We start from the raw sequence: 57,671 nt of genomic DNA, 5'->3' as shown, positions 1-57,671 counted from the left end.
AGGAGATGAAGTTTTCTGCCAGAACTCCGAAGGGTCAGAGCGCATTTCATCTGCAATGGTCGATATTTCAGCTAAGGATTTGGTTGGGTAAATAGCTGCAATTTTTGCTTTCGCATCTGCGCTTAAATACTGCTCCGCAATATTCGCGGTGACGCGATGACCCGTTTGCCCCCACGCAAAGGCTTGGCTGTTCTGAAATAAACAGATTCCAAGCAGCGCCCATTTTGAATGTTTACGAAAAAAAGCGGTATATGACATAAATATCTATCTCTTTTTATTATTTTTGGTAGCCCCAACGAGGCATCAATTGTTGGTCAATATCTAAGTGGTCGAGGATCCGTGCGACCACAAAGTCGACCAAATCTTCAATCCGTTTAGGTTGGTGATAAAACCCTGGCGCCGCAGGCATTATGGTCACGCCCATCTGCGACAATTTGAGCATATGTTCAAGGTGAATGGTGGATAGTGGCATTTCCCGAGGAACGACAATTAATTGTCCTCTTTCTTTTATCACAACATCTGCTGCGCGTTCGATTAGGTTGTCACTTTTACCGGTGGAAATAGCGCTCAGTGAGCCAGTTGAACAAGGGCACACGACCATTTGTTTAGGGGCGGCAGAGCCGGAGGCTACTGGAGAAAACCACTCGTCTTTTCCAAACACGGTTATTTGTTCCGGTTTAGCATCAAAACGGTTAGTAAAAAACTCACTACAGGTTTTCGGATTGGCGGGTACTTTCAAGTCTTCTTCGGTCGCTAAAACGACTCTAGCGGCAGAAGATATGAGTAAATAAACTTGATAGTTAGCTGCAACTAAGGTTTCCAGCAACCTTAAACCATAAGGTGCGCCAGATGCCCCGGTGAATGCTAATGTAATTCGTTTTTCAAATTTCATGTTGGGCCAACTGTTCCAGTAAACGTGAATGAATGCCGCCAAAGCCACCGTTACTCATTATTAGAATATGATCGCCTGGTGCCACTTCGTGTATTAGTGTTTCGATAATGTCGTCAACACTAGCATAAACTCGGCTCGGCACAGCTGATTCTGCGGTAAGTTGCTGTAAAGACCAGTCTAAATTGTCTGGTTGAAACAGTAGTACTTGATCTGCATTTTTCCACGAATTAGCAAGCGTGCTGTGATGAACCCCCATTTTCATGGTGGCTGAACGAGGCTCTAATACGGCAAAAATACGTGCCTCTTTGACTTTGTTTCTTAAGCCATCGATCGTGGTTGCAATCGCAGTGGGATGGTGGGCGAAATCATCATAAACGGTAATGTCATTTACCACACCACGGGTCTCCATGCGTCTTTTCGCATTAACAAATTGTGCCAAAGCTTCAATCGCCAATTCAGGCTTTACGCCAGCATGACGGGCCGCTGCAATGGCCATAATCCCGTTGTGAATATTGTGTTGCCCTATCAATGACCAGTTTACCCGGCCAATAGTTTTGTTCTGCAATAACACATCAAACTCACTGCCATCAGCGGTTTGATTTGCAACTTGCCAATCCGTGCCTAAATATTGAACGGGTGTCCAACAGCCTTGTTCTAAAACCTGTTTTATATTTTCATCATTCGCCGGTGCTAATGCCAAACCATTACCGGGCAATATTCGGATCAAATGATGAAACTGTTTTTGTATCGCCGCCAAATTTTCAAAAATATCAGCGTGGTCGAACTCTAAATTGTTTAACACCAAGGTACGAGGATGGTAGTGCACAAACTTAGAACGTTTATCAAAAAACGCACTGTCGTACTCATCTGCTTCAATAACAAAAAATGGTGATTCACCTAAACGAGCTGAAATTCCAAAATTTTCTGGAACCCCGCCGATTAGAAAGCCAGGTTGCAATCCTGCATACTCGAGTACCCACGCTATCATGCTGGCGGTCGACGTTTTGCCATGGGTGCCTGATGCAGCTATTACCCATCTTTGTTTTAATACGTTTTCAGATAACCACTGTGGCCCACTGATATAATTTAAATTGCGATTTAACACCGCTTCCACACATGGATTTCCCCGCGACATTGCATTACCAATAATCACCACATCGGGCTCAGGGTTGAGCTGGGCTGGATCAAACCCTTGGGTCAGTGGAATGCCTAAAGATTCTAGCTGAGTGCTCATTGGCGGATAAACATTGGCATCGGAACCACTTACGTGATGTCCCATTGATTTGGCAATGGCGGCAATTCCACCCATAAAGGTGCCGCAAATCCCTAAAATATGAATATGCATAACTTTGGTTTTTTGAAAAAAAATTTTCGTAAGGTTAACAGAGATTCGAATGCCAACAAATGGATATTAATTTTAACTTGTTGTTTTTTGTGCTGAGTTTTGTGTTTAATAAAGGTACACTTTATCAATGTGTTCTATGATTAGTAACAATTACTGTCTAAACCATGTCCCTTATACAATCTAAAAATAGGCTTTCACAAGAATGAAACGACTCAATTCACAATTGCAAGAAGACGGCGCTCCAATGGAGCTAATATTGTTGATCCGCACATTATTAGCAGGTTGCAAGGAAATTTCTTTTAGGGTTAGTCAGGGCGCACTAGCGGGAGTGTTGGGCTCTTTGTTAAGTGAAAACGTTCAAGGCGAAACGCAAAAGAAACTGGACGTTATTTCTAACCAAATCTTAAAAGATATCTTAAAAGAGTCGGGTTATGTAAAAGCAATTTCTTCCGAGGAAGAAGATGACGTTGTAGGGTGCCACCCTGAAGGTAAGTATTTGGTCAGTTTTGATCCTCTTGATGGTTCATCAAATACAGATATCAATAGTTTGATAGGTACAATTTTCTCAATTACCCATGCACCACAATGGATGGACCCAGATGATCCTTCTGCTTTCTTGCAACCTGGAACACAGATTGTGGCTGCTGGATATGTGCTTTACGGCCCGTCTACCATGTTGGCAATGAGCACTGGTCGCGGTACTCACATTTATACTCTGGATAAAACCCACGGAGGCTTCCTATTAACAGAAGCTAACGTAGAGGTACCTGAGCAAACTAAAGAGTTTTCCATTAATAGTTCTAACCAGCGTCACTGGGAAGAACCTATGCAAAATTATATTAACGACTTGATTGCTGGTGATGAAGGCCCTAGAGGTAAAAACTTCAATATGCGTTGGGTTGGCGCAATGGTTGGTGATATTCACCGTATCCTTTCTCGTGGTGGCCTTTTTGCTTATCCATTTGATAAACGTAATCCAAAAATACCGGGAAAATTGCGTTTATTATATGAAGCAAATCCCATGTCATTTCTAATTGAACAGGCCGGTGGTGCTGCCACAACAGGTGACAGACGAATCTTGGAAGTTATGCCAGAAGAAATTCACCAACGTGTTCCAGTTATTATGGGCTCTAAAGAAGAAGTGGAAACTTGTATTACCTATTACTCAAAATAATCTAAGTAATAGATTTGTTTCTATAGGCAATTCCAAATCAGGGCGTAGGATAAAAACTTATGCCCTTTTTTATGGGCGATATTAGCTGAATCCGGTCTGCTTTATTTTTAATCTTAAAGTGAACTAGGCTCTGGTGATTTGCAGGTAAGTTGTCGTTTGGCGATGAAATCGCTATTGAAGACACAAAAGTACACACTTTTGCTAAATAATTGCGCATAATACTTTAAAACAACCTTAATAAGACCAAGGTAGCGATTTCATCTTGCACTGGAAGTCTTTATAATTGCCAATATTCACGTTAAATCAACTTATAGGTATGAATCAATGAGCTTAAATGCTGTTCCAGCAGGTAAAAACTTGCCAGATGAAGTAAATGTCATCATCGAAATCCCAGCCCACGCTGACCCAGTAAAATATGAAGTAGATAAAGACACTGGCGCCATCTTTGTTGACCGCTTCATGGCAACTTGTATGCATTATCCAACTAACTATGGTTACGTGCCACAGACGCTTTCTCTTGATGGCGACCCTGTTGACGTTTTGGTGATGACACCGTTTCCTTTATTGGCTGGCTCAGTCATCAAGTGTAGACCTGTAGGTGTTTTGAAGATGACTGATGAGTCAGGTGAAGATGCTAAAGTATTGGCTGTGCCAATTGATAAGCTTTCTACCATCTATCGTGAAGTAAAAGAAATCGATCAGGTGCCTGAATTGACTAAGCAACAAATTGAGCATTTCTTTGCCCATTATAAAGATTTAGAACCTAACAAATGGGTGAAAATCGAAGGATGGGGAAATTGTGAAGATGCTAAAGCTGAAATCGTTGATAGCGTAAAACGCTACCAAACTGAAGAAAAAGCTTAGTACCAAGCAAATTTAGAAAAGGGTTAACTTTAGGTTAGCCCTTTTTTTTGCTTGTTTCTGAGCAAAGCATTTTTCTGCAAACTGCTGTAAACTTACCATTCTTTATTATTCCCGTAAATGGCTAAAGCACAACATCATGAAGCTCAATTCGATTCGAAATAATCCTCAATTACTATTGTTGGCGATGGCGTTTGTTATGCCTTTAGTATTTTCGGTGTGGAATGCTCTTCTGAATAATTTTGTGGTGGAAAAAGCCCAGTTTACAGGTGCCGAAATTGGCATGCTACAAAGCTTGCGAGAAGTACCGGGGTTTCTGGCCTTTACCGCCGTGTTTTTATTGTTAGTAATTAAAGAACAAACTTTGGCAATGCTTTCACTCGCAGCTATGTGTGTCGGTGTCGCAATGACAGGCTTTTTTCCCTTTGAGATAGGTTTATATTGCACCACGGTGATCATGTCAGTTGGCTTCCATTATTTTGAAACCATGAACCAATCGCTGACGTTGCAGTGGCTTGGAAAAGAAAAAACTGCGCATTTTATGGGGCAACAATTAGCTGTTAAAAGCTTCGCATCATTGTTTGCTTACGGCAGTATTTGGTTGTTAATGGATTACGTGGGTATAAGCTATCAAACCATGTACATGCTAGCTGGTGGATTAGGTTTAGTCATTGTTCTGTTTCTATGGGCTTTCTTCGCACAGTTTAAGCAACCTTCTATACAACACAAACATATGTTTCTGCGCAAACGCTACTGGTTATATTATTGTTTAACCTTCTTTAGCGGTGCTCGTCGACAAATATTCATGGTTTTTGCGTCATTTATGATGGTCGAAAAATTTGGATACAGCGTGGGTGAAATTAGCCTGCTATTTATTATAAATTACGTATTTAACCTGTTGTTTGCCAGTAAAATTGGTCGATGGATTGCGAAAGTAGGGGAGCGCAAGGCTTTAACCGTGGAGTACATTGGCTTAATTGTGATTTTTGTGAGTTACGCCTTAGTGACAAGTTCACAATGGGCCGCTGCTTTGTATGTTATTGATCACCTGTTTTTTGCCATGGCGATAGCCATGAAAACTTATTTTCAAAAGATTGCTGATCCACGGGACATTGCATCCACAGCAGGGGTGAGTTTTACGATTAATCACATTGCGGCTGTGGTTATACCCGCTTTATTAGGTATTGTTTGGCTTACTTCGCCTACTTTAGTATTCTTTATTGGTGCAAGTTTTGCTGTGTGTTCATTGCTGTTGGCATTGAATATTCCAGATGCACCTGATGCAGGAAACGAAGTAAGAAAGAACCCTTTTTGTTGGGCAAATCATCCTCATCAAGCGCCAGACATTTCTGCTGCATCTGCGATATCTGAAGAATCAGCCAACATTAAGCCCACTGTCTAAGGACTAACTAAATTTATGCGAGCTCTATTACTTACTCTGTTTTTTATAACAACCTCTGCTTATAGCGAACCCACAGAAGTGTTTTGGGAAGATTTAGTGCCTGCCAATTATGTCGCACCGCCTGTAGACATTGATCACGCTTTGACTACCGGTCAGCAAAATCTATCTGCGCCTGTGGTGACCAAATTCAACAATATGGAAGTGAAAATACCCGGATTTGTCGTTCCTCTTGAAGGTGATCAAGACAATATTACTGAGTTTTTATTGGTTCCTTTTTTTGGTGCTTGTATCCATGTACCGCCGCCACCACCTAATCAAATTGTTTACGTGAAAATTCCAGAGGGCGTGCCAGCGATGGCATTAACTGATGTGGTTTGGGTAGTTGGCACCTTAACAACAGAAGGTTGGAGTGGCGAGATCGCAACAGTAGGTTATACCTTGAAGGGACAATCGGTATTACCTTACGACGGTTAAATTAAATAAGCGTTTGAACTTTTAAGCCGTGTAGATGCGCTCTGCCGGATTAAATAACACCCAAGAGGTAAGAATGTATTTATCGTTGGAAACAGGCACTGAGCCTCTATGGGTATGGGTAAAATAAGCAGGAGCAATCACCATTCTACCGGCTTTGGGTTGCACGGATTTATTTTGATAATAAAAATCCGTGGTGCCGCCTTCATCCACATCATTTAGATAAAACATAAACAATAAGATACGATGCAGGGCGTCATTATTACCAGCTTGTGGATAAACTTCTGAGTGCCAGTATGGATATCCACCTTTATTCATTTGGTATTTTTGTGCGTTGATGTCACCAATTCGAAATAGGTATTGCACCAAGTTTTGTAAGTTCGGTTTACCCACTGTTTCGAAATTTTCTTGGGTTAACTTTACTGGTTGGCCGCTGCTGGGATCTTGCACCGTTAAGCCAATTGGGCCGATCAGTGCAAAAAAATGTTTTTCAAAGTAATTCATTAATTGCTGAGATAATAATGGCAGCATCGCTTGATATTCAGGCTGAAATTCAGGGTGTTGTACTATCGATACATCTTTACTGAGCTTTTTATCAGTATCAACACCGCCGCCAGTGCGACCTGGCTGAATATTTTTGCTGTTTTCGAAACGCTGGATGAATCCGCGGCACAACTTCTGCGGCAATACATCATCAATTACTTCAATAAAATCTGTCACTTTTAAGCTTCCTGCTGGGGATACAAATGTTCTTCAAGTTGGGATTTGATTGCGCCGTCAATTGGTACCGATTTATTGCTTTCAAAATCGAACCGCACTAAGGTTGTAGTACCTGAGGCGACTTTCTGATCTTGTTGCCAAATTTCCTGATAAGTATCGAATGAACTATTGCCCACTCGGCTTACGTAAGTGCGCACTTCTACTGATTTGCCGTAATATATCTGCAAATGAAAGTCGATTTTGTAACTGGCTAAAATCAATGGCCAATTCTGCAAATCTAGATCTGGCGTAAACATTTTGAAGATCGGCTCTCTGCCGCATTCAAACCAGCCAGCAACAACAGTGTTACTGACGTGAGCCAAACCATCTGTTTCATAAAACCTGACTTTAAAGTGTTCGCTAAACATACTCTAATCCGTGTCTAATTATGCCTGTCTGGCATTGTCTAAAATTGGCTTAAGGAAATGCGCAGTGTGCGAACCTTTTACCTTACTCACATCTTCTGGTGTACCTTGAGCGATAATATTGCCCCCGCCTGAACCACCTTCAGGACCAAGATCGATAATCCAATCTGCGGTTTTTATTACATCCAGATTATGCTCAATAACCACAACTGTATTACCGTGGTCACGGAGTCTATGTAATACTTCCAACAGTTGTTTTATATCGTGGAAATGCAGACCGGTAGTTGGTTCATCTAAAATATACAGAGTTTGACCGGTATCACGCTTAGATAACTCTTTGGCTAGTTTCACCCGCTGTGCTTCACCACCGGAGAGGGTTGTCGCCGATTGACCTAAGCGAATATAAGACAAGCCTACATCCATTAGCGTTTGTAGTTTGCGCGAAATCGCCGGGATGGCATCGAAGAATTCTCGGGCTTCTTCCACGGTCATGTTTAACACTTGATTGATGTCTTTACCTTTGTAGGTAATTTCCAGTGTTTCACGGTTGTAACGTTTACTTTTACACACATCGCATGGCACATACACATCTGGTAAGAAGTGCATTTCCACTTTAATCAGACCATCTCCCTGACACGCCTCGCAGCGTCCACCTTTGACGTTGAAACTGAATCGACCGGGTTTGTAACCGCGAGAGCGAGCTTCTTGGGTTGCCGCAAACATTTCACGAATTGGCGTGAAAATACCCGCGTAAGTGGCCGGATTTGAGCGTGGTGTGCGACCGATAGGACTCTGGTCGATATCAACCACTTTGTCTAACTGCTCAAGACCGGTGATATCTTTGTAGGGAGCGGCTTCTCCGGTGGTTGCGCCGTTTAACGCGTGATGGGCTAACTTGTAGAATGTATCATTCACTAGGGTCGATTTACCCGAGCCTGACACACCAGTAACACAGGTCATTAGTCCCACAGGAACGTGTAAATCTACCTGTTGTAGGTTATTACCGGATGCCCCCGTCAGTTTCACCCATTTGTCATCTTTGACTTTATTACGTTCTTTGGGTATTTCTATACGTTCTCTACCAGATAGGTACTTCCCAGTAAGTGAGTCTTCACTTTCTAGGATGTCTTTAAGACTACCTTCAGCAACGATTTGACCGCCATGGACACCGGCTCCTGGGCCTATATCGACGATATAGTCGGCTTCTTTTATGGCATCTTCATCATGCTCTACGACGATAACCGTGTTGCCCAAATCTCGTAAGTGACGCAGGGTTTTTAATAATCGCTCGTTGTCTCGTTGATGCAATCCAATAGATGGTTCATCTAAAACGTACATAACGCCAACTAAGCCTGCACCTATTTGGCTGGCTAAGCGGATCCGCTGTGCTTCACCACCTGATAAGGTATCGGCGCTTCTTGACATGGAAAGGTAATTCAAGCCCACATTGACTAGAAAACTTAACCGGTCGTTGATTTCTTTTAAAATCTTTTCCGCAATCTGCGCGCGCTGTCCTGTTAAGTCTAATTCAGCAAAAAAGGAGAGTGCATCAGATATCGACATTTCAGTGATTGTTGGCAGGGCAGTTTGACCAATAAAGACGTTTCTGGCTTCCAAACGTAAACGTGCACCACCACAACTATTACAATGTTGTTGGCTGAGATATTTGGACAGTTCTTCTCGCACCGCGTTAGACTCTGTCTCTTTGTAGCGGCGATCCATATTGGGAATAATGCCCTCAAATGGATGTTTGCGCTCCATAATATCGCCACGATCATTAATGTATTTGAATTTTATTGCGGTACCTTTGCTGCCGAATAAAATCACTTCTTTGTGTTTCTCTTCAAGCTCTTCAAATGGAACCGTCAAACTAAAACCATAGTGATCAGCGACGGCTTGTAGCATTTGAAAGTAGTAGTAACTGCGTTTGTCCCAACCGCGTATTGCGCCGCCAGACAAACTCAATTCTTCATTGCTGACAATTTTTCCCGGATCAAAAAACTGCTTGTTACCTAACCCATCACAGGTTGGACATGCGCCAGCTGGATTGTTAAACGAAAACAATCTAGGCTCGAGTTCGGCCATGCTGTAACCACAATGAGGACAGGCAAAATTGGCTGAAAACACCAATTCGTCTTTTGCTGGGTCGTCCATAAACGCGACTTTGGCCGCGCCTGCAGATAACTGCAATGCTGTTTCAAATGACTCTGACAATCGCAATGCCAAATCTTCACGCACTTTAAAACGGTCGACAACCACTTCTATCGTGTGCTTTTTATGCAGGTCAAGTTCAGGTGGATCGGACAAATCGCAGACTTCACCGTCGATACGTGCACGTATGTAACCTTGCGCCGCTAAGCCTTCAAGGGTTTTAATGTGTTCGCCTTTACGCTCCTGCACCACAGGTGCAAGCAACATTAACTTTGTGCCTTCTTCCATCTCTAGTACACGATCAACCATTTGACTGACAGTTTGCGCCGCTAAAGGAACGTGGTGAGTTGGGCAGCGCGGTTCACCCACTCTGGCGTACAACAGTCTTAAGTAATCATATATCTCGGTAATTGTTCCTACCGTAGAACGTGGGTTGTGAGACGTGGACTTTTGTTCGATGGAAATAGCAGGTGATAAACCTTCAATGTGATCCACATCAGGTTTTTCCATCATTGACAAAAATTGTCTGGCATAGGCGGAAAGGGATTCTACATAACGCCGTTGTCCTTCTGCATACAAAGTATCGAAGGCTAATGAAGATTTCCCCGAACCCGACAAGCCAGTAATCACAATTAGTTTGTCACGAGGAAGCGTTATATTAATATTTTTCAGATTGTGGGTGCGTGCACCCCTAACTTCAATTTTATCCATGGATCCAGAATGTTGCCTGACCAAAAGATCAGTATTACATAATTGCAATTCATGCTCTATTAGGAACTGACTAATTAGCTAAAAAAAGCCAAAATATTTTATTTAAAACGACTTTTCAACGATCTATCGCGTATTTTAATGCTGTGATAAACTTCGCGGCCAATTAGTATTAACTTCTTTATCAAAATAATGGTCAATCACCTTTGTGATTCACGAACTTGATATTAGACGACTTCAATTAGCTCTATATAAACCAAAGTGATTTGTTTTGAACGCAACTGAATTACGCGCAGCCTTGTCTCTTGCCTTTATCTATGTCCTAAGAATGTTAGGGCTATTTATGGTTATGCCAGTATTAGCTATCTTAGCCAAAGAGTACCCTGATTATTCGGTGCTTATGGTGGGTATCGCCATTGGTGGTTACGGACTAACTCAGGCGTTGCTACAAATTCCAATGGGGATGTTGTCAGACAAATTTGGCCGAAAACCTGTCATAGTCGTTGGACTGCTGATGTTTTGTTTAGGCAGCCTAATCGCTGGTTTTGCAGACAATATGTGGATGCTGGTGTTGGGCCGTATACTGCAAGGAACAGGCGCAATCGCTGGTGCGATAATGGCGTTAGCCGCGGATGTAAGCCGTGAAAATCAACGACCTAAAGTGATGGCAATTATTGGTATCGCTATTGGCTTTTCATTCTATCTAGCGTTAATGATTGGCCCGATGATTTCCAATGTTTGGGGGCTGTCGGGGATATTCTTTGTCACTGCATTGTTAGCATTTTTGTGTGTTTTTATCGTTGGATTTGTGGTTCCATCACAACAAAACTCAGCGCCATCTGGCGATACGCTGCCTACGTGGAAAGACTTGGGTAACTTGTTTGGCGATAAACAAATTCAAAAATTGAACATTAGCGTATGTCTGTTGCATATGATGATTACGCTGTTTTTCATGCAATTACCGGTCATGCTGCAACAAATGGGGTTATTGATCGACTCTCAATGGCAACTTTATTTACCTGTATTGTTAATCTCGATTTTAGGTTTAACGATTTTGATGGGCTTAAATAGAAAAGTCTCGCAGAAAGTGCTGATGTTAGTGTCGATATTTTTACTCATCATTGCCTGTGCTGGTTTATCTTGGTCATCAACCTTGTTCTCGTTAGCCGGCTTTGCAGTAATATTTTTCACTGGTTTTAATTACTTAGAAGCAAATTTACCTGCATGGGTATCGAGCATTGCCCCAGCGGGTAAAAAAGGCTCCGCAATGGGAATGTATGCTAGCTTCCAGTTTTTTGGTGCTTTTTTAGGAGGGATGTTAGCCGGATTCCTCAACCAATATTTCTCCCCGTCACAAGTTTTAATGTTCGCAATCGCCATTTTATTTATATGGACAGGCATCATTTATAACCTTAAAAGCGTAAATAAATACCGACGATATACATTAAGCGGTATTAATCATTCTGCGGATCTAGATTTGTTGAAACAACAGTTGCTGGCGATGCCTGGCGTTGTTGATCTTGCTTTGGTGACTGAGGAAGACAGCGTATACGTGAAAGCAACCGCAGAATTTGATCTTCGACAAGCGCAGCAACTGGTGCTTCACACTGCACCGCAGTTGTAATTCAAGCCGGTTATATCAACTTCAATGTTGGCCCAAATTTGCGCTAAACTGAAATAACGATTTTCACGAGAATACTGATGACCGAATTAATCCCCTGGCGTTCGTTATTGTTTTTACCTGCCAATAATCAAAAGTTTATTGATAAAGCGCATACCCGCGCAGCCGATGGTTATATCCTTGATTTAGAAGACAGTATTCCAATTGATCACAAAACCAAAACTCGCGCTAATATTCTTGCTGCTGCCCAAGTTGTGTCTAAAAATGGGGCTGATACCTTAGTCAGAATAAACGCAGGATTGCGTCTAGCAATAAGAGACTTAGAAGCAGTAGTCGACCCGCAAATATGTGCGATAGTTATCCCTAAAGTCAGCAGCGCTGCCCATATTCAACTAATCGCTGAGACAATCGACGAGTTAGAACATGAAAAGCAAATGCCCATAGGTTATACACGACTTATTGCGCAAATTGAGCATGTTAATGCGATGCCTAAATTAGATGAAATTGCCGCTAGTTCATCACGTTTAATTGCTATGACAATGGGCACTGAAGATTTATCCTTATCGATTGGCATGGAACCGGTTACAGAAGCTCTTATCGGTCCTTGCCAGCAGTTAATTATGGCTTGTCGGCGCGCGAATATTGCGCCTATGGGATTTCCTGCCTCCATTGCCGATTTCAGTGATCCTGCTAAGTTTCAAACCGCCGCTGAGTTGGCAAATAAAATTGGGTTTGCGGGTGCGCCTTGCGTGCATCCTTTGCAAGTGAGTATATTGAATCAGGTCTTTATGCCTACTGAACTGCAAGTCAAACAAGCGAAAGAGTTAATTCAATCGTTTCAACAGCAATACAAGCAGGGCACTGGGGCCACTAACTATGGGAATAAAATGATTGATTTACCCGTGGTGCAACGGGCTGAAAATCTATTAAAAAGAGTGAATAAGCAAAACTAGACTAGCTCATTAAGCAAATTCATTTATATTAATGTTAAGGGATTTAAACTGAATTTAGTTCCGATTTTATTGAGATAAAACTGTTTAATCGGGTTACAATACCGCGGATAATATCGAATCATTGATGCCAAGTTTTTTAACTAAATTGGCAGCGAACATACCTTTTCAATAAAGATATTTGGGTAAGTTTCTGAATTTAATAACCAATTTAGAAATATCAGCTTGGATGCTAAATAAGTCTGACCTGAGATATACGAAGATGGTAAAGACAACTCATTTAGCGACGAATAATAGGAGTACACATGGCAACTAAAGGTGTCAACAAAGTCATTTTAGTGGGCAATATTGGACAAGATCCAGAAGTAAGATATATGCCTAACGGCAATGCAGTAGCGAACTTAAGCTTGGCTACCAGTGAAAGCTGGAAAGATCAGAGCGGTCAGATGCAGGAACGTACAGAGTGGCACAGACTGACTATGTACCGTCGCCTGGCAGAAATCGCTGGTGAATACCTGCGCAAGGGCTCACAAGTCTATGTTGAAGGCAAATTGCAGACACGTAAATGGCAAGATCAAAGTGGTCAAGACAAATACACCACTGAAATTATCGTTGACCAAATGCAAATGCTCGGTGGCCGTGGCGGTCAGTCTGACAATCAGCAAGGTGGCTATGCTAACCAAGGTGGCGGTCAATATAACCAATCGCCGCAAAAGCCAGCGCAAGCACCACAGCAGAATTACACTAAACCACCACAACAAGGCGGTGGTCAGCAATACGGTAATGCGCCGCAACAAAATCCAGGCCAAAACCCAGGCCAAAACCCAGCGCAAAAACCTCCTATGGCTGAGCCTGATTTTGACTTTGATGATGATATTCCGTTTTAACTGGAATTTGATCAAAGTGTAAATATTGAAAACATCTTCGAAAGCCGCAAATAGCGGCTTTTTTTATGGCAAGTTTTGTATTTTAATTAGCAATTCAATTTACCCTGAAGGGAGTTTTCATCAAGGGAAACGTAACAATCCAGTGGTCTGCTTTTATACTTCAGTGATTCTGTTATTGTACTGTCCCTAAGTTGTCATCTATATGTTAATGTTACGAGTTTCTAATTAATCGTGAATGTTTGCCAAACGGCTCTTGTTTAAAAGGAACCCAAGTTTAATGAACCTAAAAAAGTTCTCTATTACTTTGCTATCCATAGGGATTAGTATTTCGTCTTTCACCGTTAGTGCAAAGGAACACCCCAATCTTATTCTGACCGAGCCTGGTGTGGAGAGAATTAGAGCAAATTTAGGCCAGGTTCCTTTATTTGACAAATCTCTAGCAACAATCAAGCAACAAGTTGATGTTGAAATTGCATTGGGCATTGATACACCCATTCCTAAGGATTTTTCTGGCGGTTATACCCACCAACGTCACAAACTTAATTTCTTTACCGCGCAAAAAGCTGGTGTGCTATATCAGGTTCTAGAAGACGAGAAGTACGCTAAGTATATTCGTGACATGTTGTTTCAGTATGAAGCAATGTATAAAGATTTACCGCTTCACCCACAAGAGCGTTCCTACGCCCGAGGAAAGCTATTTTGGCAGTGTCTAAACGACAGTAACTGGTTGGTTTATATGAGCCAAGCCTATGATGCGATTTACGATTATTTGAGCGAGAGTGAGCGTAACAAATTAGAAACTAACTTATTTCGTCCTTTTGCTGACTTTTTATCATTAGAAAATCCGCAGTTTTTCAATCGAGTACACAATCACAGTACCTGGGGGGTCACCGCGGTAGGTATGATTGGTTTGGTAATGGATGACGAAGAACTCATTCAGCGTGCACTTTATGGCATTGAAGATGACGGCTTAGAAGTGGGTGGTAAAGACAACGACGGCGGAACAATCAAAGTTGAAGGGCAACGCAAAGGCTTCTTTGCCAACTTAGAAGAACCTTTCTCACCTGATGGTTATTATACTGAAGGTCCTTACTACCAACGTTATGCCATGTACCCATTCTTGATACTGGCACTGGCTATGGAAAATAACCGTCCAGAACTTAAGGTGCTACAACATAAAGATAACGTATTATTCAAAGGGGTTAACGCATTACTTAACTTATCTGATGCCGATGGTGAATTTTTCCCTATTAACGACGGCCAAAAAGGCATGTCATATTACACCAGTTCTTTAGTGTCTGCGGTGAACTTGGCGTATTTTTATGGAGATAAAAACCCTGAGCTACTCAGTATCGTTGAAAAACAAGGGCAGGTACTTATTGATGAGTCTGGCTTAGCGGCGGCGATAGGTGTACGCGACGGCGAAGCTAAACCATTCACCAAAAAATCAATTAATCTAAGTGATGGTATTGATGGTAAACAAGGGGGAATCGGCATATTGCGTTATGGCAATGAAGATCTCACTGTAGTCTTTAAATATGCGGCTCAGGGCCTGAGCCATGGTCACTACGATAAGCTTTCTTATTCTTTGTATGAAAAAGGTGATGAAGTTTTACAGGATTACGGATTAGCCCGCTTTGTTAATATTGAACAAAAAGGCGGCGGTAACTATCTTAAAGAGAACACGACTTGGGCAAAAACAACCATTGCTCACAATACCTTATCTGTAAATGAGAAAAAGCACTTTAATGGTAGCTATGATATTGCCAGTCAACATCATTCTGAGTTGTTTACCTTTGATGCTGAAAAAGACAATGTTCAGGTGGTGAGTGCCACAGAAAGTAATGCTTACCCTGGCACATCTATGCATCGCACTATGGCAATGATTAAAGATGAAAGCTTCGAGAAAGCCTTTTTACTCGATATCATGCGTGTTAAATCAGATAGCAAAAATCAATATGATCTTCCGTATTACTTTATGGGACAGGTTTTGGATATGAACTTTGCTTATGACTCTCCTAAAGTCCTGCGTCCGTTAGGTGAAGATAATGGTTATCAACATCTTTTTGTTGAAGGTAAAGGCAATGGAGTGAACGGAAATTCAAAATTCTCATGGTTAGGTAATGGCAAGTATTACACCTTAACGGCCGTGACGGATAACGATGATGAGTTGCTTTTCACCCGCATTGGCGCTAATGATCCTGAATTTAACTTGCGCCGTGATGCCTCTTTGTTATTGCGCAGAAATGCCCAAGATACCCTGTTTGTTTCGGTCATCGAACCCCATGGTTCATACGGGCCTGTGACAGAGTTATCACAAAATTCAAAAAGTAGTATCGCTGACCTGAAAGTGGTTGTTGATAACGACGACTATACAGGCGTAACTATTACTGACTTGAAGGGCAATGAGCAGTTATTCATTATCTCCAACGATAATGCTTCTAAAACTGCCAAGCATAGCGTGAAAGTCAATGGCAAAAAATATAAATGGACGGGGCCTTATTTCTACCAATAAAAAATAAGCATCAACCATATTAAACACCAGCCGTAGGATTCTCTGTTGCAATCCAGTGATATTGCAAAATATGCACAGAGATGAATACGGCTTTTTTAATTGAAATCGCCTTCTCCTCGTCTCTACCTCTATCAATACTCCTCTACTGTAAATCTACCGTGTTTTTTAGGCGCTTTTTTGGTATTTGTTTAAAAAATGACTTATCTTTGGTTCAGTGAAGTATCCATTTAATCGCAAAACATCCCAAGGAAGGCACTATGAACTTTATTTTACCTTTAACTATTGTCGTTTCCCTGTGCTTTTCTAGCTCATCTGTTGCTAACGAGTTTAATGATGCCATTGATTCCATTATGCAGGGGGCGATCGAAGATGGTGCGCCAGGGTGTAATCTGGGAGTTATCCACAAAGGAAGCTTTATCCATAAGAAAGGTTATGGATTGAGTAATCTTGAACTCGACACGCCCTTAGACGGGACACAAGTGCATCGAATGGCTTCTGTTTCTAAACAATTTACTGCCTTGGCTGTGCTACTACTTGCTGAAGAAGGCAAGATAGCCTTAGACGACGATATTCGTAAACATCTTCCATCTTTGCCCGATTACGGACACACAATAACCATTAACGGAATGCTTGGACACGTTTCTGGGATGGGAGACTATGATCTTATCAGCTCTTTTGACCAAGAAGAAAAAAATCCAAAGTCCATAGAATTGAAGTCTGCTGCTGGTGGCTTGTTTCGTCTTGGGAACGAGGATTATCTGACTATTGCGGAATTCTTCGAGGTTGTCAGCATTGTGCCCCTTGCTTTAGAGCCAGAAACTGAATTTAGTTATAGCAACCTGGCTTATTTTTTACTGTCGATGTTAGTGGAAAACGTTTCTGGACAGTCCCTTCGAGATTATTCCCATGAGCATATCTTTAAGCCCCTAGGTATGAAAAACACCTTCTTTAGTGATGACCCTGTAGAGATAGTGAAAAACCGTGCCTATGGTTACAAACAACGTGAAGATGGCACCTATGTAACCGATATGACAAACTTATTCTGGGTAGGCGACGGCGGTTTACACACCAATTTAGATGATTTGTTGATATGGGATAGTTACTTTTATTCCCCGAAACTGGGTAAAGATCCCAAGCAATTGCTCGCGGATATGAACACTCCCAATAGCAAGTTTGAGGCCCGTGAGGGTATTTTGTATGCGAACGGGCAATTTGTTAGTGAAGAAAATGATCAGCTCGTATTCTTCCACTCTGGCGGTTGGCTGGGCACTTATACCTTTTTTAGCCGAATTCCAGACAAAGACCTTGCCATTGCTTGGATGTGCAATGATATTTCTAATCAAGAGTTGGCTGCTAGTCTGAAAAAAGTGTTGAAACTAGCGAAAAAGGCGTTTTAGTAAATTAAGCTTGGAAAAGATGCCAACCGGCATCTTTCCAGTTTACTCTCTATCGACGTCTACGAGGTTCATGCATTGGGTGACCATAGTTTGAAATGCTAAACAGCAATCTAGTCTGCGCGCTTTAGTGTCGAACTATGATTTTTCCTCAAGTTAATCGTTGATTACAAATCAACGATTCCGCCATGGTCGAGTTCTTTATTACGCCAAATATTCTGGTAATGAGTGTCCTTAAACACCGCGCCTCCTTGCACAGTATAGTCAATCCATATATTTGGACAGTCAATCGGGCACATCCCCTTCACAATATCGGCAAAGGAGTTTGGTCGACAAGGCAAGTTAAACCCAGTAATCGCTCCGGAATTGAGAAATCCCCCCTTCTGCCTATGCATCTTGCCATATCTATTTGTTGGAGAATATTTAGTCTTGATAACCCCATGGCGCGGGCGGCGTATCAATTTCTTGAGTTAAATCGAAATCCACCCTGAACTCTCTTCCCTCGCGGATCAAACGGTAAGTAAATACCTCAGGGTAGATATACATTTGCCAGATATTGGTGCTCGACTGGGGATTGCCCGCTTTTGCGAACAATTCTTTAGAATACTGATCAACAGGGAAGGATTGAGCCTGTGGCCAGCCGGCATCTTGAGTATGGCCGCCGTACATGGTTGATTCTGAATAAGAGCCATCAGCATGGCGATGGTCATGTTTCAAAGAGAGACCTGAGCCGGTTTTAGTGATTATCCAAGTGCGTGACGCATCATCGCCTACGTGAAAGGGGATTTGCAATTGTTGTTCAGTACAGCGCCTTACGTGCATGATTAATGGCTGCTCAGACATATTGCTTGGGCCTTGATTATCGATAGTGACTTTACCAGCAAACGCCTTTCCACATAAAGCTTTCAGACTAGCGAAAAAAGTATCTTGAGTTGGAATAGATACCAAAGGTGCTGGTTTAATAATTTGTTGTGCATTGGCCATGAATGAACTGGCAAGTATAAGGCTGGCTATTGTTAGAGGTTGTAATATTCGCATTATTGTTTTGTTTCCTTCATTTAACGTCCGTTTACTTTGTCTTTAAAGCTACCACAATACTCTCTTTGTACACACTGTCTGAGCAAGATTAGTCTAATTTATTCAACCTGTTGTGTTTAGTTTGCAATACAAAATTATTCGCTACTAAACATGGGTGTCTTGTTTAGGGTTAACTAAACATAGGTGTCTTGTTTAGGGTTAACTAAACATGGGTGTCTTGTTTAGGGTTAACTAAACATGGGTGTCTTGTTTAGGGTTTAACTAAACATGGGTGTCTTGTTTAGGGTTAACTAAACATGGGTGTCTTGTTTAGGGTTAACTAAACATGGGTGTCTTGTTTAGGGTTAACTAAACATGGGTGTCTTGTTTAAGGTTTAACTAAACATGGGTGTCCTGTTTAGGGGAGAATAAACATGGGTGTCTCGTTTATGATGAAAAAAATCAGGTTAATCTCGGCTCATTTCAATTAGACGACTATAGGTACGGCGGAATTCAAATGTGAGGGCCCCCTCTAAATAGAGTTCGTTAAGTGGTACTTCCGTACTTAAGTATAATCGGACTCCTTGGTCATAAAGTTCGTCTATCAGGCTGATAAAACGTCGCGCCATGTCGTCATTTACCGCGTAAGATACAACCCGTTCACCAGTAGTGGTCGCCTGGTTCTCACCTACACCATCTTCTGTGCCTCGTGCTTTAATCCAGCCTCTAACTTTGCCACCTAGTTGAGGCACGCCGCTTAGCATCAGGGTGTTATAGCTCGATGCTATCTCAATGTAATCGAGTTGAGAGCGCGGGCCTTCGCACAATGCGGCAAAATCGAACCAAACCACTGAGTTTTGAATATGCCTTTGGGTAGCCTGAATAACAGGGATCTGACGATGACAAATATCGATACTGGAATGGTTTATTTGTGTTAACGGAATTGCCTGCGTTAACTCCGAAAAAATAGTCGGCAAATCTATGCTTGAGCCAACTCCAATGTAATTTGAAAGGAACTGGTCAACTGTGCTGTTAATTTCCACATTTTGTGCATGTAACCGATGATCTTGCTTACCGGCAAGATGCAAGGTTTGGGTATGTTGTTGCAATAAAGCAATGCAAGGCAGAAATTTGTGACGGGCTAGGCCGTTTTCGTATAAACGCTCGGTGGGGATATTTGAGGTTGCCACTAGCACAACGCCTTGTTCAAACAAACAGGTGAATAAACCAGCCAAGATCATGGCATCGCCAATGTCAGATACAAAAAACTCATCAAAACATAAGATACGATTATGTTTTGCCAGATCTTTGGCAATCTGCACAAGCGGATCTTGTTGGCCTGCATGTTCTTTAAGGGCTTGATGGATACGTGCCATAAAACGATGAAAATGCAGTCTTAATTTGCCCTTAGCCGGAAGGCAATCATAAAACAAATCCATCAAAAATGTTTTACCGCGGCCCACATCACCCCACAAGTAGAGTCCTTTTTGAATGTCGCTAGTCGCTTTACGTGGATTGGTGAGTTCTAAGAATAGCGCATTCAATGCCGTTATTGCTTGTAACTGCGATGGGTCGTCCACAAGTTTACTGCCAATTTGCGAACGATAAACAGCAAGGGGAGTGTGCAGAGTTGAAGTCTGACTGACGCCATCAGGCATTTTTAACTATTCCTATTTTGCACTGAGAAAACCAACCAACTTTAACTATTTTTTAGCCGTTTAGGCAAATGAATTTCGACCAACACACAGAACGATGGGAGAGATCTTATCACTGGGTAAAAGTTACACACTTTGAAAATGTTTCACTTGGTTTACTTATTTTAACTATCCAAATAGCGGTTAGTGAGTATTTACTGTTAAATTTGCTGTCCGCATAGTTGAAAAACTCCCAGCGCTTAATTTATATTTCAAGATGATTGTAAGTTTAAATAAAATATATTTAATACAATCGCTTAGAGTATTCCTGTTGTTGTTTCTTAATAATCTGACGTGTCTCTTTTGCCGTCAAAAAATGGAATTATTTGAATAGAGTCGGAATCTCATTTCTCACTTCACTATGATTACTTGTAACTGGCATTCACCTTGCTCATACATTGCTAAGTGAATAAATAAATCTGAGTTTTATTAAATCGAAGATTAATCAAACCTGGATTAAAAGTAGTTGGAGAATGATATGAACCTTAAAATGAATGAAGAACATCACCCGGGAAAAGTAGTAGGGGTGTTTGAAGATGAATCTACAGCCAAGAAAACAGCTGAAATCTTAATCACTAAAGGTGGCGTATCCAGCGACGAAGTAGCAGTGGTTTCACCGAAAGATAAACAGTTTGCTAAAAAAATCGAACCTGAAACTAAACAAATTGGTCGCACATTGTTGGCGTCGCATATTATGTTGGGATTAATCGGCTTAGTTATCGGCTTATTAGTGGCCTCTTCTTTGATTATTTCCGGTATTCAATTTGCCGTTTCTAGTCCGATAATGTTGATGATAGCAACAGGTACTTTAGGCACTTTTATGGGGCTGCTAGTAGCAGGAGCCGCTTCTTTAAGACCAGATCATGATTCAGTGGTCAATGAAGTGAGGCAAGGAAGAAAGAACAATCAATGGTCGGTCGTTGTGCAGACCAAAGATAAAAAAGATATTCAGCGAGCCAAACAATTAATGAAAGGTTCGGCAGTAAAACTAGCGGAAACTTTTTAATCATTGTTAATTTAACCGCATCTGTAAAAAGCCTATTTCTTTGCGCTTTTTGAGACAAATTCTTGTTGGTTAAATAGTGCTAGGGGCAATTTCCCAGTAGCAGCAGTAGTAATAGCAGTCAGTCAACGGCCAAGAAGAATTTATCGACCTATTTAAGCCGTGATGGTGTGTGGATAAAACTACGCTGTAACAATGGTGATGAATACGCAATAAGAGATTGCGAAAATGGCTACTTCGAAGCGAGTAGTATGGGATTAGGCGCTTGCCACTATAACTCTCAGCTTAAAGCTGCTCAGCAGGTTTGTTCGTCCAGTGGTGTTTTTTAAGACTATTTATCTTTTTTACATTCAGTATAGCTAAATGGAAGGCGCACTTAGTTGCGCTTTTCCTTTATCTACTATGAAGACTTTTGCGATTCGTTGTAGAAAGTGGCTTAAAACTTTGCAGGAATTGGCTTAAAATTGCCAGCCAATAAAGCGGCTCACTTTACTACCTTGATGCATTTCAATGGTTTTAACCTCTTTGACCTGGACTTGCTTTAATTGCCGGTAGATCGCATTTAGATGCTCTTTTTTGGAAACTAAACAGGTAAACCATTGCACTTGTTTGGCAAATTGCTGACTTTCAATAATCATCTTACTGATAAACGCTGGTTCGCCGCCTTTACACCATAATTCGTTGTGCTGTCCGGCAAAGTTAAGATGGGTTTTGTTCGCTTCGCAATAGCGTTGCTCCCTGCCTTGTCTTTTTTGTTTATGTCTAGCGAGGTTACGGTTCTTACGCTGGTTTCCAGCTAATGCGTCTTTTGCATTGGCGTGAAAAGGGGGATTACACATAGTAAAGGTAAATTTATCGTCTGGCTGAATTAATCCTTTAAATATATGCTGGCTATTCTGTTGTTTGCGAATAGTGATCTGCTTTTTTAGATTGTCGTTGTTGGCGACAATATGTCTTGCTGATTGCAGTGAGGCGTCGCTGATATCACTGCCAACAAAGTGCCAGCCATAGGTTTGGCTACCAATTATGGGATAAATAACATTAGCCCCCACGCCAATATCTAGTCCTAAAACGTCATTTTGCTTGTTTGTGGTTGCAGTGATTAAGTCAGCAATATGATGAATGTAATCCGCTCTTCCTGGGACAGGAGGGCACAAGAAACCCTCAGGAATATCCCAGTAGCTTAACTTGTAATATTGTTTTAACAGCGCTTGATTGAGGGTTTTTACTGCGCTGGGTTCGGCGAAATTGATGGTCGCTCGTCTCCCTTCTTTTTTTATAATAAAGTTTGTGAGCTGTGGAGCGAATTTAACTAGCTGAGCAAAATCATAGCCGTTTTTATGGAGGTTTCTTGTGTGCATTGTATTTAGTTAACTCATTACTTAAGTGGCAACTAGCTATTGTCAGCTTTGAAACTTATTTTATCATGATATCCCTTATTACACTTTGATTGTTGTTTTCGTGGATGAAATCAGCGTCGGTAAAATACAGCTAAATTAACCCAGCACAACCAGGCCATGTTGATGAAACAGAGCCGAGTACTATGGCTGTGATGGGACTTGGCCTTTTGAGGGTCGTTTCTTTACGTTGTCCCATGACTAAATAGTTTGCACAATATCCAGTCACTAGCCTCGCTGAAGCGAGACTTTTTTATAGGTGTTGAATTTACTCATAATCTGCTGGATACATTATGTTCCGTAAATTTCTATAAACCTATTATCTCAAATGCTTATAGGAATGACCTTACCGATAGCACCTGACACTTGATCAACAATGCCATTGCCCAAGGCTTTCCATTTAGCCTCACGATTGGCCAATTCAGTTTTCACTTTTTCAACACTTTGTTGGGTCAGTTCTATGGCTTTGTTGATTTCAGCCCCATCCCCCAGAGTGATATCTTGTTGAAGCTTGGTTATTTGTCCTAATATGGCCTCCATGCTTTTGCGGCTTTCGGCCAGCTCACTTTCTATCTCGGAAACTTGTGCTTGCAGCAGGGCTACACCTTTACTCAACTCAGTAGTCATGTCGTCGGCTAAGGCCTCGACTTTTTCATCGATCCAATCATCCATTTCTTGTCTGGCATTATCCGCTATTTTTTTCGCCTCTGGCGGAAGAGCGTCGAAACTAGGTACTAATCTTCTGGTTCTCATTATTCTTCTCCTTGCGACTTAGCAGGCATAGGTGATGCAGCGTGTTGATTGATTAAGTTATTTACATGATTTGGAATTTCGTCTATTAAATCACTGAACTTATTATTAATACTTTTAGTTAAATTCGTTTCTAGGTTATTTAACGTGCCCGTTAGGTTACCTAAACTCTGAAATGCGTTATTCGACAGCTTCCCTAAAAACTGGTCAAAGGTAGAGCTTAATGGCGTCAATAGACCACTAAGCTTACTGCTTATGGCTGTTAATTTGGTTTTGAGGTTATCGCTAGCACCTTCCAAAATTAGTTCGTAAATTGGAGACCTATCAACATTATTTTTTAAAGTTAACAAGGTTTGTAACTGTTGATCGTTTAGTGTATCCAGTTGACCATAGTGAGCAGCTAAACTTGCTTGCAGGCTTAACAGTTGCTTGGCAATGTCTTGAGCCTGATTATTGAAGCTCTTACAATCTGTCCCCGCTGGTGGGTTGATCATTGTGTATTGGGCATCAATATTATCGAACAGAGTCGTTTTATATTTTAATATCTTCTCAAAATAGGTCTCTCGTAAATCCAAATCATCCCTAGAGTGGCGACCTGAAACGGCTAATATTTGGGTCTTTTTAACTATTATTTTTCGACTAACATCCACATCAAGTGGCGTTATGGTTTGTGCATTTTCAAGCTCTTTTAATTGAGCTTCATAAACCTTAAAGGAAGCCTCTAAAGGAGCATATGCAGTATTGAACTGTTGTGGGTATGTTTTATTTTGAAACTCAATTACTTGTTCATAAAAGCGTTGCTTAATTTTAAGTTTGGAATTACTAATTAAAGCTTGAGCGTATGTGTGAGTTCTCTGGTTTATAGCGTCACACTGCTTGCTCAGTTCAGACCCGACTAATTTAACCATCTCCACTTCAGTCGATAGTTGCTGGTTAAAAGCATTGGCAATATTGGCATGTTGTTGAGCTAAGATTTTTTGATTTTCAACGGATCTGTCGGTGAGATTTAACACCGCCTGAGTTGCACAGCCGCTCACTGAGATTACTAGGCTGATTATAATAATAAAATTCACTGGTATTTTCATTTGGAAGTATCCTTCTTCGCAAGTTCAGATTCTACTAACCCGTGGGCAAGCTCTTTAGCTTGACGTTTAATTTCGTCGATAGATTTGGGTTCAGCTGCACTTTTTAAGGCTCTAAGTAATTTCGTTCGTTCCTCATAAATTTTTTGTGGTCCTTCATTTATACTACTTGTTGCTGCTCCTAGTACTTTTTCAATTAATTTGTCGAATAACGAAGCTGTGCGTCTGGAAGCGTAACCAAAAATGAATCCTATTAATGGAAGTGTCCAAACTCGGGCTTCATACGGACCAATGTCAAACCAACCAAACATAATTGCCATCACCATGACTAAGGCTAGAATAGGTCCATAAATAAGTTTGGTATAAGCGACCCAACGCTCTAACGGATTAAAGTTCTGTTTGCGAAGATATTCCGCGGAGTTCACCAATAAGTTAGTTATTACTCCAAAGACTGCCCAAAAGAGAACCTCCAACATAGATAAATTGGGAGATGTCCACATGAAAAGTTTGCTAGGAGGGGATAGGGTATGTAGGTCAATCATTTGTTGACGTTTCAACCTAGATAAAGCAAACAAATTTTGTTTAATGGTGTTGGGTAATAAGTTACTAGCAGCTAGTTTAGTACCAATGTTAGCTACTAGAATGTACGCCTCATCATAAGCTCCCTGATTGACTAGCGTCTCAACAGGAACGATTTGTTGGTGATCATTAAGGTGTGATTTTAATTGAAAAATTTGCGCTTTGGTCTTGGTGAATAGTTCATAAATTGTAGTAGAACGGTCTCTAATTTTGCCTATGGTATGCGTACTTTCCTGGGCGTCAATGTACCAGTCTAAGTCACTTAGGTTTTTGAAATCGACCTCGCCGATTTTAGAAATTTGCGCAAAATACTGCCAAGATATTGCACTATTTAGATTAGACTTAGTGTGCATCAATGTAATGTGAGATGCTAAGTACACTATAATTATAAAGATCAGCAATCCGATTAATTTAAGTATAAAGGATTGCCCGATTGTTCGTGGGGTACGGTTATCCATCCTCATGTATCTCCCAAGTTTTACTGGTAGCAATAGCCAGTAAATCAATGTTAGTTGTCAATTCCTTTGAAACTACATGACAATGTTTAGAAGCTCTTTCTGCTGCTTATTGAACTTGCATCTTTTGGTTATAGACCAAAAAACGCAATGTCGCTAATTTCACACACTCATTAACCAATATTCTTTAATCACTGTTCTTTTTTTTGGGGGGGGGAAGAATATAAAGTGTTGCTTTGAGTAAGCCTACTGAATCGTAAATAGCGTACCTTTGAGTATTAACCTATAAACCAGTATGCTTTATATCTGATTCTATAATGTTGGTGTCAAATGCGCTGGATTGTATTTCTTCTGTTATCGGTTATCACTCTGTACTCGATTTTAGGTCGTGCCTATGGGGTTAATCTCGACCGTTTTGCGTTAGTAATTGGCAATCAAAATTACCAAGTAGCGCCTTTAAAAAATACCCTCAATGATGCGGAAGCTATTTCTGACGCTTTTTTCGAACTCGGTTTTCGAGTGACCACCTTAACTGACGCAAATTCGTTGACTCTACGCCAAGGGATTAATGGGTTCTACGAAGAAGTCGCTAAGGCTGCTGGCAGTCAAAAGCTAGCCGTTGTTTATTATGCGGGGCATGCAATACAAATTAATCATGCCAATTACCTCATCCCTCTTAATATCCAGTTTGAAAGTGAACAGGAATTTGTTGATCAGTTGTATAATCTCTCCCATCTATTTGAACTGATGAAAAGTACTAATGAGTTACAAAACATTGTGATTTTAGATGCTTGTCGTAATAATCCTTTTGAAGGCAGTGGCAACGTTTTAGTGTCTCAAGGTCTAGCTCCGGTGAAAGCTCCGTCGGCTACACTGATTGCCTTTGCCACTGAGCCTGGAGGGATAGCGTTAGACGGCAGGAGCGACAATGGTGTTTATACTAAACATCTACTTAAATACATTTCCGAAAGCATCTCGATTGAAGAAGTATTTAAAAAAGTCCGCTCGGCAGTGGCAAAGGAAACTCGCAATAGGCAAATTCCATGGGAACATTCATCGTTACTTGGAGAGGTCTATTTCAGCCCTCCCAAAAACAAGGAAGTCCCCAATATAGTGGTATTTTGAATGGCTTAAAAAACGTAAGCTAGGCCAACGTGCAAGGAAGTAAAAGATTCATCGATGCCGTTAAATTGAGCGCCGTTATAATCGATATCTTGCTGATAGTCATTTATCTTAAAACGTGTTTGAAACAGTAAGTTGCTGGAAACTGGCATTGTCCAACTTAAGCTATAACTAAATCCTTTGGTGTCACCAGAAACATTTCCTGTTAGATCGTCAAATTCTATTGCCTCTTCTTCCTCTTCTTCATCTGTATTTTCAGAAAAAACGTTGTTTGCCCTTAGGTCTGCGAAAGCGACAGACAGACTAAGACTGCCAGCTTTCTCAAATTGCCAATGATAACTTATCCCAACAAATGGTCCTTTTTGTCGATAACGTTCATCGGTAATGTTAAGTTGATCTTCTTCGTCGATGTCCCGTGGAGTAAATTGAATTTTGGTGTTGCCATATTTGTAACCACCAAATAGCGTCCAATTTTTTGATAGTCGATAGCCTAATGTGATGTCTAGATCATCACGAGATGCTTTACCCGTATCTTCTTCTTCGGATATATCAGCATCCTTCAAGGTGGTCTGTAAGTTGGCTGACAATTGCCAGTTTTCAAGAGTCACGGCGACAGGAATATTGACGCTAGGAAAGCTGATGTCGTGATCGAGTTTTTCGGAAAAGGAAAAGGTGCTATATCCTAGCGATGCGCCAGCTACAAATCGAATGTCTTTAAGTGAAGAGTTTGCAAACGCCGCAGGCGAGGCTATTAGCACTAGTAGCAATCCTGCTAAACAGCGATTGTTCATTATATGCTCTCTTATTGTTATTTTTTTGTGCAATTAGCTAAGACTAATAGTATTGTTAGTAGATAGCAAAAAATAGAGAACATAAATGAATTCAAACAAACCCTTAGTTTCCTTGATATCGATTCTGTTTTCCATCTTGTGTTTATGTTTTATTGGCGGCTGTAAGACTACCGATGATAGCTCAGAAGAAGTCGAGTGTCGCAACGAGCAGCAAGAAAGTTGTGATACAGATGACGAAACGGGAAGAGGCTATGATCCCTGTTTAGTGAATGAAAGTTTACCGGTCTGCAAGCCTTAATGGATCCACAAGAACTAAGACTGCAAATTGCGGAAGTCGCAGGAACATGGATTGCTGCTCTAGCTGTGGTTATCGGCGGTATCTTTGGTGTCTTTCAATACTTAGAACATAAAGATGCAGTGCGTGTTGACCGAAGTATGGCGTTTGTAGAGCGTTATCATAGTGATGGCTTATTGATGCAAGCACGGTTAAAAATTACCGACTCAATGACATCCCATGTTGATAACATCAATCAATTATTAACAGATTCAACCATCAAACCAGAGAATGTTGCCAGCCAATATAACGATTTTATAAATAAACAGGTTGAAGCAGATGCATTAGCGGGTTCATTGGACCAAATTTTCACTTTTTATGAGCAGATAATACTGTGTAGAGAATTAGACTTGTGTGACGATGCCGCTGCAGAACAGTTCTTTGATACAGATGGTCGGGCATTTGTCCGCACTTTTTACCCGTACATATGTAACATTCGGGAAAAATGGAATAATCCAGAAAAATATAATCGGCTTTTGAATTTCTATGCGGGTAATGGCAACAGTATCTGTGAATCTTGAACTAATCCCTAAAAATCACGATTTTTATGCTTTTCTACAACTCTCAATAATCCTATGTCGTTGAGTTAACAGTGGTACCTATGGGCTAGACGTTTGTGTTCGAAATAAACGCAAAGGATATTAAAACAGCTAAATGGATGAAAATCATACAGCTACAAAGTTGTTGGGGGTGTAATATTACCCAAAAGTTGAATTTAAAAAAGCGTATTATATGTAGCGCTTTTGGTTAAAGTTTGCTGTAATAGATTGATAACAAATAAAATATAAAAACGTGAACTATGCATGCAGGTTGGCGAGAATATCTAAAGCAGCGCTTAAAAACACCATCGAAGTTCTATTCAATAGGGCTTGAATTTGGCGACGATTCTATTCAAGTTTCTGTATTGAATGATGATAAGCAAAATATCACTTGGGTAAAACAGCACCTATTGCCTGCCCACGATTGGCAAAAACACCTTCAAAATTATGTTTCACAAGAATCGTTAACAAATACTCCTTGTCATGTGGTGCTAAGTCCAAGCAAATATCAGATTCAACAAGTTGAAAAGCCGCAAGTAAGTGACGACGAATTGGCACAAGCGTTAGTTTGGAGTGTGAAAGATCTCATGCCAAACCAAGACGAAATTGTCGTCGACTATTTCGAATTACCGGTGCAAAGCGCTGGGGCAAATAAGGTAAATGTTGTCGCACTGGCCAAAGATAAAGTTGAAGAGCTCACCGACGGCATACTCCATGCTGGTCTAGAATTGAAGAGTATCAGTATTCTAGAGCTGATTATGGCCGATATTGTTGAGTCTAGTGATGATGCGATACTTACTTTGGTTCAGGAATCGGGGCAGGAGATATGTCTGAATATTATCAAACATGGTCAGGTCTACTTTTCTCGACGTTTGCGTGGGTATGAAAACTTACCTACATTTAGCGAAGAAGAATTACAAATGGGAGTTGGCGATAATCTGAGCGTAGAAATTCAACGTTCAATGGATTATTTTGAGAGTCAACTTCGGCAAGCACCGGTTAAGAAAATTCTATTGGCAATCGAATCTCCACACTTAGATAAATTAGCGCAAATGATGCAACAGTTAACTTTTATGACAGTGGAACCTATCCATGTCGAGGTGCCTCATGTTGAAGGGTTAACATACCGTAGCAGCTTCATTGGAAGTTTAGGCGCGGCCTTCGTGCAGAAAAATGGAATTGCCAATGAAAACTAGAATCAATTTTTTTAGAGAAGATTTGAAATTCAAAATTATACTTCTGAATTTGAATTTTCTTTTAGGATTGGCCATTTTGTCTATCATTTGTATTGTGACGGCTTGGTTATGGGCAAGTAATTCACATGCTAACGCTGAACAACAAACGGATTTATTGCTTGCACAAATTGCCCAGAAAAAAGAACTATCCAAATCTTTAATAGAAGCGAAAGATACTCGTACTCAAAGTGCTGCGATTGTGGCCGATGTGGAAAAACATCAGCAAGAATTAGCCATGAAACGCACCATCTTAAATGAATTGGATAGTCGTCAAACGCAAAGGAGTAACGGCTTCTCAAGTCTAATGGTAGATCTGGCGAAAAATCACCATACTAATTTGTGGTTAACCAATATCTTATTGAACGAACGTAGCCTTTATATTGAAGGTGCCACTACTGATTCCAAAGCACTTCCTCAATGGGTATCGCAATTAAATCAAGCTAGTTATTTTGCGGATACTGAGTTCGCCGGAACTCGAATGTTTCGAAATGACAAACAGCAATTACAGTTTATACTCAGTTCAAACCTTGATGATATGAAGGGGAAAGGGCAATGAGTCAGTCTATAGGAAGTCAATATACTGATTTGCTTGCTAAATTTTCCGCCCTTACGACCCGAGAGCGGGCGTTAACAATTATAGCTACACTGTCGGTAATATTATTAGGTGGATACGTATTGATGGTCGAACCCGTTTTAGAAAAATGGGATCGCGAAAAAATGGAAATTCAGCGGCAAACTAATGAAGCTGCAAGTTTAGATGCCAAAATCGCATTATTAGAGCAAACCTTACAAGAAGATCCCGATGCATCCATTAAAGCGCGTCTGAAAAGCGTTAAACAAAAAATCTCCAAAGCCGATGAGGCGTTGAATGCGCAAACTGAAAATTTGGTGCCAGCGTCGCATATGCCTATATTGTTAGAACAAGTGTTTGCACAATTTGAACAGCTCAAGTTAGTTGAAATGCACTCTATCGCGCCGACTCCTTTACTGAAATTAGAAGAGGAACAAGAGTTAACGGATGTGAATTTGTATCAACATGGTGTGCAAATGACTCTGGAAGGTGGCTATTTTGAGATTCAAAAATACCTACAAAGAGTAGAAGCCTTGCCTTATCAGTTTTATTGGAAAAAGTTTGAGTACAAAGTTGAAGAATATCCGGATGCTTTAGTGCAAATTGAAATTTATACGCTAAGTACAAGTCGTGCATTTATTGGAGTTCGTAATGATTCGTAAATTCACTTTATGCCTTGGATTACTATTGTCTTTTGTACTTGGCGCACAACAGCTTATTGATCCAACTAAACCCAAAGGGGCGGGCTTGCTAACCACTAAAAGCAATGAGGACGAAAATGGTCCAGCGCCTATTGTATTAACCGCTGTGTTTATCAAGAGCAACAGTAAGGTCGCCGTCATAAATGGCGAGTCTGTGCTAGAAGGACAGAGTTGGAGAGGAAACCAAGTGAAAAAAATCAATAAAAACGGAGTCGTTCTAATCGTAGACGGCCGTGAAACAGATTTGTTATTAAATCAATACTCAATTAAAAAAGATGCATCCAATGACTTCTAAGCAAATTGTACTTCTAGGATTAGCGCTGACACTATTTGGCTGCCAATCGACCTCAGAAACTGGGCCCGCTCAAAAATCCATGGACCAAGCTATGGAGCAACAAGTTGAAGCGATGCGGGATAAACAAAGCATGCCGCTAGACAATTTACCCGATGCGGTAAGCCAAGCGTTGTTGCCGGGCCAATCCTTAAGTGAAGATCCACTTTTTGATGAAGAGAAATACGATATTAGTGCTAAGGCCGTCGATGCTGTCAGCTTTTTCGCCGGTTTGGTTGAAGGTACGCCTTACAGCGTTGCTGTCCACCCTGAGGTGAAAGGTGCCATTTCGTTAAGTTTGAAGCAAGTTTCACTCGAGCAAGTGTTTGAATTGGTGTCCGATTTATACGGTTATGATGTACAGAAATTCGATCAAATCTTTCGCGTATTTCCTTCTGGCATGCGAACTGAAACCTTTCCTGTTAATTACCTGTTGATGCAGCGTGATGGTGCAACGCAAACCAGTATTGCCTCTGGTGGGGTAACGCAAAGTGAAAATAACCAAAACTCTAACACCAGTAGCGTCAATAATTTCAGTGGTAACTCTTCCACGGGCAATAATATTGGTGGTGGCTCAAGTAGTAATAATACGAATGGCACTAATATCAGTACACGAACTGAAACCGATTTTTGGTCTGAGTTGAAAGAGACTTTACAGTCAATGGTTGGGGTTGAAGAAGGGCGTATGGTAATGGTGACTCCGCAAGCTGGATTAGTTACTGTTCGCGCGATGCCTGGCGAAATCCGAAGCGTGAAAGAATACTTAAAAGTATCTGAAGAGATCGTAAAACGACAAGTAGTGCTAGAAGCTAGAATCATCGAAGTTTCATTAAGTGATGAATATCAACAAGGCATTAATTGGAATCAAATCGCCAACAGTAATAGCAGCAGTACACAAGTAAACTTTTCTACTACAGCTGGAAATTTTGGTAATCAAATCAGTGCTGCTATCGGTAATGTCACCAGTTTATCGTTTTTAAATGAAGACTTTTCTGGGGTATTAACATTGCTTGAAACCCAAGGTAATGTACAAGTGTTATCTAGCCCTAGAGTGACAGCAACCAATAACCAAAAAGCGGTCATCAAAGTGGGCGACGATGAATACTTTGTAACCGAAGTGTCTAATCAAAATACCATTACCTCAGGCACCACAACGGTCACACCAAATATTGAACTTACTCCTTTCTTCTCAGGTATAGCATTGGACGTTACTCCTCAAATTGATGACAAGGGCGGCGTATTATTGCATGTTCACCCATCGGTAATCGAAACCGATGAGCAAGAGAAAGTCATCACCTTGAACGAAGAGCGATACGTATTGCCTTTAGCTCAGAGCAACATTCGCGAATCGGATACGGTGATTCATGCAAATTCTGGTGAGATTGTAGTGATAGGTGGATTGATGCAATCAATAGTCTCCGAATCAGATTCAAAAACGCCGTTGCTGGGTGATATTCCGTTATTGGGAAATCTATTTAAAAGTAAAAATGATATTGAAACTAAAAAAGAGCTAGTCATTTTACTCAAGCCAACTGTAGTCGATGCAAATACTTGGAAGCAACAATTAAAGCAAAGTCGCGACCAGATGGCTGATTGGTTATACGTGGAATAACACTATGTACCTGTACCATTACGGTATAAAGGAATTACCGTTCACATTAACGCCTAACACCAGTTACTTCTTTGGCTTACCGAGTCACAAAGAAGCGCTAGCTGTGTTAGTTACTGCGCTTAAAACCGGCGAAGGTTTTATCAAAGTAACAGGCGAAGTGGGAACCGGAAAAACCTTGATATGCCGTAAGCTGTTAAATGAATTGCCAGGTGATTTTGTTACTGCCTACATTCCCAATCCATTTCTAAGCCCTGCTGAACTGCGCAGATCAGTGGCCAGTGAACTTAATGTTGCTTTGACGGATCACTCTGATCAGCAAGAGTTTACTCACCGTATTCAACAACGCCTCATTCACATACACCAACAAAACAAAGGGGTAGTATTGATTATTGATGAAGCTCAGGCTTTACCAATGGAGAGTATTGAAGCGTTAAGGTTAATGACCAATCTAGAGACTGAGTCTAGAAAGTTATTGCAAGTGGTCTTGTTTGGCCAACCTGAATTAGATCAAAAACTAGCGTTACCTGAACTACGTCAGCTAAAACAGCGTATTACATTCTCATACAATTTGCGCTTGATGGATGCTGATCAAGTATTCCAATACGTGCGTCATCGCATGGCTGTAGCCGGATATAAAGGCCAAGAGTTATTCAGCAAAAAGTGCTGTGAACGCTTGTTTAAGGCCAGTAAAGGAACACCAAGAATTGTCAATGTCTTGTGCCATAAAGCATTGATGTTGGCCTACGGTGAAGGCAAAAAAGAAGTATCCCTTGAACACATTCGTTTAGCTATTAACGATACGGAAGCGGCGCTGCTGCCAAACAAACATCTACGTCTAATCTTGATTATTGCCGGTTTGATTTTATTAGCGCTAGCGGCAACATTTGCTTATGAAAGTTGGCTGTTATGAGTGTCGTTAATAAAATGCTACAAGATCTGGAAGAGCGTAAGGCTGACCCTGAATTGTCAGCTGATTATCGCCCTTCAAACGAAAAGAAAAAGACGTTGGCATCCATCTATATTTTAATCGCGATATTGATAGTTGCTTTTGCTATTTGGTTGTTTAAAGACAATTTGTTTATGCAAAAGAGCCAGTCGCAAGACGTTGTTGAGATTGCGGCCGAGACTGAAAAAAATATCCAAGAACAGCCTCTTGAGAAGCAAGATCAGCAAGCAAACGTTGTTCATGACGCAGAGAGATTGATGGATTCAACGAATCCTGAATTACAGCTTGGCAATCAGTTAGAACAGCTCAATCAACTGGATAATGAAGATGTTATTGAAGGGCAGCTTCAAAGCACTGGTAACCTTCAAGCAAACGTGCAGGTTGAAGATAATGAATTGCTGCAGTCTGCAAATAATGCAATTGTTCAGCGAGTAGAAGACGATCAGCAAAGTACCCAAATAGAATCTGTGTCGATAGCCGATGTTGAGCAAAAATTGACAAAAATGAAGTCTGCATCAAAACCGCAGGAGTCTGAGAAATTAGAGAATCTAGACACTGTCGACGGTGTCTTCGAAATGAAATCTAGCGACACTGCAATTGATAAAGAACAGTTAAAGCAACAAGTTCAAATCGCCCTTAAACGAGGGGATGATCGAACTGCAATAAACTTACTGGAGAAACTTGTTGAGGTAACGCCTGAGAATACTACTGCCAGAAAACGATTGGCGTCGATGTTATTTGCTCAGGGGAATCATGACAAAGCTGATAAAACGCTGCAAAAAGGCATTGATTTATATCCTGGAAATTTAGAACTGCGAATTATGCAGGCGAGATTATACGACCAGCTAAAAAAACCTGTGCAAGGGTTCGAGTTGCTAATGGCACACACTGTATCTGCTTTTCAAGCGCCCGACTACGTAGCTTATCGAGCAACATTGGCGCAAAAAGCGAATAAGTTTGAACAGGCGAAACTGGATTATCAACAGCTAGCTAAAAGCCAGTCAGCGAATGCAAAATGGTGGCTTGGTTTGGCTGTGGTAGAAGAGCGACTAGGTAATATGAGTGAGGCTTTAGAAGCCTATCGACATGTTAAACAATTATCCCAAATGTCCGTTGAGGTTGAAGAATTTGTTGAGCAAAGAATACGCTATTTGGCAGAGGTTAAATAATGCAGCCTAAAGCTAAAATACGTCTCGGAGACTTGTTGGTTCAAAACAACATTATAACCGAAGAGCAACTCATGCAAGCGTTATCAGCTCAGCGTGAGTCCGGTAGAAAGCTAGGTGCTGTGCTGGTTGAGCAAGGGTTTGTTTCTGAACATAACCTACTGACTTTTCTATCCCAGCATTTAAAAGTACCGCTAATAAGCATACCTGAATACCGGGTGCAGCCTGAAAGTGTGAAGCTACTACCAGAAGTGCAAGCTCGTCGTTATCGTGCCATTGTGTTAGATGACAAAGGCGACCACCTATTGGTTGGTATGAGTGATCCGGCTGATATTAATGCTGTCGATGCGCTATCTTCGTTACTGACTAAACCGCTAAAGCTGGCGGTGGTTTCCCAAGCTCAATTATTTGAAGCCTACGATAGCTTTTACCGACGAACAGAAGAGATTGCTTCATTTGCTCAAGAGCTAGCCGAAGAATATCAAAACGAAGATGAGTTTGACTTCGCAAGTGGCTTAGAATCAGAGCAAGACACCGCAGTTGCTAGGCTGTTACAGTCCATTTTTGAAGATGCGGTGCAGGCTAAAGCGTCGGATATCCACATTGAACCGGATGAAGGTTTGCTACGGATTCGCCAACGTGTAGATGGCATGTTGCAAGAAACCATTATTAAAGAAAAGAATATCGCCTCGGCACTAGTGCTGCGTTTAAAATTAATGTCCGGGTTAGATATTTCTGAAAAACGTTTACCCCAAGATGGTAGAACGCAAGTTCGCATCAAAGGCCACACCGTTGATGTTCGTTTGTCGACAATGCCGGTGCAAAACGGTGAATCTGTGGTAATGCGTTTACTCGATCAATCGGCTGGACTTTTAACCTTGGAACAGACAGGTATGCCTGGTCCATTGCTACGTCGATTGCGGACTTTATTGCAACGCCCCCACGGTATGATTTTGGTTACCGGACCAACCGGATCCGGTAAAACTACGACATTATACGGTGCATTGAGTGAGCTGAATAAGCCAGATACCAAGATCATCACGGTCGAAGATCCTGTGGAATACCGTTTACCTAGAATCAATCAGGTTCAAATCAATAACAAAATCGATCTGACCTTTTCTAACATCTTAAGAACCACCCTTCGTCAAGACCCTGACATTATCATGGTGGGGGAGATGCGTGATGCAGAAACCGTTGAAATTGGCCTGCGAGGTGCTTTAACAGGTCACTTAGTATTATCTACTTTGCACACTAATGACGCGATAAGCAGTGCCATTCGACTCTTGGATATGGGCGCTCCTGGGTATTTGGTCGCAAGTTCTTTAAGAGCAATTATTGCGCAACGATTGGTACGACGAATTTGTGATAACTGCCAAATAGAATATACCCCTAATGAAGAAGAAATGTTTTGGTTGGGGAATATCGATGCCAGTGCTAAAACGGCCACATTTAAAAAAGGGGCTGGTTGCCAAAGCTGCAATCAAAAAGGCTACCGTGGTCGACTTGGGGTATTTGAATTGCTTGAGATGACCGAGCCGATGATGGATGCGTTGAAAAACTCAGACACAGTGGCATTCAGTCATGCAGCATTAAATAGTCCTGGATATTCACCTTTAGCCAGTGTCGCATTGTCTTATGCCAAATTAGGCTTTACCACTGTAGAGGAAGTGCTCAGGTTGGTGGAAATGGTTGCTGAAAGTGAGGGTATAACTCATCAAGACCAAGAACACGACGAAGAACACAAGAGTACAAATAACGAAGGTGAGGTAGATGGCTCAGTTTAATTACACTGGACGGGCATCTAATGGTGAGTTAACCAGCGGCCTAATTGAAGCTGTAGATCAGTCTACCGCTGCAAAAATATTGCTTGGTCGCAACGTAACTCCGCTAAATATTTATGAAAGTACCGAGCAAAGTGGTACTAAAAAACAAAGTAATGAAATTAACTTTTTCACCCCTAAAGTTAGTTTAGAAGATTTAGTTATTTTTTCCCGCCAAATGTATTCGCTTACTCGTGCAGGGATACCCATATTGCGTGCGGTAAATGGGTTAGCAGATTCAACTAATTCGAAGCGCATGGAAATGGCGTTGAAAGACGTTGTTGAGCAATTGGAACGTGGACGGACGCTGTCATCTGCATTGCATCAGCATCCTGAAATATTTAATCAATTATTTGTTTCAGTTGTCCATGTGGGGGAAAACACCGGTAAATTGGACGATGCATTTTTACAGCTATCCGATTATTTAATTCGCGAGCAAGAAACTCGTAAACAAATTAAATCAGCAATGCGTTATCCCTTTTTCGTGGTTCTCGCATTAATTGCCGCTTTAATTGTAATGAACATCTTTGTCATTCCCGTATTTGCCGACATGTTTAAAAAGTTCGACGCAGAGCTTCCATTGATGACTCGATTTTTGATCGGCATGTCGGATATGTTTTTAACTAAATGGCCGTTTATGCTACTTATCATCGGTGGCGTGATTTACGCCATTAGACGGTATTTAAACACCGATGTCGGACGCTATAAATGGGATAAGCGCAAGTTGAATTTACCGGTCATTGGCGGTGTTCTAGAACGTACTTTGTTAGGACGTTTTGCGCGTAGTTTCTCGATGATGTTGGTGTCTGGTGTTCCTCTTACTGCAGCGCTAAATTTAGTTGCTGATGCGGTTGATAATCGCTATATGTCAGAAAGAATCTTGAATATGCGGCGCAGTATCGAAAAGGGTGAAAGTTTATCTCGAGTGGCCCATTCAAGTGAATTGTTTACGCCTTTGGTTATGCAAATGATAACCGTTGGCGAAGAAACCGGGCGGGTTGACGAGCTGCTAGCTGAGGTAGCTGACTATTACGAACGCGAAGTAGATTATGATTTAAAGAGCTTAACGTCTAAAATTGAACCTATATTAATCGTAATTGTGGCGGTAATGGTGCTAATTCTAGCTTTAGGTATCTTTACCCCAATGTGGGAAATGATGGGTGCGTATAAAGGCAGATAGTTAGCCTAAAGCGCGTAATTAGGAAAGAAATTGGATAAAAATCAGGCGGGACAAGAAAGTAGCAGCCAACTATTCGGCAAAATTGTTGTGTTAATAGTGTTTATTACTATTCTCACTAGTTTTGTGCTGTACTTTAATAATAGTTCGCCTGACATGAAATACATTGCAATGGAAAACTTACAACAACGTTTTTCACAAAGTGTGACTAACTCACATTGGCAATGGCAGGCCGAAGGTCGCCCGAGAATTATCGTGTTGGTGCATTATGAGTCGCAGCCTGATAACGATAACCAAGCGGTTGAAAAAGATAGGCGACCGATTGAAATGGGTTTAAATGGCTACCCTAAAGCAACACCTAGCACTGAAGGTTGTGGCAAGTTATGGCAAACCATTCTCAATGTTTCTATGAGTGTGGAAGGGTTTAAGGTATATGCAGAGTATTTTTCGGATACGGATCCTGAAGATGCCGTAGATGATGCAAAATGCCGTTTTAGATTATCCGTTGGACCATATTTTGAATATCAGTTAGCAACGGGACAAGTGAGCGCCTTAAAAAGTTAACGATAAATGAAACTTGGGCTCGGGAAAATTAACGTAAATACAATAATTTACGAAAATAAATTGTGACAAACTAATTATATAAATTAATAATAGGTACTAAATGGAGGTCAATTATGAATTTTTCAAATAATACCTCTAATCAGCTAAAAGGTGGGTTAATCATGCAAACTAAACAACGAGGTTTTACCCTCATCGAACTGGTCGTAGTGGTCATAGTATTGGGGTTGCTTGCAGCTACCGCATTGCCACGAATGTTAGATATCACTAAAGACGCTGAAGATGCGACTGTTGAAGGCGTGGCCGGTGGTTTTGCGACAGGTGTTGGTTTAGTCAGAGCTGCTTGGGAATTAGAGGGACGCCCAGAGGAAAATTTTGGTACAAATAGTACTTCTGTGGTGATTGATGGTGTGCAAGTCGGAATTGACAAAGATACAGGCTACCCCACTGGACAACTCAGTAATGACTCTAGTAGTGAAGATGACAATATTAATAACTTAGATTGTGAAAGTACGTTTAATTTGATTATGCAAAGTGCACCTACAATCTCTTCAGATTGGAATGATCTGCCTTTTGAAGACTATCGTTATTTCACTAATTCGAGTGACGGACAAGGTTCTGGTGGTAACGACTTATGTTTCTACTACCTGACTCAAACGATTAAGAATTTAACGGTAGAACCGACTGATAGAAATTCAGGTAACGGTTTTATATACGACCCTAGAATTGGCCAAGTTGTTGTTTTTAGTAATAATTAAACTAAAGCCTAATAACTAAAAAAAATAACTGTGTATAGTTAAACATACTTATATTAGCTATATCGTTGTTTAAAACAGATTGAAATTTTGACATTATAGAATTTAAAATGAGGATACTACCATGCAACAACAACGCGGATTTACATTAATAGAATTGATCATAGTCATTGTGATCTTAGGTATCTTGGCTGTGACTGCCGCACCAAGATTTATTGACTTAAGCAGTGATGCTACCGCATCTACTCTCAAGGGAGTGAAAGCGGCTATGCAAAGTGGCGCACAACTGGTTTATGCTAAATCAGCGATCGCTGGTCAGCAAACTGTTGCCAATGCTGGTGATGATACGTCAGAAGTATCTGTCAGTGGTGTTGATGTTCAAACTGACTTTGGTTACCCAGATGCTGAGTTGATGACAGAAGCAATGCTAGCCGGTTGGGTACAGTTGGATATTGGTACTGACTTCAATTTTGTGGTTGGTGCTGCAGGCGATACTACGCCTGATGCTGGATCTTTTGGGATTGCACCTGGTTCAGCAACTACAGACTACACTGACGATGAATGTCACGTTATCTACACTGATGCGGCTAACGCAAATAGCGCACCTGTTATTACAGTAGTCGATACTGGTTGTTAATCAGCAAAGCCAAGTAAAACTGGTTTTTGCAGATGAATAACGGTGAGAACATCATCAAATATTAGAAGTGCAATTGGCTTCACAATAGTGGAGCTGGTTGTGGTGATTATTATACTTGGTATTCTTACCGTAGTCGTAGCTCCTCGCTTCCAAACTGGCGGGGGCTTGGCTGAATACACCTACCAAGCGCGACTCATTTCTTCTTTACGCACTATGCAACAACGTGCAATGAACGATACTCGCGACAGTTATTGCTTCCAAGTAAACGTGTTTACAGGAGCAAACTCTTCTTTCGGTCCCCCTACACTTGTTTATAAAAACAGCAGCAGAGCACTTTCTTGTGCGACGACTATAGATACCTCCGAAGACGCTGCATATGTTGTCGCTAATATAGACGAGATGGATGCTGATAATGTAACTATCACTAGTGGTGGCGGTAGCATACTGTTTAACCGATTTGGTTGCGCAAACAATGGCAGTGGTTTTTGTGCTAACGATATTGAAGTAGTCTTACAGGGCGAAAGTGCGGTGTCGGTATGCATTGAATCACAGGGGTATATACATGCCTGTGAATAGTGCTAAAAATCAAACGGGGTTTACCTTAATAGAGCTGATTATCGGGATTGTGATTTTTGCTATTGCTTTGACCTTTATTACCAGTTTGATATTTCCTCAAGCCCGCAAAAGTGTTGATCCTATAATGCAAGTGCGGGCCACAGAGCTGGCTAATACGCTTATTCGAGAAATTACTGCAAAAGCTTATGACGAAAATAGTCAGAACAATACTCGTTGCAACGATGACTTAAATGATGATGGTGATTTTGATGATGCCGGTGAGTCTGCTTGCACTGCGATAGGCAACTTTGGCCCTGATAGCTCAGAGTTTCGGAGTTATCCCGATTCAAATTTCGATGATGTAGATGATTATCATGGTTTGCAGCAAGGAGCTGGTTATTCCGATGCAATTATCCGTAATTCATTAGGTGAAATACTGTTAGTGAATGGCCAAAACTTATATGCAGGGTTCAGTGTATCGGTATTGGTCACCTACGACGGCGATATGGATGGCATTACAGATAATGATCAGTCATCCAAGCTGATTTTAGTTAATGTGACTACACCAAGTGGTGAAACTCTCCAGTTTTCGACGTATCGGAGTAATTATTAATGGCAAGCTGCAAACATAAGGGCTTTACATTAATTGAATTAATCACGGTGCTGGTGGTATTAAGTGTTGTGTCTGTTGGGATCGCAGGTTTTATTCGCACCGGAACAGAAATATATGTGGACGTGGTTGAGCGAGACAAATTGTTAAGCCAAGGTCGTTTTGCTGTGCAACGAATGAACTTAGAAATAAATAATGCGCTTCCAAATAGCTTACGAATAGCTGGTAATAGTTCAATTCAATGTTTGGAATTTACCCCCATTTTGTTTAGTAGTTTCTATTTTGATTTACCTGTAGCGCCAGAACCTGCTGCTGATGAAGTGAAACTGATTGCGACCGATGCAGCCATCAATGATTATAATTATGAAAGTGGTCAATCCATTATCGTTTATCCTACCTCAGTAGATGACGTTTATGCTGATTCTGATCGTAGGTTTCTGTTGGGGGGCGAGCCTGAATTAGATCCGGCAGATTCTAAAAAGTTGTTGGTACCTTTGGCATCCAGCGAACAATTTGAAACTGAGTCACCCAGTTCACGAGCATATATTACAGGTGCTCCAGTCAGTTTTTGTATTACCGACAATAAACTCTATCGTAAACAACAGTATCCAACCTCTAGTACTCAATCAACATCTCTTGTTGGAGCGGTATTAATGGCGGAAAATATTCAAAATGATTTGTCCGGTTCAACTCAAGATTTGCCATTTCGAATTGCAGAGTCGAGTTTAACCCGCAATGCTTTTGTGATTACCCTGTTAAGATTCGAATTGAATGAGGAGCTCGTTGTTTTTAATAACGAGATACATATTCCTAATGTCCCTTAAATCAGCGCAAAGCAGCCCTAAAAGACAATCCGGGAGCATGATCATAATTGCGTTGTTTGTGATAATTGTCATGGCCATTTTAGGTTTAACCATGGTCAAACTTTTAAGCGCCTCAGCAGATTCAGTGATTCATGAAGTTTATGGTGCTAGAGCATTACATGCTGCTCAATCATCAATGGAGCGCAATGTTAAAGACGCATTTCCTTTAACTCAAGATGGGTCTGGTAGTTGCGATAGCTTAAGTACGTTTTCCTTCGCTTCCGTGCCAGGACTACAGAACTGTCTCACTGTCTCAAGTTGCACCTTAACCACTGGATATGAAGATGAGACCACCCAGTACTACCATTTTGAAAGTACTGGAATTTGCCAATCAGGAAGGATAGTTGCTAGTCGAACTGTGGCAGTTGATGCAATTGTGGAGTGAAGATGAGAATTCTATATGCAGTTGTTTTTTTACTGTTGGCAAGCTGGGCTGTTGACGCTGATGAAATTGAAGGGTTTTATCAATTTAATCAGTTGGAATGGACAGGTAGTGATTCTGTCTTAGATAGTTCTGATAAGAACAACCATGGTAGTCCAATTGGCGATGTTTCACCTGTCTCGTATTCAGCTGGCTCGTGCCGTTTATTAAATGTTCCTCGCAATACAAGTTCTTCTGAGCAAGACGCAGTGGATACGCAAGTTGATTTAAATCAGGTTGGTAATGACGGTAGTATCGCCTTTTGGTATCGCAGCAATTTGTCTTGGTCTAACTCAACTAAACGGCAGTTACTCGATGCATCAAACCAAGCACCTAGCCAGGATAAGTATTTTTATCTCTCATTGGGGGGAGGAACTTTACAGTTTGGCATAGAAGACGACAATGATTACGATATTACTGCCGAGCGCACGGGGTTATCCTATGCTGCAGATGAATGGGTTCACATTACCGTTACATGGGACTTATCAAATAAGCGGATTCAAATTTATGAAATTTCTGGTGGATCTGGAACGGTTTTAACAAGATCCGATAGTAGCTTACGCAATTTTCTTGGCGATATGGATACTCTCTATATCGGTGATAATCGCAGCAATTATATTGTTAACCAAGGTACGGGTAACTCAGCAAATGGACAATTTGAAGACGTTTATATCTATGACTTTAAACTTTCAAATTCACAAGTGCTTAGTTTGGCTAGTACAGAACCAGATTGCGAAGAATTAGACGCAGTTTTAGTCTCCCATTGGCCAATGGATGTTTGCTCATTAGATGGCACCAGTGGCGAAGTTATCGATATTGTTGCTGGTAAAAATGGTACCGCAATTGACGGTGCTAACATTGATATCAACGGTAAGCTATGTCAAGCCAGTGAATATGCCGGTAACGGCGAACATATCAATATTCCCCACGATGCTAATTTTGAATTGAGCGATGGCAGTATCGCCATGTGGTTTCGACTTGATGATTTAGACCCTCCAAGTAATTCATACTTTAATGGACGAGCCCTATTTTCAAAAGATTCTACGGGGTTTGATAGCGGCGGTGGACACTTAACGATATACGTTGGGTCAAATGGAGCCATCAAGGCCAGGCACCAGTCGACCTCAAATAATTACAATCTTAGCTCTAGCGCAAACTTAATTTCTGAAAATCAATGGCACCATTTGGTGTACACATTTGGCAGCTCTGGGATTAAAATTTATATTGATAAACAATTAGTTGCAACTAACACTTACACAGGCGGTATTGGCGGAAACCCTGAGCCAATAATATTAGGTGCTGGGGCATCTCACACCGGTGACAATGAATCTGCACCCGATGACTTGAAAGACTACTTTATGGGTGAAATAGATGATGTGCGTCTATATCAAGGGCAGTTGAGTCAAGAGGAAGTGGATAACCTGTTTACGGAGTCAGAAAGTGTTTGTATTACCTGTGAAACGGATATTCTAGTTGCTCAATATCAATTTGAGCAAAGTGAATGGCTAGGCGCCAACACAGTCACGGATTCCTCCAGTAATGGCTATCATGCAACGGCGTTAGGTGCGGCAATCCCCATTAATCCATCGGAACAAGTTGCCTGTCGTGCTATGGAAATACCTGCTAGTGCTAGCTTAGACAGCCAGTTTAATGGGATTGACACAGGTATCGATGTTAATGTCATAGGCAACAAAGGAAGTATTTCATTTTGGTATCGCAGTAATGAGGCTTGGAATTCAGGCAATTCCCGTCAGCTATTTGATGCATCAACCGATGTAGGAGGTGATGTGGGTAACTCTCGCTTCTTTTACTTTGCGATTTTAAGCGGTGGCCAGCTTGATTTTAAACTAGAAGATGAAAACGACCTTAATTTTGGTGCACAAACTAAATTGAGCCTTTCCTATGCAGCCGATACTTGGGTGCATGTTGCAGTAACTTATGATTTAGAGTCAAAAACAAGTGCAATCTATTTAGATGGCGTTAAGCAAAGTGTTTCTATTACTGCGCAATCGGGATTAAGTACTGAAATAGGCGATTTTGACACTTTATACATAGGTGATAATCGCAGTGCCTATCTCTCCAATGGCAGTACTCAAAATTCTGCAAATGGCGAATTTGATGAAGTTCGTATTTATAACTATGTGCAAACTAGCACAGAGGTGAATTTCGACAAAGATGCCCTAAGTACTTGTTCGTTTGTGTATAAATACCTAATTGATCATGATGGCAATGGTTTAACCTGCGACCCTGAGCCTGTCACTATAAAAGCCTGTGCTAATGAAAGTTGTAGTGAGCTTTATGATCAAGATATTACCGTTAAGGTGAGCCCTAATACTGGTTGGCCTGATGGTGAAACGGTAACTATTTTAGCGGATACTCCAGCCAGTTTAACCTTGAGTAAACCTGATCCTGGTACTGTGACCTTAGATGTGGTGGATGAAAATGTTGAATGTACCGGGGTCTCAGGTGGAAGTTGTGATTTAACCTTCAGTGATGCTGGTTTTCAGTTTATCGGTGCTAGCAAAACAGACACTTTCCCTGATCAGATAGCCGAGAGTAACTTTACTTCGGCTCAACTACGGGCAATTCAAACGGATGATTCCAGTGGCAGTAATCAATGTGTCGCAGCCCTTGTGGGGGCCCAAGATTTGACCTTTAATTTAAGTTGTGATGACCCGAGTAGCTGTTTAACGCCAGTACAAACCGGAAGTGGCACTATTAACTCAGGCTCAGACGCTACAGTGTCATTGACTTTCGATAGTAATGGTTACGCCTCTTTAGGGGCTTTCTCTTATGCAGACGCGGGACAAATAAGTCTATCTGTGCAAAGTGAAATTGATGATGCCACTTACTTAAGTGGGTCTACTCAATTTGTGGTTTACCCTGACAGAATAGACATACAATCTACTTCAACTACGTCTTTGAGTCGAGCAGGGGGGGAGTTTGGCTTAGAGGTGACAGCGCGGGGAAGTGAAAACGGGATTTTACCTAACTATCAGCCACAGCAAATTGAATTGTGGCTACAGCGAGCTCTTCCAACAAGTATCAGCGGTGATAGCGGTGTGCTGACGTATGCGCAAAGCGGTACTATTGTCGCCTCTGAAACCGGCAGCTTTAAGTCAAGTGTCATTTCTGCCAGTAATACAAATATTGCCAGCAGTAATGGTGTGTATAGTTTTACCGCCGATTATGCTGAGTATGGGACGGTTAATTTGGATATTCGTGATGCAGATTATTTCGGTCATACGATAGGCTCCACTTCTGCCGGCGGCGGCAGCCCTATTACTTTGGGCCTCTTTATACCCGCATATTTTGATGTGAATGCAAACTCGCCCCAGTTAGCGGATAACTGTGCGGTAACATCTGGTTTTACATATTTAGGTCAGAACACGGCTTTTGCGACACCTCCACAATTCGTTGTGACCGCAATGAATGCAAAAGGAAACATTACCACCCACTATCAACTAGATAGTTTATGGTCGTGGTTAGGTTCTTCGAGTGAAGATTATATAATTATGTCTGATAGTGGACATGTTGGCAGTATCAACTTTTATGGTTCTCTAGATATGGATGTGACCGATCAAGGCGTTGCAGGTAGCAGAGCCTTAACAATAAATAATGCATATATAAATTATTCTAAATCAACTACGCCTTATGGTCCTTTTTCGGCGAGTTTGGAAATGAACATTTTACCGAGTTTCTTCACTGACAGCACTTATGCTAGTGCGCCGGTCTGTTACCATCAAAGTTATGACATAAATGATGACTGTGATGCTGTCTCTTCAGTTGGTGCTTTGGATGATACTAATAATATGCTTAATTTAGTGGCTATTGGCGGAACTGAATATCGTTGGGGACGGATTGTTATAGATAACGGGTTTGGCCCAGAGACAGAAAACATTCTGCTACCCGTTTCAACTGAGTATTTTAATGGAACTGATTTTATTCAAAACACCGATGATACTTGTACCTTACTAACCTTAACTGCGAGTGATTTCAGTATTACTGATACTAGCGGTGGCTCTACATCGGCAATTAGCATACTAACCAGTGATTTTGGGATGACAAGTGGGAAGACTCTCGGTTTTGAAGGTATTGCGGTCGAAAATGCCGATATTTCAGTAATGGGTGAGTACCGGATTGAGTTGTTACCCGTCGGTGATAGCTCAATCACTTGGGATGATTTTTTACAATATGATTGGAATGGCAGTGAAAGTGGGATTGGTAATCCATCGGCGATAGTCTCCTTTGGCCAATTTCGTGGCAACGATCGAATTATATATTGGCGTGAAACCGGCAATTAATCTGTAGCCTGGCCTTTAGGCCATGGAAATGATTCAACAACCGCGGGGCTAAAGCACCTGCCTACAGATTAACAATCTTGTAGCATGGCCTTCAGGCCATGGAAACGATTTGACCGAGCGCGGGGCTAAAGCGCCCGTCCACAGATTAACAATCTTGTAGCCTGGCCTTTAGGCCATGAACCTGTTCGACTTGCTAAAAAACCTGTCGATTTCATCGCTAATTAGCCCAATTTCCTCCTAAACCTCTAAAAACTACAATTCTTTTATGGTTAACGCCGTATAAGTCTATTCTTTACTTGCTGATTTAAGGGTGCATTGGTAAAGTTAGCGGATCATTATGTCTATCTCCAACAGGGTGCGGTCTGTTCATGTTTAAAAAGCTTCGAGGAATGTTTTCAAACGATTTATCAATCGACCTCGGTACTGCAAATACGCTTATTTATGTTAAAGGTCAGGGAATCGTTTTGAACGAACCCTCAGTAGTTGCAATTCGTCAGGAACGCGCGGGCGGACCAAAAAGTGTTGCCGCAGTGGGTACTGCAGCAAAACAAATGCTTGGTAGAACGCCTGGAAACATTAAAGCTATTCGTCCAATGAAAGATGGCGTTATCGCTGATTTCTATGTGACCGAAAAAATGCTTCAACACTTTATTAAACAAGTGCATGACAATAACTTTCTCAAACCCAGCCCTCGGGTTCTGGTTTGCGTGCCTTGTGGTTCAACGCAAGTAGAACGCCGTGCGATTCGTGAATCTGCACTAGGTGCTGGCGCAAGAGACGTATACCTTATCGATGAGCCAATGGCCGCTGCAATTGGTTCAGGCTTGCCTGTATCTGAAGCAACAGGGTCTATGGTGGTCGATATCGGTGGTGGTACAACGGAAGTCGCGATCATTTCATTAAACGGTGTGGTGTATTCATCTTCAGTACGCATCGGTGGTGATAAGTTTGATGAAGCTATTATCAATTATATTCGTCGTAATTTTGGTTCACTCATAGGTGAAGCTACTGCTGAACGAATTAAACATGAAATTGGCGCTGCTTATCCCGGTGAAGAGGTACGTGAAATAGAAGTACGCGGTCGTAACTTGGCAGAAGGTGTACCTAGAGGATTCATGCTAAATAGCAATGAAATTTTAGAAGCCTTACAAGAACCACTTACCGGAATTGTTTCTGCAGTCATGGTTGCCCTTGAACAATCTCCTCCTGAACTGGCTTCTGATATTTCTGAACGTGGAATGGTATTGACTGGCGGTGGTGCATTGTTAAAAGATTTGGATCGCTTGCTAATGGAAGAAACTGGCATTCCTGTGGTGATCGCTGATGATCCGCTAACCTGTGTAGCTCGTGGCGGAGGTAAAGCGTTTGAGATGATCGATATTCATGGTGGTGACCTGTTTAGCTACGAATAGTCTGAATTAGGGATTATTTGTGCTAGACATCGTTCAATTATTACAAACATTATCAAACAGGTATTTAGCCTAAATGAATACCATGTTTACTAGAGGGCCATCACTTTTCAGTCGACTCGCGTTGGCCTTATTCGTTTCTGTTATCCTCATTTTTGTTGATCACAAATATGACGGTTTTGCTTCGGTAAAAGTCTATTTAAACTCTATTGTTAGCCCCCTTCAGTACATTGCCAGCTTACCTGGGCAAATGTTAAGTTCAGGGGCTGAAAAGTTTTCTACCCATAAAAAACTGCTCGAAGACAACCAGCAATTAACCCTGCAAGCGATGAAAATGTCTGAAAAGCTACAACGCTTCGATTTGTTAGCCGCAGAGAATGATCGTTTACGGGCATTACTTGGAGCGCCTGTTTCAGCCCCAATCCAGAAAATGGTAACCGAATTAATGGCGGTGGATAACAATCCATTTAGCTTACAAATTATCATTGATAAGGGAGCGATAAACGGGGTTTATGAAGGACAAACCGTACTGGATGACAAAGGTATTGTCGGGCAAATAATGGAAGTGGGTACTACCAATAGCCGAGTGTTGTTGTTGGCGGATATAACCCATGCTATTCCACTTCGAAACGCCCGTAATAATGTGCAGCTTATCGCCAGTGGGTCAGGGCAGTTTGATGAACTAATTTTGGAACATGTAGCCCACAGTGCTGATATTCAAGTAGGCGACTTACTCGTATCCTCAGGGTTAGGGAATATCTTTCCAGAAGGTTACCCGACCGCGACTATCACCTCCATCGTGCGTGATGAAAGTCGTCCATTTGCATTGGTTACAGCTACGCCCATAGCGCAGCTAGATAGATTGAGATATCTATTGTTGTTGTGGCCAGCAGATGCGCCAACACAACCTATAATGCCGCAATCTACGCCAACAGTGGAGGCCCAATGAAGCTGCGCAATTATGCAATTTTTCTGAGTATTATTATTGCGTTAATTTTGCAAATTGTTCCTATGCCTCTTACGGTTGAGCAATTTCGCCCTGATTGGGTTTTATTGGTGATGTCATATTGGGCATTAGCACTTCCGAATAGGGTTAATGTGGGAATGGCATTCATAGTCGGTCTGGTGTTAGATATTTTAATGGGAACCAGCCTAGGCGTGCATAGTTTTGCCTTGAGCATCAATATCTTTATTTTGGCGTCGAATTATCAACGTTTGCGAAATTACTCTTTGTGGCAGCAAGCGTTTATTATTGGAACTTTATCTGCGTTATATCACTTGGTCGTATTTTGGTTGCAACATCTACAGACTGATGTGAACTTCTTGTTTACCTACCTGTGGCCGGTTCTGACCTCTATGTTGATGTGGCCATGGATTTTTGGTCTGTTGCGTAAAGTCAGACGGCAATTCAGAATCACTTAAGGCCCCACATGTTATTGCTAGCATCTCAATCTCCGAGGCGAAAAGAGCTATTAAGTCAACTTGGCGTAAAATTTACTACACTAAATGTTGATATTGATGAAACTCAATTAGCAAACGAAGACTCTAATGATTATGTTATACGATTGGCTATTGAAAAAGCACAACAAGGTTGGCGTCAACATACGCAGGTGGATGGCGTTATAGGTGCTGATACTATTGTGGTTGTGGATAGTGGTAATCAAGAGCAAGTGTTAGGAAAGCCAGACAATTTTCAGCATGCTCGGCAGATGTGGCAGCAACTAAGTGATAGGCAACATAAAGTGAAGACCGCGGTTGCCCTAAAAAACCATTTAGGTACCGAACATTTTATAGTGGAAACTGCCGTTCGTTTCAAATTATTATCTGAAGCTGAAATGCAATGGTATTGGCAAACCGGTGAGCCGCAAGATAAGGCCGGAGCTTACGGAATACAGGGTTTCGCAGGGAATTTTGTAAAACATATCAATGGTAGTTATAGCGCAGTGGTTGGGTTACCTTTGTATGAGACCAGTGAATTAATTAAACAGGCAGGTATTAAGCTGTATGAGTGCTGAATTACTGATAAACGTAACCCCTTCTGAATCAAGAGTTGCTTTGATTGAGAATGGTATTTTGCAAGAAATTCATGTGGAACGTCACACCAAGCGCGGTTTGGTGGGGAATATCTATCGTGGCAAAGTGAGTCGGGTTTTACCTGGGATGCAGGCTGCTTTTGTGGATATTGGTTTAGATAAAGCCGCGTTTTTGCATGCCTCTGATATTGCCTTCCACAATGAAGTTAGCGACGAAATGTCGACTACCTCAATTGCTAAAAAAGACATTCGAGACTTGCTACGAGATGGTCAAGACATAGTCGTACAAGTGGTGAAAGATCCTATTGGTACTAAGGGGGCTAGGCTTACTACAGATATCACTATTCCTTCCCGTTATCTGGTTTTTATGCCCAGTGTTGACCATGTTGGGGTCTCGCAGCGTATTGAAGATGAGGCAGAGCGCGAACGGCTGAAATCTTTAGTACAGGAATATTGCAGTGATGATGGCGGATTTATCCTTCGTACGGCTGCCGAGGGTGTGCAAGAAAAAGAACTTATCTCAGACGCAGAATTTTTAAAACGTTTATGGGCGAAAATTCAATCGCGCATGAAAGGTCGAAAAGGTAATGTTTTATACGAAGATTTGCCCTTAGCAAGACGAGTATTGCGGGATTTCGTGGGTACACAATTAGACCGCATCAGAATCGACTCTAAATTATCATTTCAAGAGTTACAGCACTTTACCCAAGAATACGTTCCTGAGCTGAATAAATTGCTGGAATATTATCAGGGCGAACGCCCAATATTTGATTTGTATGATGTTGAAAATGAGGCGCAACGTTCATTGGAACGTCGTGTGGAATTGAAATCCGGTGGCTATTTGATCATCGATCAGACTGAAGCAATGACCACTATTGATATAAATACTGGTGCGTTTGTAGGGCACCGTAATCTCGAAGAAACCATTTTCAACACCAATATAGAAGCTACTCAAGCAATCGCCCGTCAACTTAGATTAAGAAATCTTGGTGGGATGATTCTAATCGACTTCATTGATATGAGCGACGAAGATCATAAACGTCGAGTAATGCACAGCTTAGAATCTGCCACCAGTAAAGATCGGGCTAAATCCAATATCCATGGATTTACCGCTTTAGGTTTAATCGAAATGACCCGTAAACGCACCCGTGAGAGTTTGGAGCATATATTGTGTGGCGAATGTCCAGTATGTAAGGGCAGAGGTTCAATTAAAACCGTAGAAACTATCTGTTTTGAAGTTATGCGCGAAATTGTGCGAGTTAACCGCGCTTATGACGCAGATAAATTTGTGGTTTATGCATCCCAAGCCGTCGCCGAAGCTTTAATGGGCGAAGAGTCCCATATGTTAGCTGAATTAGAGGTTTTTGTTTCTAAACAAATAAAGGTACAAACTGAATTGCTTTATAACCAAGACAAATTCGATGTGGTAATGATGTGAAACCCACTTCATTCTATGCCGCTTACGTAGTTAGAAAACTATGGACGCTAGCAGCTGTTCTGCTGGTGCTGGTGGCTGTGAGCCTAAGTGTTATCCGCTTTTCGTTGCCTTATATGGACGACCATAAGCACCGAATCGAATCTTGGCTAAGTAATCGTTATGGTATCAATCTAACTATTGGTCAACTCAGCGCAAATTGGGCCAAAAGTGGCCCTTCTTTGATACTCAAAGACATTAAACTTCAACAAGACGAACAATCTCCCATTGGTCTAGAAATTGAAGATACGCAAATCGAGATCGATTTTTGGGGCACCATAGTGGCCCGACAGATTCAATCCCGACGTTTTGAGTTAAGTGGCTTGGCGTTATCCGTTAATTTAGCGCGAATTCAAAGTTCAGAAAGCGAATTTCCAGTGGTTGATGCGCTGGAAGACTTATTTCTACAACAATTGCAGCGTTTTTCAATTAGTAATAGTGTGATTGATGTCACCACGCGCTACGATCAGCAATTAATTCAAATACAGCAATTGAGCTGGCTTAATAAAGACGACCGCCACCAAGGTTCAGGTTTATTGCGCGTGGTGGAGTTAGCCAATAATTCCACAACCTTTAGTCTCGATTTAGTCGGTAATAAAGATAATCTTAGTGGTACTTTTTACGCCCGCGGTGAAGAACTTGATATGTCACCTTGGCTAAACCAATTGATTCGTACCCAAAATCAGCTAACCCAAAGTAGGGGGAACTTTACATTTTGGGCTGAGTTGAAAGAAAATCGTATTGAAAACGTGCAAATGATGCTGAATAAAAGTGAGTTTTCATGGACCTCACCGGAAAGTCAGGTTGATGCCGCGATAGTTGGCGGAAGTATTCGTGGTGTGCCGGATGAACAGGGTTGGTTAATTAATATCGACGACCTGATTCTAGAATCTCGTCAACAAAGTTTATTAACCAGTTGGACGGGGCACATTGGCCGCAATGGGCTGACTCATTTCCAAACGACTACTCCGGTCAATATCCGTACCTTGTTGCCTGTATTGCCATTGGCATTTGATAAGGAAGCAATTGACTTCATCGAACAACTCAAACCCAATGCGCGAATTGATGATTTAGCCATTGTCTTCGGTAAGCAATTTTCAGCCAGCGCTAATTTCTCTAAAGTTAGCTGGAATCAAGTGGATGGGGTACCTGGAGTGACTAACGTTGCTGGCAGTTTTAGGATGTTTGATAACCTCGCTAAATTGTCTATTTCTGGTGCTGAAGGAGAGTTTTTAGCAGACAATACGTTAGACAAAAATCTCAGTTATCAATCTATCGATTTTGATGTTTTCCTCGATTGGCAACCGCGAGGAGTGGTGGTTGATATACCCAACTTCTCATTACAAGGTAGCGATTTAAACTTAGATCTGCAGATGGCCTTTGATAGCAAGGACAAACAACTGGATTTAATCGCTAATATCGGTGAGCTGAGCGTTGAACAGGCTAAAAATTTATTTCCTGATCACTACATGGGACCTGAAACTAAAGCGTACTTACAGGGGGCAATGCGTAGCGGAGAGTTAGCTTCTACAAACGTGCTTTGGCAAGGTTCGCTTAGCCAATTTCCGTTCGAAAATCACCAAGGTATATTTCAGATAAGTATTGACGTCAACGACAGCGAATTTAAGTTTGCACCTGACTGGCCAGCATTAACCGATTTGGATGTGGATTTACTATTTGAAAACAAAAGCCTGGCAATGTTAGCTCATAAAGGCAAATTGAAAAATGTCGCCCTATCTCAGTTATCGGCAGAAATTCCAGAGCTAAGCAATGGAGCCGTGCTAAATATTGACGCTAACGTGAGTGCACAAAGTGCGGATGTAAACGAACTAATATTAGACAGTTTTTTGGCTAACAGTTTAGGCACTGTTTTAACCGAAGGCGTTAATGTTAGTGGAAAACTTCAAACCAAGTTAGATCTGCATATCCCCTTGTCAGGCAATAACGTTATGGCTAAAGGCCGAGTATCTTTGAACGGCAACCCAGTCTATTTACCTAGCCTTAATTTGAATTTTAAAAACATGGTGGGTGAGGTTTCATTTGCCAATGAAAAGGTTAATTTTAATGGTCTTGAGGGGGAATTGTTTGAGCAAAAAATCACTGCAAATTTCGACGGCTATTCGGATCCAAATGGGGCTTACAAAGCAGATATAGAAATTCAAGGTGATTGGGAGTTACAGCCGTTATTGCGGGATCACCAGCCGAGCATGAATAAGTATCTAGCTGGACATAGTGCGTGGCAAGCAAATACGCAACTAACTTTACATAAAGACACCTATGCTTATGAATTTGAGTTGGTGAGTAATTTACAAGGGGTGACATCAAGTTTACCTGCACCATTTAGCAAAAGCAGCGAGCAAGAAAAGCAGTTGTTCGTGACTGGGAACGGCGATAATCAAGCTTCTAATTTTAGTCTATCTCTCGGCGATTCTATTTCCTTTGAGGGGGTTCTACCCCATGAAACAATGCAGTTTTCTCGTGCGCATTTATCTATCGGCGAGAGTGAAACTTTGGCAATGGGGCTGGGGTTTAGTATCTCGGCAAAAGTAAAAGACACTGATTTTGACGCTTGGTATCAAGCTATTTCAACCTTAATAAGTGATTTACCAAGTGGCAATGACCGTCCTATATTAACTGCGCCTCAACGAGTTTATGTCAATGCCGAAACCATGATTGTAGCAGGACAAAAAATCAATCAATTAGAGTTAGTGGCCAAGCACTCTAGCGATGACTGGTTACTGGAGTTCAATGCGGATCAGATTCGAGCCAAAGTCACCTTATATGATGATTGGTTGAACCGCGGTGTTGATATAAAAGCTGATTTTATTGATTTAGCTCAGTGGCATGAAGGTGAGGAAAGTGCCATATCGCAAGCCCCGATGCTGCAAAATTTACCGCCCGTTAGTTTCGATTGTAAGAGCTGCAAATTGTTTGGTAATGATTTAGGAAAAGTCGATTTTTCACTATCTAGAGCCCCCACAGGTATGCAAATTGACAATCTGAGGTTTAATAACAGCAATGGTATTTTATATGCTAGCGGTGACTGGTTTATTAGTGAACAAGGTTCAAGTACCGACTTAAAAGGTGAACTCAGCAGTCCTGATTTTGGTGCTTTACTCAAAGGTTTTGGTTTTGATTCGGGGATTAAAGACTCTAAAGCAAACTTTAAGTTTAATTTAAACTGGCAAGATGCCCCTCACAAGTTTTCGTTATCAAGCCTCGGGGGTAACATTGATTGGCGATTAACTGACGGTTATTTATCTGATGTGAGTGATAAAGGCTCTCGTATTTTTAGTATATTGAGTCTGCAATCGTTAGTTAGAAAGTTGAGTTTGGACTTCAGAGATGTATTTGCAAAAGGGTTTTTCTACGACAAAATGGGTGGCTCCATGCAAATAGTCGACGGCAAAGCGGAAACCCAAGACGTGGTAATCGACGGTGCTGCAGGGGAAATGTTAATTGCAGGTTACACTGACTTATCCACGAAGGAGTTGAATTACCGCATTGAGTTTACGCCGAACGTGACGTCAAGTTTACCCTTGTTAGTCTATTGGATGGTAAATCCTGCTACCGCGATTGCGGCGCTGGCGATTGATCAAGTTCTCACCGAGGCCAAAGTCATCTCCAATGTGAAATATTCAGTAACCGGTACTTTGGATGAACCGATACTGACAGAGTTGGATAGAAAAAGTAAAGAAGTTGCGTTACCCGCAAGAAATACGCCCATAGAACTCGATGATGAAGATATTCCTCCTCAGGTTCTTCCCGATGAGAGAGTTAATTTGCAAATCAATGATACGAGAGGATAGTAATGGCCAATTTAGTCGCATGTCAGTTAGTTTCAAGTCCGGATGTATCGGTCAATCTACAACACGTTGAACAATATATTGCTCAGCAGCAACCCGGTGACTTAATTGTATTGCCGGAATGTTTCGCGTGTTTTGGGGCTGGTGATGCTGCGTTATTGTTAATTGCGGAGGAGCTTGGAGAAGGTGCTATTCAAGAAGCTTTGTCGGCAATGGCTAAAAAATACAAAGTTTGGTTAGTTGCCGGAACTATGCCAATTACTACTTCGAAATCAGGTAAATATACAGCGACCTGCCTAATTTTTGATGATACTGGGCGACGTGTAGATGATTATCAAAAAATCCATTTGTTTGATGTCCAAGTTGAAGATGGCACCCGCAATTATCTTGAATCCAAATATACCCAAGCTGGTGACAAACTTGTTGTAGTTGATTCACCTTTCGGCAAAATTGGTGTGGCTGTATGTTATGATATCCGATTTGCTGCCATGTTTGTCGCTATGGGCGAGATTGACGTATTAGTGTTACCCAGCGCTTTCACCCGCGCAACGGGGAGAGCTCATTGGGAGCCTCTATTAAAAGCCAGAGCCATAGAAAAACAATGTTATTTGGTTGCAGCTAATCAAGGCGGTATCCATGCCAACGGTCGCGAGACTTACGGACATTCTTGCGTGATTTCTCCTTGGGGGGAAATCTTATCTGAGATAGAAACAGGCAGTGGCGCAGTCAGTGCTAAGTTTGATCCCAGCGAAATCAGTAGAATTCGCACTAACATGCCAGTTCAGCAACATAATCAATTCAGGAGTTACCTTGTCTAATTTGGTCGAAGAAAATTTATTATATGCAGCAGATTTAGATCCCAATAAGGTCGTATCCGCCTTAAATCTGATTTGTCAGCATCAAAATGATTTTGCCGATATTTATTTTCAATCTAGTCAGCATGAAAGTTGGGTATTGGAAGACGGAATAATTAAAGACGGTAGCTATAATATTGAAAAAGGCGTAGGTGTGCGCGCAGTTAGCGGTGAAAAAACCGGTTTCGCCTACTCTGATGATATTAGCCAAGAAGCGTTGACTAAAGCGGCAAAAGCATCTCGCAGCATCGCAAGTACTGGAGGTAGTTTCAATGTTGCTGCCAGCGCACCCAAACAATCATCTGCAAGGTATTTTGCTGAGAATCCCATCCTTGGTATGCAAGAACATCAAAAAATCACCTTATTACAGGATGTTGATAAATATATTCGAGATAACGAGCCCTTAGCTACCCAAGTGGTTGTGAGCATTAGTGGGGTGTATGAAGAAGTATTAATTGCTGCTACAGATGGCACTTTTACTACCGACATACGGCCACTTATTCGACTTAATTGTTCTATCTTAATTGAAAACAATGGAAGAAGAGAGCGCGGCAGTGCCGGTATGGGTGGACGTTATGGATACCAATATTTCTTACAATCTGATGGGGATAAAACGCGTTATCAAGTACTAGCTGATGAAGCAATCCACATGGCCAGAGTAAATATGCAGGCAATTGATGCCCCCGCAGGTTTGATGCCTGTTGTTTTGGGAGCTGGCTGGCCGGGCGTATTATTGCACGAAGCTGTAGGGCACGGTTTAGAAGGTGATTTTAATCGTAAGGGTGCTTCAACTTTTAGTGGAAAAATGGGACAACAAGTCGCCGCTAAAGGGGTAACTGTAGTTGACGATGGAACTTTGGCTGACCGCCGTGGTTCATTATCTGTTGATGATGAAGGTACACCAACACAACGAAATGTTTTGATTGAAGACGGTGTTTTAACCGGGTATATGCAAGACAAATTAAATGCTAGATTGATGGGTGTTAATCCTACAGGAAACGGACGTAGAGAGTCCTATGCTCATCTTCCTATGCCGCGAATGACGAATACCTTTATGTTAGAGGGGCAATATAGCCCTGAAGAGATTATTAGTAGTATCGACAAAGGGGTTTATGCGCCTAACTTTGGTGGTGGGCAGGTAGATATCACATCGGGTAAGTTTGTTTTCTCGACCTCAGAAGCATATTTGATTGAAAATGGCAAAATTACCACTCCAATCAAAGGCGCAACGCTAATTGGCAATGGCCCTGAAGTAATGCAAAAAATTTCGATGATAGGTAATAATTTGAGCCTAGACAAAGGCGTTGGTGTGTGTGGTAAAGACGGACAAAGCGTGCCGGTAGGCGTTGGTCAGCCCACCCTCAAAGTCGACGAATTAACCGTAGGCGGAACCGCCCTATAACATGGGCTCCAATCAATCTAGCGGGCTGTTGTAGAATGGGCTTCAGGCCATGGAATGATCAATCAATCTAGCGGGCTGTTGTAGCATGGCCTTCAGGCCATGGAAGGTTCAGTCAATCTAGCGGGCTCTGTAGCATGGCCTTCAGGCCATGGAATGATCCATATCTTGCG

The 57,671-nt window shown here is 41.5% G+C and carries 52 protein-coding genes (1 of these 52 running past the window's edge); 38 read left to right on the top strand and 14 right to left on the bottom strand.

The window, feature by feature from the left end:
* The 3 genes in view from KO530_RS21410 to mpl are tightly spaced (at most 19 nt apart) and all read right to left on the bottom strand, a layout consistent with a single transcriptional unit that may run on beyond the window.
* Positions 1-258, bottom strand: partial view of a S1/P1 nuclease gene (locus KO530_RS21410; RefSeq protein ID WP_216050508.1) — the start only. 540 nt of this gene lie to the left of the window's left edge; 258 of the gene's 798 nt are visible here — the first part of the coding sequence; the start codon lies at positions 256-258; its stop codon lies off the left edge, out of view.
* A gap of 19 nt (positions 259-277) precedes the next feature.
* Entirely contained in the window at positions 278-892 is a 615-nt protein-coding gene (locus KO530_RS21405; RefSeq protein ID WP_216050507.1) for a flavin prenyltransferase UbiX, read from the bottom strand.
* Complete coding sequence (gene mpl / locus KO530_RS21400; protein WP_216050506.1) at positions 882-2,237, bottom strand: UDP-N-acetylmuramate:L-alanyl-gamma-D-glutamyl-meso-diaminopimelate ligase; 1,356 nt, start codon at positions 2,235-2,237, stop codon at positions 882-884. The genes KO530_RS21405 and mpl overlap by 11 nt, the downstream gene beginning before the upstream one ends.
* A gap of 202 nt (positions 2,238-2,439) precedes the next feature.
* Between mpl and KO530_RS21395 the strand changes: the two genes are divergently transcribed.
* From KO530_RS21395 to KO530_RS21380, 4 genes are all read left to right on the top strand, one after another.
* A complete protein-coding gene (locus KO530_RS21395; RefSeq protein WP_216050505.1) occupies positions 2,440-3,411 on the top strand; it encodes a class 1 fructose-bisphosphatase in 972 nt (323 codons plus the stop codon).
* 324 nt (positions 3,412-3,735) lie between these two features.
* Entirely contained in the window at positions 3,736-4,275 is a 540-nt protein-coding gene (gene ppa, locus KO530_RS21390) for an inorganic diphosphatase (RefSeq protein WP_216050504.1), read from the top strand.
* 136 nt (positions 4,276-4,411) lie between these two features.
* The gene (locus tag KO530_RS21385; protein WP_216050503.1) at positions 4,412-5,674 is read left to right on the top strand and encodes an MFS transporter; all 1,263 of its coding nucleotides are present in this window, start codon (positions 4,412-4,414) and stop codon (positions 5,672-5,674) included.
* Between the two features lie 15 nt (positions 5,675-5,689).
* On the top strand, positions 5,690-6,148 hold the full coding sequence (locus KO530_RS21380; RefSeq protein WP_216050502.1) for a DUF3299 domain-containing protein: 459 nt from the start codon (positions 5,690-5,692) through the stop codon (positions 6,146-6,148).
* Between the two features lie 21 nt (positions 6,149-6,169).
* Here the strand turns inward: KO530_RS21380 and KO530_RS21375 are convergent, their stop codons facing one another.
* The 3 genes from KO530_RS21375 to uvrA are packed head-to-tail and all read right to left on the bottom strand — an operon-like array spanning position 6,170 to position 10,131.
* Complete coding sequence (locus tag KO530_RS21375) at positions 6,170-6,865, bottom strand: 2OG-Fe(II) oxygenase (RefSeq protein ID WP_216050501.1); 696 nt, start codon at positions 6,863-6,865, stop codon at positions 6,170-6,172.
* A 2-nt stretch (positions 6,866-6,867) separates the two neighbouring features.
* The gene (locus tag KO530_RS21370; RefSeq protein ID WP_216050500.1) at positions 6,868-7,272 is read right to left on the bottom strand and encodes an acyl-CoA thioesterase; all 405 of its coding nucleotides are present in this window, start codon (positions 7,270-7,272) and stop codon (positions 6,868-6,870) included.
* Positions 7,273-7,290: 18 nt separating this feature from the next.
* Positions 7,291-10,131 carry an excinuclease ABC subunit UvrA gene (gene uvrA, locus KO530_RS21365; RefSeq protein WP_216050499.1) on the bottom strand — a complete coding sequence of 947 codons (2,841 nt, stop codon included), beginning with the start codon at positions 10,129-10,131 and terminating at the stop codon, positions 7,291-7,293.
* Positions 10,132-10,399: 268 nt separating this feature from the next.
* On the opposite strand from uvrA, the gene KO530_RS21360 reads away from it, so the two are divergent.
* The 5 genes from KO530_RS21360 (at position 10,400) to KO530_RS21340 (ending at position 17,498) form a co-directional block, all read left to right on the top strand.
* A complete protein-coding gene (locus tag KO530_RS21360; protein WP_216050498.1) occupies positions 10,400-11,752 on the top strand; it encodes an MFS transporter in 1,353 nt (450 codons plus the stop codon).
* A gap of 77 nt (positions 11,753-11,829) precedes the next feature.
* The gene (locus KO530_RS21355) at positions 11,830-12,702 is read left to right on the top strand and encodes an HpcH/HpaI aldolase/citrate lyase family protein (RefSeq protein WP_216050497.1); all 873 of its coding nucleotides are present in this window, start codon (positions 11,830-11,832) and stop codon (positions 12,700-12,702) included.
* Between the two features lie 302 nt (positions 12,703-13,004).
* Complete coding sequence (gene ssb, locus KO530_RS21350; RefSeq protein WP_216050496.1) at positions 13,005-13,586, top strand: single-stranded DNA-binding protein; 582 nt, start codon at positions 13,005-13,007, stop codon at positions 13,584-13,586.
* Between the two features lie 277 nt (positions 13,587-13,863).
* Positions 13,864-16,101 carry an alginate lyase family protein gene (locus KO530_RS21345; RefSeq protein WP_216050495.1) on the top strand — a complete coding sequence of 746 codons (2,238 nt, stop codon included), beginning with the start codon at positions 13,864-13,866 and terminating at the stop codon, positions 16,099-16,101.
* Between the two features lie 257 nt (positions 16,102-16,358).
* Positions 16,359-17,498, top strand: a complete 1,140-nt coding sequence (locus KO530_RS21340; protein ID WP_216050494.1) for a serine hydrolase domain-containing protein — start codon at positions 16,359-16,361, stop codon at positions 17,496-17,498.
* Between the two features lie 164 nt (positions 17,499-17,662).
* Here the strand turns inward: KO530_RS21340 and KO530_RS21335 are convergent, their stop codons facing one another.
* From KO530_RS21335 to zapE, 3 genes are all read right to left on the bottom strand, one after another.
* Positions 17,663-17,890, bottom strand: coding sequence for a hypothetical protein (locus KO530_RS21335; RefSeq protein WP_216050493.1), 228 nt, complete (start codon positions 17,888-17,890; stop codon positions 17,663-17,665).
* Between the two features lie 28 nt (positions 17,891-17,918).
* Positions 17,919-18,533, bottom strand: coding sequence for a hypothetical protein (locus tag KO530_RS21330; RefSeq protein WP_216050492.1), 615 nt, complete (start codon positions 18,531-18,533; stop codon positions 17,919-17,921).
* 446 nt (positions 18,534-18,979) lie between these two features.
* The gene (gene zapE, locus KO530_RS21325) at positions 18,980-20,170 is read right to left on the bottom strand and encodes a cell division protein ZapE (protein ID WP_216050491.1); all 1,191 of its coding nucleotides are present in this window, start codon (positions 20,168-20,170) and stop codon (positions 18,980-18,982) included.
* 514 nt (positions 20,171-20,684) lie between these two features.
* On the opposite strand from zapE, the gene KO530_RS21320 reads away from it, so the two are divergent.
* Positions 20,685-21,212, top strand: a complete 528-nt coding sequence (locus tag KO530_RS21320; protein ID WP_216050490.1) for an HPP family protein — start codon at positions 20,685-20,687, stop codon at positions 21,210-21,212.
* 455 nt (positions 21,213-21,667) lie between these two features.
* On the opposite strand, the gene rlmF is transcribed toward KO530_RS21320, so the two are convergent.
* The 4 genes from rlmF to KO530_RS21295 all read right to left on the bottom strand — a co-directional run bounded on the left by rlmF (position 21,668) and on the right by KO530_RS21295 (position 25,475).
* Positions 21,668-22,570 (bottom strand): 23S rRNA (adenine(1618)-N(6))-methyltransferase RlmF, encoded by a 903-nt coding sequence (gene rlmF, locus KO530_RS21315; RefSeq protein ID WP_216050489.1) that lies wholly within the window; start codon positions 22,568-22,570, stop codon positions 21,668-21,670.
* Positions 22,571-22,930: 360 nt separating this feature from the next.
* Positions 22,931-23,359 (bottom strand): hypothetical protein, encoded by a 429-nt coding sequence (locus tag KO530_RS21305; RefSeq protein WP_216050488.1) that lies wholly within the window; start codon positions 23,357-23,359, stop codon positions 22,931-22,933.
* On the bottom strand, positions 23,359-24,441 hold the full coding sequence (locus KO530_RS21300; RefSeq protein WP_216050487.1) for a hypothetical protein: 1,083 nt from the start codon (positions 24,439-24,441) through the stop codon (positions 23,359-23,361). Before KO530_RS21300 ends, KO530_RS21305 begins: the two co-directional genes overlap by 1 nt.
* Positions 24,438-25,475, bottom strand: coding sequence for a hypothetical protein (locus KO530_RS21295; protein ID WP_216050486.1), 1,038 nt, complete (start codon positions 25,473-25,475; stop codon positions 24,438-24,440). The genes KO530_RS21300 and KO530_RS21295 overlap by 4 nt, the downstream gene beginning before the upstream one ends.
* Before the next feature lie 327 nt (positions 25,476-25,802).
* Here KO530_RS21295 and KO530_RS21290 point away from each other — a divergent pair, with 327 nt between their 5' ends.
* The gene (locus KO530_RS21290) at positions 25,803-26,597 is read left to right on the top strand and encodes a caspase family protein (protein WP_216050485.1); all 795 of its coding nucleotides are present in this window, start codon (positions 25,803-25,805) and stop codon (positions 26,595-26,597) included.
* 5 nt (positions 26,598-26,602) lie between these two features.
* On the opposite strand, the gene KO530_RS21285 is transcribed toward KO530_RS21290, so the two are convergent.
* Positions 26,603-27,385, bottom strand: coding sequence for an outer membrane beta-barrel protein (locus KO530_RS21285; protein ID WP_216050484.1), 783 nt, complete (start codon positions 27,383-27,385; stop codon positions 26,603-26,605).
* Positions 27,386-27,470: 85 nt separating this feature from the next.
* Between KO530_RS21285 and KO530_RS21280 the strand changes: the two genes are divergently transcribed.
* The 27 genes from KO530_RS21280 (at position 27,471) to tldD (ending at position 57,501) form a co-directional block, all read left to right on the top strand.
* The gene (locus tag KO530_RS21280) at positions 27,471-27,683 is read left to right on the top strand and encodes a hypothetical protein (RefSeq protein WP_216050483.1); all 213 of its coding nucleotides are present in this window, start codon (positions 27,471-27,473) and stop codon (positions 27,681-27,683) included.
* On the top strand, positions 27,683-28,240 hold the full coding sequence (locus tag KO530_RS21275; protein ID WP_252729419.1) for a DUF4760 domain-containing protein: 558 nt from the start codon (positions 27,683-27,685) through the stop codon (positions 28,238-28,240). The genes KO530_RS21280 and KO530_RS21275 overlap by 1 nt, the downstream gene beginning before the upstream one ends.
* Positions 28,241-28,518: 278 nt before the next feature.
* Positions 28,519-29,454 carry a type IV pilus biogenesis protein PilM gene (gene pilM, locus KO530_RS21270; RefSeq protein WP_216050482.1) on the top strand — a complete coding sequence of 312 codons (936 nt, stop codon included), beginning with the start codon at positions 28,519-28,521 and terminating at the stop codon, positions 29,452-29,454.
* Positions 29,444-30,049 carry a PilN domain-containing protein gene (locus KO530_RS21265; RefSeq protein WP_216050481.1) on the top strand — a complete coding sequence of 202 codons (606 nt, stop codon included), beginning with the start codon at positions 29,444-29,446 and terminating at the stop codon, positions 30,047-30,049. Before pilM ends, KO530_RS21265 begins: the two co-directional genes overlap by 11 nt.
* On the top strand, positions 30,046-30,726 hold the full coding sequence (locus KO530_RS21260; protein WP_216050480.1) for a type II secretion system protein GspM: 681 nt from the start codon (positions 30,046-30,048) through the stop codon (positions 30,724-30,726). The genes KO530_RS21265 and KO530_RS21260 overlap by 4 nt, the downstream gene beginning before the upstream one ends.
* Positions 30,716-31,060, top strand: a complete 345-nt coding sequence (locus tag KO530_RS21255; RefSeq protein WP_216050479.1) for a hypothetical protein — start codon at positions 30,716-30,718, stop codon at positions 31,058-31,060. The genes KO530_RS21260 and KO530_RS21255 overlap by 11 nt, the downstream gene beginning before the upstream one ends.
* Entirely contained in the window at positions 31,050-32,708 is a 1,659-nt protein-coding gene (gene mshL, locus KO530_RS21250) for a pilus (MSHA type) biogenesis protein MshL (RefSeq protein ID WP_216050478.1), read from the top strand. Before KO530_RS21255 ends, mshL begins: the two co-directional genes overlap by 11 nt.
* Positions 32,709-32,712: 4 nt before the next feature.
* A complete protein-coding gene (locus KO530_RS21245; protein ID WP_216050477.1) occupies positions 32,713-33,618 on the top strand; it encodes an ExeA family protein in 906 nt (301 codons plus the stop codon).
* Positions 33,615-34,823 carry a tetratricopeptide repeat protein gene (locus KO530_RS21240; RefSeq protein WP_216050476.1) on the top strand — a complete coding sequence of 403 codons (1,209 nt, stop codon included), beginning with the start codon at positions 33,615-33,617 and terminating at the stop codon, positions 34,821-34,823. Before KO530_RS21245 ends, KO530_RS21240 begins: the two co-directional genes overlap by 4 nt.
* Positions 34,823-36,604 carry a GspE/PulE family protein gene (locus KO530_RS21235; protein ID WP_216050475.1) on the top strand — a complete coding sequence of 594 codons (1,782 nt, stop codon included), beginning with the start codon at positions 34,823-34,825 and terminating at the stop codon, positions 36,602-36,604. The genes KO530_RS21240 and KO530_RS21235 overlap by 1 nt, the downstream gene beginning before the upstream one ends.
* Entirely contained in the window at positions 36,591-37,820 is a 1,230-nt protein-coding gene (locus tag KO530_RS21230) for a type II secretion system F family protein (RefSeq protein ID WP_216050474.1), read from the top strand. The genes KO530_RS21235 and KO530_RS21230 overlap by 14 nt, the downstream gene beginning before the upstream one ends.
* Positions 37,821-37,850: 30 nt before the next feature.
* Positions 37,851-38,381 carry a hypothetical protein gene (locus KO530_RS21225; protein WP_216050473.1) on the top strand — a complete coding sequence of 177 codons (531 nt, stop codon included), beginning with the start codon at positions 37,851-37,853 and terminating at the stop codon, positions 38,379-38,381.
* Positions 38,382-38,494: 113 nt separating this feature from the next.
* Positions 38,495-39,136 (top strand): prepilin-type N-terminal cleavage/methylation domain-containing protein, encoded by a 642-nt coding sequence (locus tag KO530_RS21220; protein WP_436792314.1) that lies wholly within the window; start codon positions 38,495-38,497, stop codon positions 39,134-39,136.
* A gap of 121 nt (positions 39,137-39,257) precedes the next feature.
* Positions 39,258-39,770: a prepilin-type N-terminal cleavage/methylation domain-containing protein gene (locus KO530_RS21215; RefSeq protein WP_216050472.1), complete on the top strand. Its 513-nt coding sequence runs from the start codon at positions 39,258-39,260 to the stop codon at positions 39,768-39,770.
* Between the two features lie 42 nt (positions 39,771-39,812).
* Positions 39,813-40,346 (top strand): prepilin-type cleavage/methylation domain-containing protein, encoded by a 534-nt coding sequence (locus KO530_RS21210; RefSeq protein ID WP_303502213.1) that lies wholly within the window; start codon positions 39,813-39,815, stop codon positions 40,344-40,346.
* Positions 40,333-40,938: a type IV pilus modification PilV family protein gene (locus KO530_RS21205; protein ID WP_216050471.1), complete on the top strand. Its 606-nt coding sequence runs from the start codon at positions 40,333-40,335 to the stop codon at positions 40,936-40,938. The genes KO530_RS21210 and KO530_RS21205 overlap by 14 nt, the downstream gene beginning before the upstream one ends.
* Positions 40,938-41,759: a prepilin-type N-terminal cleavage/methylation domain-containing protein gene (locus KO530_RS21200; RefSeq protein WP_216050470.1), complete on the top strand. Its 822-nt coding sequence runs from the start codon at positions 40,938-40,940 to the stop codon at positions 41,757-41,759. The genes KO530_RS21205 and KO530_RS21200 overlap by 1 nt, the downstream gene beginning before the upstream one ends.
* Before the next feature lie 91 nt (positions 41,760-41,850).
* Positions 41,851-42,183: a type II secretory pathway protein gene (locus tag KO530_RS21195; protein ID WP_216050469.1), complete on the top strand. Its 333-nt coding sequence runs from the start codon at positions 41,851-41,853 to the stop codon at positions 42,181-42,183.
* 2 nt (positions 42,184-42,185) lie between these two features.
* Complete coding sequence (locus KO530_RS21190; protein WP_216050468.1) at positions 42,186-46,523, top strand: LamG domain-containing protein; 4,338 nt, start codon at positions 42,186-42,188, stop codon at positions 46,521-46,523.
* Positions 46,524-46,891: 368 nt separating this feature from the next.
* Positions 46,892-47,935, top strand: a complete 1,044-nt coding sequence (locus tag KO530_RS21185) for a rod shape-determining protein (protein WP_008843593.1) — start codon at positions 46,892-46,894, stop codon at positions 47,933-47,935.
* A 73-nt stretch (positions 47,936-48,008) separates the two neighbouring features.
* Positions 48,009-48,881 carry a rod shape-determining protein MreC gene (gene mreC / locus KO530_RS21180; protein ID WP_216050467.1) on the top strand — a complete coding sequence of 291 codons (873 nt, stop codon included), beginning with the start codon at positions 48,009-48,011 and terminating at the stop codon, positions 48,879-48,881.
* A complete protein-coding gene (gene mreD / locus KO530_RS21175; RefSeq protein ID WP_216050466.1) occupies positions 48,878-49,354 on the top strand; it encodes a rod shape-determining protein MreD in 477 nt (158 codons plus the stop codon). Before mreC ends, mreD begins: the two co-directional genes overlap by 4 nt.
* Positions 49,355-49,362: 8 nt before the next feature.
* Positions 49,363-49,947, top strand: coding sequence for a Maf family protein (locus KO530_RS21170; protein WP_216050465.1), 585 nt, complete (start codon positions 49,363-49,365; stop codon positions 49,945-49,947).
* On the top strand, positions 49,937-51,403 hold the full coding sequence (gene rng / locus KO530_RS21165; protein WP_216050464.1) for a ribonuclease G: 1,467 nt from the start codon (positions 49,937-49,939) through the stop codon (positions 51,401-51,403). Before KO530_RS21170 ends, rng begins: the two co-directional genes overlap by 11 nt.
* Positions 51,400-55,248: a YhdP family protein gene (locus KO530_RS21160; RefSeq protein WP_216050463.1), complete on the top strand. Its 3,849-nt coding sequence runs from the start codon at positions 51,400-51,402 to the stop codon at positions 55,246-55,248. Before rng ends, KO530_RS21160 begins: the two co-directional genes overlap by 4 nt.
* A 2-nt stretch (positions 55,249-55,250) precedes the next feature.
* Positions 55,251-56,063: a carbon-nitrogen hydrolase family protein gene (locus KO530_RS21155; RefSeq protein ID WP_216050462.1), complete on the top strand. Its 813-nt coding sequence runs from the start codon at positions 55,251-55,253 to the stop codon at positions 56,061-56,063.
* Positions 56,056-57,501, top strand: coding sequence for a metalloprotease TldD (gene tldD / locus KO530_RS21150; protein WP_216050461.1), 1,446 nt, complete (start codon positions 56,056-56,058; stop codon positions 57,499-57,501). The genes KO530_RS21155 and tldD overlap by 8 nt, the downstream gene beginning before the upstream one ends.
* The last annotated feature ends 170 nt before the right edge of the window (positions 57,502-57,671 follow it).

Source organism: Aliiglaciecola lipolytica (assembly GCF_018860635.1).
GTDB lineage: Bacteria > Pseudomonadota > Gammaproteobacteria > Enterobacterales > Alteromonadaceae > Aliiglaciecola > Aliiglaciecola lipolytica_A.
The sequence above is the reverse complement of the archived record's forward strand: the minus strand, read 5'-3'. Positions and strand labels throughout refer to the sequence as shown.

Excerpts from the sequence above, each read along its gene's own strand:
- ppa (WP_216050504.1), top strand. The coding sequence starts at position 3,736 with ATGAGCTTAAATGCTGTTCCAGCAGGTAAAAACTTGCCAGATGAAGTA.
- KO530_RS21280 (WP_216050483.1), top strand. The coding sequence starts at position 27,471 with ATGAATTCAAACAAACCCTTAGTTTCCTTGATATCGATTCTGTTTTCC.
- mshL (WP_216050478.1), top strand. The coding sequence starts at position 31,050 with ATGACTTCTAAGCAAATTGTACTTCTAGGATTAGCGCTGACACTATTT.
- KO530_RS21245 (WP_216050477.1), top strand. The coding sequence starts at position 32,713 with ATGTACCTGTACCATTACGGTATAAAGGAATTACCGTTCACATTAACG.
- KO530_RS21405 (WP_216050507.1), bottom strand. The coding sequence starts at position 892 with ATGAAATTTGAAAAACGAATTACATTAGCATTCACCGGGGCATCTGGC.
- KO530_RS21185 (WP_008843593.1), top strand. The coding sequence starts at position 46,892 with ATGTTTAAAAAGCTTCGAGGAATGTTTTCAAACGATTTATCAATCGAC.
- KO530_RS21330 (WP_216050492.1), bottom strand. The coding sequence starts at position 18,533 with ATGCGAATATTACAACCTCTAACAATAGCCAGCCTTATACTTGCCAGT.
- mreC (WP_216050467.1), top strand. The coding sequence starts at position 48,009 with ATGAATACCATGTTTACTAGAGGGCCATCACTTTTCAGTCGACTCGCG.
- KO530_RS21260 (WP_216050480.1), top strand. The coding sequence starts at position 30,046 with ATGAGTCAGTCTATAGGAAGTCAATATACTGATTTGCTTGCTAAATTT.
- KO530_RS21290 (WP_216050485.1), top strand. The coding sequence starts at position 25,803 with ATGCGCTGGATTGTATTTCTTCTGTTATCGGTTATCACTCTGTACTCG.
- KO530_RS21195 (WP_216050469.1), top strand. The coding sequence starts at position 41,851 with ATGGTCAAACTTTTAAGCGCCTCAGCAGATTCAGTGATTCATGAAGTT.
- KO530_RS21335 (WP_216050493.1), bottom strand. The coding sequence starts at position 17,890 with ATGCATAGGCAGAAGGGGGGATTTCTCAATTCCGGAGCGATTACTGGG.
- KO530_RS21155 (WP_216050462.1), top strand. The coding sequence starts at position 55,251 with ATGGCCAATTTAGTCGCATGTCAGTTAGTTTCAAGTCCGGATGTATCG.
- uvrA (WP_216050499.1), bottom strand. The coding sequence starts at position 10,131 with ATGGATAAAATTGAAGTTAGGGGTGCACGCACCCACAATCTGAAAAAT.
- KO530_RS21295 (WP_216050486.1), bottom strand. The coding sequence starts at position 25,475 with ATGGATAACCGTACCCCACGAACAATCGGGCAATCCTTTATACTTAAA.
- KO530_RS21370 (WP_216050500.1), bottom strand. The coding sequence starts at position 7,272 with ATGTTTAGCGAACACTTTAAAGTCAGGTTTTATGAAACAGATGGTTTG.
- mreD (WP_216050466.1), top strand. The coding sequence starts at position 48,878 with ATGAAGCTGCGCAATTATGCAATTTTTCTGAGTATTATTATTGCGTTA.
- rng (WP_216050464.1), top strand. The coding sequence starts at position 49,937 with ATGAGTGCTGAATTACTGATAAACGTAACCCCTTCTGAATCAAGAGTT.
- KO530_RS21170 (WP_216050465.1), top strand. The coding sequence starts at position 49,363 with ATGTTATTGCTAGCATCTCAATCTCCGAGGCGAAAAGAGCTATTAAGT.
- KO530_RS21345 (WP_216050495.1), top strand. The coding sequence starts at position 13,864 with ATGAACCTAAAAAAGTTCTCTATTACTTTGCTATCCATAGGGATTAGT.
- KO530_RS21200 (WP_216050470.1), top strand. The coding sequence starts at position 40,938 with ATGGCAAGCTGCAAACATAAGGGCTTTACATTAATTGAATTAATCACG.
- KO530_RS21385 (WP_216050503.1), top strand. The coding sequence starts at position 4,412 with ATGAAGCTCAATTCGATTCGAAATAATCCTCAATTACTATTGTTGGCG.
- KO530_RS21300 (WP_216050487.1), bottom strand. The coding sequence starts at position 24,441 with ATGAAAATACCAGTGAATTTTATTATTATAATCAGCCTAGTAATCTCA.
- KO530_RS21275 (WP_252729419.1), top strand. The coding sequence starts at position 27,683 with ATGGATCCACAAGAACTAAGACTGCAAATTGCGGAAGTCGCAGGAACA.
- KO530_RS21395 (WP_216050505.1), top strand. The coding sequence starts at position 2,440 with ATGAAACGACTCAATTCACAATTGCAAGAAGACGGCGCTCCAATGGAG.
- KO530_RS21230 (WP_216050474.1), top strand. The coding sequence starts at position 36,591 with ATGGCTCAGTTTAATTACACTGGACGGGCATCTAATGGTGAGTTAACC.
- KO530_RS21240 (WP_216050476.1), top strand. The coding sequence starts at position 33,615 with ATGAGTGTCGTTAATAAAATGCTACAAGATCTGGAAGAGCGTAAGGCT.
- KO530_RS21255 (WP_216050479.1), top strand. The coding sequence starts at position 30,716 with ATGATTCGTAAATTCACTTTATGCCTTGGATTACTATTGTCTTTTGTA.
- KO530_RS21215 (WP_216050472.1), top strand. The coding sequence starts at position 39,258 with ATGCAACAACAACGCGGATTTACATTAATAGAATTGATCATAGTCATT.
- ssb (WP_216050496.1), top strand. The coding sequence starts at position 13,005 with ATGGCAACTAAAGGTGTCAACAAAGTCATTTTAGTGGGCAATATTGGA.
- rlmF (WP_216050489.1), bottom strand. The coding sequence starts at position 22,570 with ATGCACACAAGAAACCTCCATAAAAACGGCTATGATTTTGCTCAGCTA.
- zapE (WP_216050491.1), bottom strand. The coding sequence starts at position 20,170 with ATGCCTGATGGCGTCAGTCAGACTTCAACTCTGCACACTCCCCTTGCT.
- KO530_RS21190 (WP_216050468.1), top strand. The coding sequence starts at position 42,186 with ATGAGAATTCTATATGCAGTTGTTTTTTTACTGTTGGCAAGCTGGGCT.
- KO530_RS21220 (WP_436792314.1), top strand. The coding sequence starts at position 38,495 with ATGAATTTTTCAAATAATACCTCTAATCAGCTAAAAGGTGGGTTAATC.
- KO530_RS21265 (WP_216050481.1), top strand. The coding sequence starts at position 29,444 with ATGAAAACTAGAATCAATTTTTTTAGAGAAGATTTGAAATTCAAAATT.
- KO530_RS21320 (WP_216050490.1), top strand. The coding sequence starts at position 20,685 with ATGAACCTTAAAATGAATGAAGAACATCACCCGGGAAAAGTAGTAGGG.
- KO530_RS21305 (WP_216050488.1), bottom strand. The coding sequence starts at position 23,359 with ATGAGAACCAGAAGATTAGTACCTAGTTTCGACGCTCTTCCGCCAGAG.
- KO530_RS21285 (WP_216050484.1), bottom strand. The coding sequence starts at position 27,385 with ATGAACAATCGCTGTTTAGCAGGATTGCTACTAGTGCTAATAGCCTCG.
- KO530_RS21340 (WP_216050494.1), top strand. The coding sequence starts at position 16,359 with ATGAACTTTATTTTACCTTTAACTATTGTCGTTTCCCTGTGCTTTTCT.
- KO530_RS21355 (WP_216050497.1), top strand. The coding sequence starts at position 11,830 with ATGACCGAATTAATCCCCTGGCGTTCGTTATTGTTTTTACCTGCCAAT.
- pilM (WP_216050482.1), top strand. The coding sequence starts at position 28,519 with ATGCATGCAGGTTGGCGAGAATATCTAAAGCAGCGCTTAAAAACACCA.
- KO530_RS21235 (WP_216050475.1), top strand. The coding sequence starts at position 34,823 with ATGCAGCCTAAAGCTAAAATACGTCTCGGAGACTTGTTGGTTCAAAAC.
- KO530_RS21205 (WP_216050471.1), top strand. The coding sequence starts at position 40,333 with ATGCCTGTGAATAGTGCTAAAAATCAAACGGGGTTTACCTTAATAGAG.
- KO530_RS21380 (WP_216050502.1), top strand. The coding sequence starts at position 5,690 with ATGCGAGCTCTATTACTTACTCTGTTTTTTATAACAACCTCTGCTTAT.
- mpl (WP_216050506.1), bottom strand. The coding sequence starts at position 2,237 with ATGCATATTCATATTTTAGGGATTTGCGGCACCTTTATGGGTGGAATT.